Source organism: Pseudomonas ficuserectae, from assembly GCF_024584585.1.
In the GTDB taxonomy this organism is placed as follows: Bacteria; Pseudomonadota; Gammaproteobacteria; order Pseudomonadales; family Pseudomonadaceae; genus Aquipseudomonas; species Aquipseudomonas amygdali.
On the sequence record NZ_CP085686.1, the window covers coordinates 56,578 to 113,337 of the forward strand.

Genomic DNA, 56,760 nt, shown 5'->3' on the forward strand with positions numbered 1-56,760 from the left:
GACACAGACAATGGATTTTGCCCCCTACGCTTTTGAAGACGGGCTGAATGCAGACACCTTGCGCGATTTTTTCGTCTGGTGTGCACGGCAGTCAGCCAGCGACATTCACATCCAGGGCGGTAACCACCTGGTGGTCGGGCATCAAGGTCGCTTGCGCCAGGCCAGCCGGTTTGTGCTGGCTGACGATACGTGGTCCAAGCTCCTCGATGATCTGTTCAGCCCTGAGATTCGGCCGACGGTACGTGGTGGTCGCCCTGTTGACCGGGCCATACAGCTGGATGGCGACATCAACCAGCGTTACGGCCTGGAGCGTGGCGAGCGATTACGCTTTCGCTGCAACTTTGTGCAGGCCACTGCTGGGCGACTGGACACCACCATCGCCCTGACGATGCGGATCATTCCATCTGATATCCCGGATCTAACAAAGATGGGGCTGGAAGAAGATCTGTTCGAAGCGTTGTTGCCGTCCAATGGTCTAGGGCTCATTGGTGGAATCACGGGGTCGGGTAAAAGTACCCAGGCGGCCGCTATCTATCGCTTTTGCCTGGACACCGATCCTGACCGCAAGGTGACCACGATCGAAGACCCGATCGAATTCATTCTCGCGCGTCCAGGGGATGTATTGGCCTCGACGCAGCTGCAGATAGGTCGAGACGTTGCCAACTATGCCGACGGCATTCGGGCAGATCTTCGCCGGGCACCGTCGATCATCGGGGTGGGTGAAATGCGGGATTTGGAGACCTTCCAGGCCGCCGTTTTGGCCGGACAGGTGGGCCATTTCAATCTCAGCACCTTGCACATCCATTCACCTGGAGAGGCCATTCCACGGTGCCTGACCATGGTGCCCTCGGAAATGCGCGAGGCTACGGCCCACGATCTACTGAGCGTTCTGCAATACATCATCGTGCAAAAGCTGCTGCGCACCACCGATGGCAAACGTCAGGCCGTGCGCGAATACGGGGTCTGGGGAGCAATGGAACAGGGAAGTCAGTTAAGCCCCTACGTCACCAGTACCGGTCAGTACCCTCCATGTGCACTTCGCTTTCGGAGAAGCAGTGGCGGTCGTCCGCGCCACTGGCGATGTCGCTCAGCAACTCGTTCACCGTGTCGTCCAACTCTGCATCGCTGTCGTAAGGCACCTTCAGTTCGTACTCGCCGTTCGATCGCCGCTGAGCGTCGTACTCATCGAGATAGAAGTGTTCAATGTGCTCTATCGTGCGTTTCTTACCGCGCACAAATTTACTGTTGTTCTCAATCCGCAGAGTCAGCAGGAGGGTGGCGACCTTGGTCGTGCTGATACCGGTGTTGCCATTGTCCCGCACGCCGGATGCCTTTCGCGCCGACTTCTCGTAGGCGCTGATCGCTACGCCGCGATGCCGAAGGTAGCTGTACAGCGTGCTCTTGGAGACGTGCAGCTTCTGCGCGATAGCGGCAACGGACAACTTACGTTCACGATACAGCGTTTCGGCAACCATCGCCGTCGCCTGCGCTCGTGGCGTCAGCCCCTTCGGCCGTCCGCCCATCCGTCCGCGTGCTCGCGCGGCCGACAGTCCTGCCTGGGTGCGTTCCCGAATCAGTTCGCGCTCAAACTCGGCCAACGATGCAAACAGATTAAATACCAGCCGGCCTTGTGCACTGGTGGTATCGATGGGGTCATTCAGGCTCAACAGGCCGACCTTGCGCTCAATCAAATTGCCCACCAGCTCTACCAAATGCTTGAGTGAGCGTCCCATCCGGTCGAGTTTCCAGATCACTAACACGTCCCCAGCTCGAACTTGGCCAAGCAGTTCGTCCAATGCGGGCCGCGCCGTTTTCGAGCCACTGGCTACATCTTGGTAAATGCGTTCGCAACCGGCGCGGTTGAGTGCATCGAGCTGCAGGTCGAGATTTTGGTCGCGCGTGCTTACGCGGGCATAGCCGATTTTCATCAAAAGTCTTCTTTACTCGTCTGATTTCGACAATATCGAACTTTGATACGTCAAACCATTATTATGAACCTGTTGTGGGCACAGACGGCGTGTACGGCTGATCGTTTGTTAAAGTTTCGAAAAACGATCGTTTTATCGAACCATTGCAGTGTAGCGTAACAAAGCGTACAAACACCTAAATGCAAAAACACCGATCAGGAGAGCACATGAATACTGTTCGCTGGAACATCGCCGTATCGCCGGACGTGGACCAGTCCGTCCGCATGTTTATCGCGGCTCACGGCGGAGGACGCAAAGGCGATCTGTCACGCTTTATCGAGGAGGCCGTACGCGCTTATTTACTGGAACAAGCTGTCGAGCAGGCGAAGGCCGCCGCCGCCGGCATGAGCGAAACGCAGCTGACCGATCTCATCGACGAGGCCGTGCAATGGGCGCGTGAGCACTGATGCGGGTCATTCTCGACACCAACGTCCTGCTCGGCGCACTGATCTCGCCACTCGGCGCACCCGATGCGATTTATCGTGCCTGGCGCGCTAAGCGTTTCGATCTGGTGACATCAACGGCCCAGCTCGACGAGCTGCGTCGTGTAAGTCGTTATCCGAAGCTCAAGGCTATTTTGCCTGCCCACCGCGTTGGCACGGTGGTCAACAACATGCAACGCGCCATCGTACTGGATACGTTACTGCCTCTGGCGGAGGGCATTGAAGCTGAGGATCCTGATGACACCTTTTTGCTCGCGATGGCAGTGACTGGCGAGGCTGACTACCTCGTAACCGGTGATCGACGGGCCGGGTTGCTGCAACGTGGCAGCATCGGCCGTACGCGGATCGTCACCCCGGCCACTTTTTGCGCCGATGTACTGTAACGCATGCCCGTCAGCTTCCTGTCGACCACGCAACGGGAACGCTACGCTCGCTATCCAGAGACACTTTCCAGTGAAGAACTGGCGCGCTACTTCCACCTGGACGATGATGACCGCGAGTGGATCGCCACCAAACGTCGTGACAGCAGCCGTCTGGGCTATGCACTACAACTGACAACCGTGCGTTTTCTTGGTACGTTTCTGGAGGATCCCACTGCCGTGCCAGAAGCCGTACTGCGCACCCTCGCAACCCAGCTCAATATCCCTGAGTTTGCCGATTGCGTCGCAGCTTATCGCAGAACCAGGCAGCGCTGGCAGCACACAACCGAAATCCGCGCACGCTATGGCTACCGTGAGTTCGCAGACACCGGCAATCAATTTCACCTTGGGCGCTGGCTATGCGCCCTGTGTTGGACGGGCACCGATCGCCCGAGTGTGCTTTTCGAGCATGCCAACAGTTGGTTGATCGGTCACAAGGTACTGCTGCCTGGCGTCACCCTTTTGGAACGATTCGTTGCCGAGGTGCGGTCGCGCATGGAGTCGCGCCTTTGGCGGTTGCTGACGCGTGACGTAACAGATGTCCAGCGGCAGCGCCTTGACGATTTGCTGGATCCTGTCGAAGGCAGTCGCCAGTCCTGGCTTGATCGATTACGCAAGGGACCGGTACGCGTGAGTGCCCCAGCACTGGTACAAGCATTGTTGCGCATCGAAACGATACGTGATCTGGGAATCAAACTGCCTAATACCAAGGTACCGCCCAGTCGCATCGGGGCATTGGCACGCTTTGCCAGCACCGCCAAAGTCTCAGCTGTGGCCAGACTTCCAGACGCACGGCGCATGGCTACCCTGGTGTCTTTTGTCCACAGTCTAGAAGCCAGTGCTCATGACGATGCCCTTGATGTGCTCGACCAGTTGTTGCGCGAACTGTTTAGTAAGGCGCAAAAGGAAGATCGCAAGACCAGGCAGCGTACGTTGAAAGACTTGGATCGGGCTGCTTCAATGCTGGCCAGCGCATGTCGAATGCTACTCGACCCAAGTCTGCCAGACTGCGAATTACGCGAGCGTGTGTATGCCGCTATTGGACAAGACGAACTGACCCAGGCCCTGAACGATATTGGTACTCTGGTGCGCCCGCCAGACGATGTGTTTTACACCGAACTGGCGGCCAAACAGGCGACTGTGACGCGCTTTTTACCGACGCTGCTGCGTGTCATCCAGTTCGACGCCAATCCGACAGCACGCCCACTGGTACAGGCACTGCAATGGTTGCATCAGAGGCCAGACCATGACCCAGCTATCACCATTGTGGACAAGGCATGGCAACGTCATGTCGTGGGAGAGGACGGAAAGGTCAATTCCAGAGCCTTTGCCTTCTGTGCCCTCGCCAAGTTGCGTGTGGCGATTCGTCGGCGCGACGTATTTGTCAATTCAAGCTGGCGATATGCCGACCCGCGCGCGGGCCTGTTAGAAGGGACCGAGTGGGAGGCTGCGCGGCCTGTCATTTGCCGCTCACTGGAGTTGAGCGTGCAACCGCAGGCCACCTTGGCCGCGTTGACACAGGAACTGGATGAAACCTATCGGCGCGTCGCTGCACGCCTGCCCGACAACGACGCAGTTCGCTTTGAGACAGTCGGCGACAAGACAGAATTGGTACTCAGCCCGCTGGAAGCATTGGCGGAACCGGCATCGCTGATCGCTTTGCGTCATGAGATCAAGATACGCATGCCCCGCGTCGATCTGCCGGAAATCCTACTGGAGATAACAACCCGCACCGACTGCATGGAGGCGTTCTCGCATCTAACTGAACGCACAGCACGGGCCGCCGATCTAAACACCAGTCTGTGCGCGGTGCTCCTGGCCGAAGCCTGCAACACTGGCCCCGAACCGTTTGCACGCCAGGACACACCAGCACTGCGGCGGGACAGACTGCTGTGGGTTGATCAAAACTACGTGCGGGATGACACGCTGACTGCCTGCAATGCCGTGCTGGTAGCCGCACAAAACCGCATCGCACTGGCCCGCACTTGGGGAGGCGGCGATGTAGCTTCGGCTGACGGCATGCGCTTTGTGGTGCCTGTACGCACCGTCCATGCCGGACCAAACCCAAAATACTTCAATCGTGGACGCGGCGTGACTTGGTATAACCTGCTGTCCGATCAATGCTCGGGGCTAAACGCGATTACCGTCCCCGGCACCTTGCGCGACAGCCTGGTGTTACTGGCGGTCGTACTAGAGCAGCAGACCGAATTGCAGCCCACGCAGATCATGACCGACAATGGCGCTTATAGCGATGTAGTGTTCGGCTTGTTCCGGCTTCTGGGGTATAGGTTTAGCCCACGCTTGGCAGACATCGGTGGCACTCGGTTCTGGCGAGTCGATGCACAAGCCGACTACGGCGAACTCAACGCTCTGGCAAAACAGTGCGTCAACCTTGATCGCATCACACCACATTGGGACGACGTACTGCGTTTGATTGGTTCACTCAAACTTGGCCTGGTGCCCGCGATGGGAATCATGCGCACCCTGCAGGTCGATGAGCGACCGACACGACTGGCCCAGGCCATTGCTGAAATTGGTCGCATCGACAAGACTATTCACACACTGAACTTCATTGACGACGAGTCGCGCAGACGCGGAACGCTGCAGCAACTCAATCTCGGCGAGGGTCGCCATAGCCTGGCCCGCGAGGTCTTCCACGGCAAGCGCGGAGAACTGTTCCAGCGCTACCGCGAGGGACAGGAGGATCAGTTGAGTGCGCTCGGACTAGTCGTGAACATGATCGTTTTGTGGAACACCTTGTACATGGACGCGATACTCACACAGCTACGCCGCGAAGGCTATCCGGTGCGACCCGAAGACGAGGCGCGGCTTTCGCCGTTTGGTCATGAGCATATCAACATGCTCGGGCGCTACTCATTCTCCGTACCGGATGCCGTCGCACGCGGAGAACTGCGGCCACTTGGGAAAGCCTCAGAAACCTGAATTACTCAACTTTATTGGAACAAACACCCCATGAGCCATCCACCTTTTCAACAAGCGCTGACCGATGCCGAACTCGATAGGCTGACTGATTTTCTTGATGCCATCGGCTCACCGGCCATGAACATTGAAATGCTCGACGGCTATTTTGCGGCACTGATCTGTGGTCCGGAGATGGTGCCTCCCAGCGAGTACCTACCACAAATCTTGGGCGAGAATTTTAGTTTTGAGAGCAATGCTCAGGCTACCGACATGATGGGGCTCATCATGCGCCACTGGAATACGATTGCATCGGTATTGCTTCACACGCTGGAGGAGCCTGACGTGTATTTGCCAGTGCTGTTGGAGGATGACGATGGCATTACTTACGGCAACGATTGGGCTCTGGGCTTTATGCGCGGAGTTCAGGCCCGACCTGGAAGTTGGCGTGACCTGATCGACAGCGACGAACATAGCGGGCCGATGCTCCCCATCATGCTCTTGGCCTATGAGAATGACCCCGATCCAGCGCTGCGACCACCGTCGGTTACTAACGAAAAGCGTGAAGAAGTGATTGAGATGATGATCGCCAGTCTGACGATCATCTATCGCTTCTTCGAGCCTCATCGATGGTCGCTGGCACTGAGACCACCCGATGTACCACTACGCAGAGAAGGACCGAAAATTGGACGCAACGCCCCCTGTCCGTGCAGCAGTGGACGCAAATTCAAACATTGCTGCGGATCCAAATCCCCAACGATGCACTGACCATTGCTGGTGACCCAGGCAGCTTAACTGACTTCCCTGTTCCATTGCTCCCCGGACCCCAATACATCATCTTCGATGATGGGCTGCGCGCCAAGCTGGCCAGCATGCCTTACCCCGAATGGGGTCGGCATATCGACTCCATTATTCGCTTGGAGCAACGACGCTTCGCTGATCAGGCCTGGCGTCTTCATCTGGAAGGTCGCATTGACCGGCGTGAACTGGCGGTGGCCATGACCGCCTCGCAATTGCGGGAACTCGAACAGCGGGCCACGCCATGATTGAGCTTTTGGTGCAGTTTAGTCCCGCCAGTCTGGCAAACAAGGCGTGGCCCAGTTCGGGTGGAAGCACTGCTCGACCTGAAGCCGACCTTCGAAATGCAGGCAAGGATGCCCCCCATCCCTAGGTAATGCGGAAACCACAAGGCCTGCTCGATGCAGCGTCAGACCCTCTATGCGCAAAGCGCGAAGGAATTGAAATGAGCAACGAATTCGAAGAGATAGAGACACTTCGCTGCCTCCTGGCAGGCAGTCGGGACCGGATCAAATTCCAGCAAGGCGAAATCGCCAGATTCGAATCCATCTTTGAGCCGACGCATCTCATGTGCCTGCGCGGCGGAGAGAAGTTACTGGAGCTGTGCGCTCCTGATGGAAAGTTCATAGGTGTTTCGTGGAACGACATGGCGCAGGTACTGGCAGCAATGGTGCAGGCTTCGCCAATTGGTTCTGGCAAGGCTCCGAAAATCGTCGACTCACTCCAGGCCGAGATCGAGCAGCTGAAGGCCGAACTGGCTGGGTCGGAGAAGGATAGTCGGGAGCAGATCGATCAGGTCAAGAAAGCCTATGAGTTTCTCATGTTGTGCCGCCAGGACAAGACCGACACAGCCATAGACGCCGGTGCCATGCGTGATGCAAACGAATGGCTCAAGGTTGCCGCTGAAAATCTCGGTGCAGCCCTGTGCAAGCCTGCCAAGAGGGGCCAGGCCATGACTGAGCCTTTGGTGCAACAAGCACAAGCGCATCGAGAAGTACCCAGCGCTCTTGAACAGAGTGCCGAGTCATGACTGCCTTATCGGCGTTAACCAGATCGTTAAGTCGTGGACTGGTGGCCTTGGTGCTGCTGTGCAATCTGACCTTTACCGTTCAGGCGGCTGAAATACAGGTGGGTTTTTCACCCGAGGGCAGCGCGGAGCAGTTGGTACTCAATGTGATCCAGCGAGCCCGGCAGCAGATACGGCTGATGGCTTACAGCTTCACCTCTCCAAGCGTGGTCAAGGCGTTGGTGCAAGCCAAACGGCGCGGCGTCGATGTACAGGTGGTGGTCGATGCCCATGGCAACGACAACAGGGCCAGTCGCGCTGCGATGAACCTGCTGGCCAACGCGCAAATCCCTGTGCGCACCAACGGTGCGTACAAGATTCAGCACGACAAGGTGATCATCACCGATGGCCAGAACGTCGAAACCGGCTCGTTCAACTACTCGGCCTCGGCTGCCAAGGCCAACAGCGAAAATGCGGTGGTGATGTGGGACGTTCCTGCGGTGGCCAGCGTGTACCTGGAGCATTGGCAATCACGCTGGGTGCAGGGACAGCCTTATCAGCCGACTTACTGAAGAGGATGTGGTGAAACGACTAGGGAAGGGAACGTCATGTGCCAAAACACTCAGCAGTGCTGCTCAACTCCAGACGAATGCAAGGCCTACAGGGACATTGAGGAACAGATCGGCCATTGCACGCCCGATCAGGCCTGGGGCATGTACTTCGTATCGACAGGGAGCGTGCGTGAAAACATCAGACTGGCAGTAATGAAACACATCGCCCAGGGCAACAAGGCATTGCTGGTTGAGTTCCCGGAACTCGCGCCGGCGAAAAAAGGAGATCACGAATCGGGCTAGCGTCCCAACCGCAGCATAGGAGTTATCCATGTCTGACCAGCAACTGCAACCGGGCTATTGGCGCAATGCCTCACGCCTTCTCAATCTCTACGGCATACCAGCCCCCTTGTTCTTGTTGTACCTGGCGTGGTTTCGCTTCCCCTCCATGGTCACGATCTACGTCATCACCGCGATTATTGGCGGCTTTCGGCTGCTCTCGTTCTTTGGGTGGACGTTCAAGGTCCTGGTGATGCGACTGGCTTACCTGTTGCGCGGCAAGCGCTTGTCCGGTCGGCCCTGGTGGTATCGACGCTTTACCGAAAGGGGGGAGCGATGAACCTGCTATTGCAAATGGCGCCCATAATGGAGGCGAGAGACAATGACGTTAACCATTGATCATGCAAAAAAGTTAGTGATTGAATTCTGTGCGACCTACCCGGTAGCGTCCACCATCAGCTACAAGATCAGAGAAACCCAGGAGGAGCTTTATGGACCGCAAGCCACCCGAGAAGCCGCTGGAACCATCCTCGGTTCATTTCATCCTAGAGGACGACGAGCCGTTTTTGCCACTGCCAACTTTAGTAAGGACGAAGAGTTTACAAGATCTCTTAGGCACGAAATCCTTGGACACTTTGGGATCAACACCTTCAACCCCTCCGAAAAAAGAGCAGTCCTAAACGCGCTGATTGATGCGCGTACCGAGCCCAGCACGGCAGCCCTCTGGACCAAGGTTGATCAGCTTTATCCGGGGATCAGCGATTTACGTAAAGCTGAGGAAGTGTTTGCCTTCGCCTGCGAAGAGATTGATCCGGATGCCCATGCCAACACTCTTGAAGGTGCTCGATCTTTTCGTGAAACCTGCATAGATCGCTCTCGCCCCATGCAGATCAGTGACCTTATCAATCTGACGAGCATGGTTGCTGAAGGGCTGCATGATCGTAGCCGGTCGCAACAGAACTTCCCGGCGTCGGATAATGCCCAGTTCAAGATTGAAACAGCCCCTCGCACATCCGAATACCCGGTTTGGCTGGCCGTGCCGCCTGATGATCGTGATAAGGCTCGACTGTCTGCCGGACGACTCAGTGACGGTCGTGAGGCTATTGACTGGAACAAAGAAGAAAAGCTTTGGTTTGCCAGACCTGGATGTGACCTTGATCGCATCACCGACTGGTTGCCTGATCCAAGTTGCCGCGCTGGGGGAGGGGACGCCGAATCAGAGTTTCTGGATGTACTGACTCAAGCCGGCCTGGTCGTCAAAGGCATGCCGGTGATGAACGGTAGTCGGCAGCGTGTCGCGACGGTCAATGACAAGCACGGCAAGAAAAGCGGTGTCTATTGCGGTTTTCTGGATCGTCGCCCTGCTGGCTGGTTCATCAACTACCATCGTGCCGATTCGGCCAAGGATGTGACCAACTGGGTGGCGACTGGCGGTGAGTCTGATCCGATCACCCGCCTGCACATTCGGGCCGGGGCCAAGCAAGCCCAGGAAGACGCCGCTCGTGATCGCGCTGTTACCTACGCCAAGCAGACGTTGGCTGCCAAGAGACTTTACGACCGGCTGCCCGCCGCAGACCCTGCGCACCCCTACCTGGTGCGGAAGGGAATACCCCCGACGCCCGACATTCGTCAAACACGAAACGGTGCCCTGGTGGTGCCGTTTTTTAATGCCTCGGGAACGTTCAAGACGCTGCAGTACATCCCTCCCGAGGGTGAGAAGTTCCTCTTCAAGGATGCCCCCAAACAAGAGCATTTCCTGGTGGTGGGCGGCTCGCTCGATCCGGTCAACCCCATCCTGTATGCCGAGGGCTATGCCACGGCGCGCAGCCTGAACCTGGCCACCGGCCTGCCGGTGGTGATGACCATTGACGCAGGCAACATGGTGGCGGTGGCCAAGGTGCTGCATCAGCAGTATCCCGACAGTCGGCACCTGTTCATGGCGGATTTCGATCATGCCAAGGACGTGAACAAGGGATTGATCATGGCCAATGAGGCGGCCATAGCGGTGGGGGGCCAGGTTATGTACCCAACGTTCAACGACGCCGAAATCGCCCGTGGGTTCACGGACTTTAACGACCTTCACCAATCACGAGGACTGGACGCGGTACGCGAACAGACCGCTCCCCTGATTCGACAGTACGAAGAGGTAACTGCCATGCCGACAGATTCGAACACTCAGTCTCCGGACAATACTGCGCAAAAGGCAGCCACTCCCGCGCAAGAAACGCTGGAACTGGATGCAGCGCCTGCAGCTTCAATACAGGTCCCGGATCAATCCGCACCGCCGCAGACCCGTAGTGTTCAACCGGTTGCATCTGAAGCGTCATCTGTTGAAAGCCAGTCACCCGAAACTGCCCAGGTCACTGAAGCACCGGTTGGCATTGATGATGCGCAGGTATCCACCCAGCCACCTTTGGCGTTGTCACCTGCTGAGCAACTGGCCTCGGTAGAGGCCGATCCTGACGCTTCCGCGATCGTTGACGAACAGCCCAAAGCGACAATGTCTGTGGCGACAGACCGCAACACGCCGTCTGACGCGCCTGTACTCACCCAGCCGACCTCGGCGGAGGTCGTGCCAGAGCAGTCTAACGAAACCGCTCAACCAGCTGCGCTGGCTGCTCAACAACAGGCACCGGGAGAGGCCGACCCAGTCTCCTCAGCCAACGTGGCTGATCAGAATAGGGCGACTCCACCTGCGGTGACAGACCAAGAAATGTCCACTGACGCTCCAGTGCTCAACCAGCCCCCTTTGGCAGAGGCCGAGCCAGAGCAGTCGAATGAGACCGCTCAACCAGCTGCGCGGTCTGCTCAACAACAGGCACCGGGAGAGGCCGCCCCAGGCTCTTCTGCCAGCGTGGATGATCAGAAGAGGGCGGCACCACCTGCGGCGACAGACCAAGAAATGTCCTCCGACGCGCCTGTACTCAACCGGCCACCTTTGGCGGCGGCCGAGCCAGAGCAGTCGAACGAGACAGCTCAACCAGCTGCGCCTCCTGCTAAACAACAGGCGTCAGTAGAGCCTGATCCTGACACTTCCCCCGTCGCTGAGGATCAACCGATAATCGCACCGGCAGGGCCTGCTCAAAACGAAGACAATGAAAGCCTTTCAGACGTGGAGGTTCCGGTGTCAGGGGCCCTGCCGCGTCGTTTCACCACAGCACGCAAGACCGGCCCGGCGGTCGTACCGGATGCTATCTTCGTAGGGGCTCCGATAGGAGCCGACGAGCCACAACCGCAAGCCAGCAACATCGACAAAGACGCTCTGTTGGCCCGCATCAGCCGCGAGGTTCAGGGTGACAATTCGGTGCTCTACAAGCTCGATGCCGAGCCTGCTTTCGTTGACCGTGGGTCGCGCCTGGAGATGGTCCAAGGCGCAGGTCAGGAAGATGAGAAGGTAATAGCTGCGTTGCTCACGGCAGCACAGTTCTACCGGGGGCGCATCGAACTGACCGGCAGTGACGAATTCAAGGCAAAAGCCATCGAGCTGATTGCTCAGCACCAGATCAATGTGGAGATGAAGAACCCTGCGCAGCAAATGTTGCTGGACGATGCCCGTAACGCGTTGAAGCAGCCACCTGTAACGCTTGATGCCATTCATGGTGATACCCCACCGCCGTACGGTGGTCCACAGCCGTCACAGGCGAAGCCCTCGGCACCGCAACCTCAACAAGCCGCGCCGGCATCGGGGCATTCGTCTGCGTCCGCGCCGGCGAGTACTGCTTATCAGCCGCTGGAGGTTGAGGGTCTGCAGCGGCCACTGGTTCAACCTGCACCACCGGCACAGCCCGACGCACCGGTCATCAATCCGCCCTCGGCAGCTCCAGCATCGGATCAGCCTGCAACGTCAGCGAATCAGCAGGTGTCGCCCGCCATCCATCAGCCTTTCCAGGCGGCCAAGGATGGCGTGACAGGCAAGATCCTCAAATGTGGCCAGCAGCCGTTTCGTTTTGAGCCAGACAAGCCCGAGAGCACCTTCATTACACTGCGTACCAAGAACGGTGTTCAGACTTTTTGGGGAAAGGAACTGGCGGGGCTGCTGCGCCAAACCCGTGTGCAGCCAGGCAAGATGGTGACGTTGCAGTGGCTGGGCAATTTTCCGGTTACCGTCAAGGTGCCCCGCAAAAACGATCAGGGCGTCACCGTGGGTTACGACGATAAAGACGTCCATCGCAACCAATGGGCCCTTAAGGTAGAGGGTAACCCCGCAGTGCGTTCTGGCCAGGATGAGGGCGTCAAACTCGGCGCCTATGACGCCGGGCGTTTCGCCGTGGTGCAACAAGCCTGGCTTGCGCAACTGGGCGTGGATGCTCCCTTGCCCACGCCACCCACGGATGGCCTGTATTGGTTGACCCCAAACGGTGAAGGCAGCGCAAAAACGGGTGACGAGCTGTCGGCCCCTCGGCCGCCGATCGACCCCAACAACACAGCGGGACAACCCGTCATCAGCAGTTGGTCGCAGGATGGCCATCTGGACATGTACCTGGTGCGCGGCGATGGTCCCTATCTGCAAGGTGTGGTGCGTCAGGGGGATCAGATGCAGCATGTATTGGTGAGTTTGCCAGGCCGTGACGATGGGCCTTCGATGGTGTTTAACGCCATTACCCCCGAGGGCCTGCTGCCGATCGGCACGGGCAATGGCATCAACCGCTCTGGTGGCGAGCCGGTTTCGAGAGAGCACATTGCCTTCAAGCTCGAAGGCGACAGCGCTGTGCGCATTGGCAAGCTTGACGCGCCTGGCGAGGTGCCCCCGACCTTGCACGCCCTATTGGGCTTCGATCAGCGCTGGAAAGAGGAAAACACCCTCCCAAAGTCAGCTCCCACAGCGGCACCGTCAGTACAGCCGAGCGATCCACGCCCGGTGTAAAACGCAAACAGCAAAGGAACTCATCATGAAGAAAAGCATGTGCGGTGCACTGCTGATGGTCGTGTGCTGCCTGCCCGCTGTGGGAAGCGCAGCGGTGTGCCGCTCAGGACAAGCGGCCAGTGTGGGCAGTCAGACTGCGTATGAGCGGGCCAAGAAGGCGTCGGACGTGTGGGCAGAGCGCGAGCGCACCGTCTCAGACGAGCTTCAGGATTGCTTGTCGCGCATTCGCACCACCAGCATCAGCCTTCCCTCGTTTCCAAGCCTGGAAGACCTGATGAACCAGGTGGCCGATCAGGTATGCCAGGCGGCGGTGGACAAGATCAACAGCCACATCCCCAGCGGCTCGGACCCTTGGCAGTCGGTAGGAGGTTCATTGTGACTGACTCATCAGAGAGGTTGCTGCCCGTGGAGGAGTCTCTGGAAAAACCTCACCTCCCCACGGCAGAAGATCAGCACACGTTCGAGCATGCCATGCAGTTGCAGCGTGACCGTGCGTTAGGTGCGGCTTTCGCCCATCGCTGTCTGACCGCAGTGCTCTGGATGGCACCGGCATTGGTGCTGTCGGTCAGCGTGAATGGCTACTTGGTCTGGCAGGTCGCCCATCCTCCGGTGAAGTACTTCGCGGCCGAGGGTGGTCGCGTGACCAAGATCATCCCTACGGACAAACCAGGGCATAGCAGGCGTGACGTGTCGGCCTTTGGGGCCGACACCATTCGCCAGAGCTTCACTCTGGACTTCGTGCATTACCGCGATCAGATGACCCAACTGGGCGAGCGCTACTCGGAAGTGGGCTTCCAGGACTATTACAAAGCCTTGGTGGCCTCGAACGTGCTCAAAGCGGTCAAGGATCAGCGCATGAACCTCTGGGTGGATGTTGGCCCAGGGGTGATTCGCGGTAGCGGGAAGATCGGGGACAAGTTTGCCTGGGAGTACCAGTACCCGGTGACTTTGAAGCTGGATGGTCAGCAATCGGGCAGTCCGCCTCAGCGCTTCATTTTTACGCTGCGCATTCAGCAGACGGACGTTCGCGTGAAAAACGCCGGGCTTGAAGTCACCCAGGTCATCACCACCAACGCTAACTAAGGCCATTTCGCGAGTTATTGACGCCGCTGGCCAGGAAAATCCCATGAAAACTTCAATTGCGCTGGCCCTATGGCTAGCGGCAGGCGGCTACGCCTGGGCGGATGAAACTGTCAGCCCAGAGGCCGCTCCGGCTAAATCTGCGGTTCCCCCCTCTGCTCCCGTGACGCCTGCTGCGGGGGCTGCACCTTCGGGCTGGGCTACGGGTGTAGGTGTTAACCCAGCAGCACAGAAAGCCGGATCGCCGGCACAAGGTAATGGCCATGGGAATGCAGCACCCGCTCAGCAACCGTCTGGAAATGATCCGCTCCCGCCGCCGCCATCCGAGCTTTTTCAAAAGGCTCAGGACAGCGTTTCTCCGCTGACTCCCCAAGAGATTCGGCAGCTGCGCGGGCAGGTTGGAGAGGTTGACAAGGCCATGGCCGCACAGCAGGTCGCCATTGTGCCGAGAATCAGCGCACAAACGGTGAATCTGTCGCCGGGGGCCAGTTTGCCGCTGGTGCGCACGGCGGTGAACTACCCCACTTCCTTGACCTTTATCGACAGTACCGGCGCGCCGTGGAACCTGGGCGCCGCGCCCATCAGTGGCAACCCCGATATCACGCCGTATTACGTGCCCAATAGCCCGGTCATGGTCTTGTACGCCGCAAAGCCTTTTGCCAGCGGAAACGTCACGGTTTACCTGAAAGGTTTGGCCGTGCCGATCATGCTCTACGTCAGCAGTGGGGAGTCGGATACCAAGGCCCAGACGTGGGCAGTGGACGCTCGCCTGGACTTGCGTGTGCCCAGGCGTGGGCCGGGTGCTCAGCCAGGCGCCGCTCCCGAGGTCCGTATCGGCTTGCACGATCGGGTGCTGCAGGGGTTTCTCGATGGCGTTCCACCCAGGGAGGCCAAACAGCTCAAAACCACCGGCAACGTGCCAGACACCACGGTGTGGCAAATGGGTGACGACCTGTACATCCGCACGCGGGCTGATATCCGGGACGAGTTCGAATCCACGTTGTCGTCGGCAGACGGTACGCATCTCTGGAAATTACCCGTGACGCCCTATGTGTCGTTCTCAGTCATGGGCCACACAGCGGCCCTCAACGTCGCCTTGGAGTAAGCATCATGGCAAACGAAAACGATGCCAAACGCGACATGAAACTCACCGCAGCGCTGGTTGGAGGCGCATTGGTGGTCGTTTTTGGCGGTGCCTATTACCTTTGGGACTGGCTGGCCAGGCCTGAGCCGGCGCAATCGAAGGTAGACCTGGGTCGAGTAGCACAAGCTTCGCGCAGCCACAGCACTGAAAGCCCTGCCTATCGCGATCTGCTCAAGCAATACAACGAGGAAGGGGCCAGCACGGCTAAAAACGAAAACAGCAGCTTCATTGCCAGTATGCCCATGGAGCAGACGAGCGTGATGCTGCCTGTGACGAAGGCCAAGCCTGCCCCTCAGGTAGAGCCTACCGCCCGGCGTAGCCGTACTCGTCAGGACGAGAACTCAAAAGACTCCGAAAAGAAGGAAGACCTGCGTCTGAAGGCATTGCTAGAACGGATCAATCCTGAAAAAAAAGCCGAAGAGCGGCAGTCCGGTCTGGTCTTCGCCCATGTTTTAGGGGGAACTAACGCTTTGAATGGCTCAGGCGATACGACCACGGGTTCTGCTGGAGGCTATGACAGCTGGAGTGAAAGCCTGCCGGGAGGTGCCAAGCTGAAAACCGCTTCCATGAAAAGCACCGCAGAACCCTATTCACCTGTCGAAGTGGTGCCGCCCTACTGGCGCGGGGCTGGCGTGATCGATATCGGTGTGGACTCGGACAACAGCACCACGCCGGTGCTGGGCAAGCTGTCCGGGCCGTATGCCGGGGCTGTGCTCAAGGCACCCGAGGGCGCCAGGTTGGCCGGTGATGGTGTGGTGATCCACTTCACTGAAAGGGCCTTCAAGGGCGTCAATTACAAAGTCGATGCCTATGCGCTTCAGGACGACACCCTGTTGGCCAACGTGGCTTCTGAAGTGAATCACCGTTACATGTCACGCATTGTGTTGCCAGCGGTACTGGGCGGCATTGGCAATATCAGCGACATGTACTCGCAAGCCAATACTCAGGTCCTCAGCAATGGCTTTTCTACCCAGACCGCTCGACCAGGCATGCCGGATGGAACGGCGGTCGCCGGTACCATTCTGGGCGGTGCCGCCGGCCAGGCGGCCAAAGTGCTGACGGATGATGCCGCTCGCACCCCGGCCACCCAGGTCAATGTGTTCAAGGGGCAGGTGGTCGCGATTCAGTTCATGCGAGGCGTATACGCAGGTGATGCCGTTGCCCCAGGGCGAAGCGGTGAAACGGTGCAACCTGCGGCCCCCGCTCAGGCCGTCATGTCGGCACAACCCCAGTCCCCAGCCCAACCGCTGACGCCTGATCAATGGCGTGCGCAGACCCAGACGCGAATCCAGGCGCAGCGCAAGCTGCAGGAGAGTCAACAATGAGCGAGTTCAGTCCAGCAGAGCCCAAGGCATCGACGATTGAAATGCCGGCTCCCACCCAGGCTCCCAGTCGTAGCGTGTGGCAACGCCCGATCATCATGGGGCTTTCACTGCCCTGGCTGATCGGCATTGCCCTGTTATTGGCACTGGTTGGCTGGTACTTGTTTGCCCGCGAAGAAAACCCGTCAGTCAATCGCCTGGCCTTTGAAAATGACTTAGAACAGCAGCCTTTGCCCGCTGAACAGTCGAGTACCCACCCTGTTGCAGCCGCTGCCGAGTCTGATTTGGGCCAGTTCAAGAACGAGGTTGCGGCCATGATCGGCGGGGTGCGTACCTACGCAGAGGTGAATCGCACCGCGATCCAGCGCTTGTCCGAAACGATCAAGACTCAGGGGTTGCACAACAGGCGCTGCAACAGCAACTGGCTGAGGCACAAGCGCAAAACAGCGTCTTGTCAGCACGTCTGTCCTTCCTTGAAGGACGACCCGGCGCGACGACCACGACACAGCAGGTCAGCAAGCCAGTCGCTAAAACACGTTCGCCGTTGAATGGCATGCGCGTGCAAGCCATTCAGAACGGCATGGCCTGGGTGTACTGGCAGGACAAGACCTAGGCCGTCAGTCCCGGCGAGAAACTGGGCCAGGTGACCGTCACCGGCATCAATCCCAGGCCCGCGAAGTGCTGACCAGCGCGGGCACAATCAAATGAGGTAAATCATGGACGGCAGTACTGACGCGATTCAAATGTTGGTCAATCTGTCCCACAACCTGCTGACTTCCTTAGTCAACTTTGCCTTCACGCTGGGCAGCTTGTTTGCGGTCACTGGCGCTGTGAGCTACCTCGCCACTCACGCCAGTGCCGCGCGCAAAGCACCTGGCCCTGCGGAAGGTGGCGGCAAGGTCATCGCCGTGTTGTTGCTCTGTGGTGGCCTGGCCGGCCTCGATCAAATGATCGGTGCTGCCGCCCGCCAGTTTGGTTGGCAGGGCGCGACCTTCGATGCCATCAGCTACGTGGACGTGGGCACCTTTGGTGTCGCAGCCGATGCGGCCAATGCCGTGTTAAGTGCTGGTGCGCATGCTGGGCGTCTGGTTCGCGCTGCAAGGCATGTTGTCCTGGAAACGCTCGTTCAAGGACGGGCATACGGGCCTATCGGCCAGTCAGGTTACGCCATCGGCACTAAGTTGTTCACGGTGACTGGCCGAAAACAGGCAAGTGGACCCGGGGTTGTGATTCTTGCCTTGGTAAAGGGCGTAATCGGCATATTCAAACAATTGGGTAGCATTGTCGGCGGTAGCTGGATACGTTGCGAAACCCAGAGTCGCGCCGATCTGGATCGGTATTTCGAGAGTTCGAAACTTTCATGCATCAACGTGCAAAGGTGCTTGCCGAACATCAGTAACGCCTCGTTACTGATGTCGCCCTTGATGACCAGCGCGAATTCGTCACCGCCCAGCCTAGACACGTGGACGGTATCGCTCGCAGCAGTGGTCAGCCGTTCGGCGACCAGCATCAACAGCCTGTCGCCAACACTATGGCCATAAAGATCGTTGACCGGCTTGAAACCGTCCAGATCCGCACACCCACCGCTAGCCCGCTGCGCTGTAGCAGTGCCTCGTTCATCGCCGTATCCAGTGTCTGGAAAAAATGCCGACGGTTAGGCAGGCCGGTCAGGCTGTCCCGATTGGCCAACATCAGGTTCGCGTTGCTCAGTTGTTCAGTCTTGAACTGGGCGTTCACCAGGCTGGTGAAGTCGCGGTACTGATAGCGAAGAATGATCAGCATGCCGATCGATACCAGCACAATATTTGCCGCCGTGGCGATAAACGTGATGTTGTGTGTTGAGGCGAAGAAAATAACGAACGCTGTGTTGACGATCACTGCGGTAATCAAGGCTGCAGACTGCAAATGCATCATGCAGAAAATGCACACAATCACGGTGATGCCCATGAAAAACGCCACTTGCGCCTGGGTATAGGCATCGCCATAGGGGTACATTGATAAAGACCATGCCGCAAATGCGGTGGAGATGATACCCACCAGCCTATTGGTGCCGCGAAGCGTCTCGAGAATAGTGCTTGAAGCTGGCGGCGGCTTGTTTACCGTAAGCAGCCACTTGCGCGCGCGAATGCCGCACCCGATGGTGAGGACTGTCGGCACCAGCAACGTCAGCCAAATCGGGGCAGTCGCCCAATGGGTAAAGGCAAGCGCCCAGGTATTGACCAACAGCACGAAGTACATCAGCGGCAGTTGTCGGGACAAAGCGACGTATTGGGCTTGCAAAAGCCGGGGATTATCGGAAGGCACGGACATCAGGGTGCGCAAGGCCCCCATCATTTTTTTCAGCATCGCAAGGCTTCTCTGTCAGTACATTCAAAGCGCAAGCGGCTTGCTGCTCATAATGCGAGCCAGGTTGTAACCTGCTCACCTGTAATGCTCTCGGCAGCGATAATTAATTCTTTACGGTAAAACAGGACTGAGCATTGGCGCGCTATGACGTGATCGAGAAGGATCACCGTCAGTATTACGGATACGACGAGCCGGAGGTGAGTACCCATTCCCCAGCTCGGCATGACCAGGTGGATGACGCCCCGATGATGGTTACCAGCCTCCAAGGCCGTTCGTTAGTTGAGGCGAGCCATCAGAAATGGTCAGGACCTACATTCAAAATGTACGACCGTGTCCTGAGAAGGGGGACTTTCAGCTGAATTGAACCCCGCCGCTTATGGGGGGCTCCAGCTGCCTCCTGCCTATATGGATTTCTCTGACAAAGATTTGCCAATCCATTCCTCGGATGCCGGCTACCTGATTGGCGAGAAAACCGTATCGTAGGAGCTAGTGGAATCCGTTCTGTCACGGCAGTTCGATACCAAGCATGCTAACTACAACAGCCATTCGTCGGCAAAAATCGCAACTGGATCCAAAGTTAATTAGCATAATTGTCTGACAATAGGACATAAACTTTATGCTTAGCTTTCCACGTCCTCACTCCCTCGTCGAAGGTGTCGTCTCTGCGATCCGCAGAGAGATTGTGAGCGGACGGCTCCCAGCAGAGTCGAAGATGCCGACAGAGCATGAGTTAGCTGATCAATTCAGTGTAAGCCGGTCCGTGGTACGTGAGGCCATTTCGCAGCTGAAAGCTGATGGCGTGCTAGTGATTCGTCGCGGCAGTGGCTCCTTTGTTTCTCAAACTCCCGGTGGAACGGTCTTCCGGCTGCCAAGCAACGAGGACCATTCGGCTGGCTTAGCTAAATTGTTTGAATTGCGCTCATGGATTGAAATACAAGTAGCGTCTGTTGCTGCGCAGCGGCACACAGATGCAGATTTGAAGCGGCTGTCTGATGCCATGTTGCTGATGGAGAGTAACGCGGGAAATTTCGAAATCTCCTCCAAGGCAGATTGTGAATTTCATTGCGCCATCGTAGCTGCGTGCAAAAACGAATATCTGACTGCCTTCCATGACTTCTTAGGCAGCCAGTTAATCCAGGCTCGTTTCATGGCTTGGGAAAACTCCTCAAAACTTGAAATAGGTCCAAGTGGTGCCATCCGTGAACACCGTGAAATCTACGACGCAATAGCAAAACGAAATCCCTCTGAAGCCGCTCACTGTGCCCGCATGCATCTCAAGGCTGCCGCGCTACGGCTCAATATCGATCTGGCGGATTAGTGAGCATCCATGAGTATAAATATCGCTCATCATGTTGTCAGACAACCTGACATTTAAAAGGATTTCTATGATCTACGATTTCTGTGTGATTGGGGGTGGGATAGTAGGGCTGGCCACAGCCATGCAACTGCTTAGGGCGCATCCAGGCGCTTCGTTGGTACTCGTGGAAAAAGAGGCAGCGATAGCTAAGCACCAAACTGGCCATAACAGCGGGGTCATCCATGCTGGGGTCTACTACGATCCTGGCAGTTTGAAGGCCGTACTGTGCAAGCGTGGGGCAGAGCTGACAAAAGCCTTCTGTACAGAACACAAGATCCCGTTTGAGATTTGCGGGAAAATGCTTGTGGCATCTAATCCTCGACAGCTTGCCTCGCTCAGCAACCTTGAAGCGCGAGCCAGACAGAATGGGCTCAACGTTGAACGACTTGAAGCTAAGGCGCTAAGGCAACGCGAACCCAATATCACAGGTCTGGGCGCACTGTTTGTAGACAGCACCGGTATTGTGGATTATCGCCTCGTATCAGATGTGATGGCTGGCGTGATAGCCAAAGCCGGTGGGGAAATAGCATTAGGTCAAACTATAGTCGCAATTCAGGAGCATGAGAGCCATGTATCGGTGTCATCAGAAGCGCTATCCTGGAAGGCTAATAAATTAGTGGTTTGCGCGGGTTTACAGTCTGATCGTTTAGCTGGAATGGCCGGACTGGATGTCGATTTTCAGATTATACCTTTTCGTGGTGAATATTTTCGGTTACCGTCAGAAAAAAACAACAGTATAAAATCACCTGATCTACCCAGTGCCAGAAGCTGGGCTTCCATTTCTCGGCATTCATCTAACTCGTATGATTGACGGAGGGGTTACGGTTGGACCCAATGCTGTGCTTGGTTTTTCTCGCGAGGGTTACAAAAAACATGCGTTCAATGCTCGCGATGTTTTGGAATACAGCATGTATCCAGGCTTTTGGAAGCTTCTCGGTAAAAATTTACGCTCCGGAGTTAGCGAGATTAAAAATTCGGCCTGTAAGAAAAGCTACTTAGAACAATGCCGTCAATATTACCCCTCTCTCAGACTTGAAGACTTACAGCCATCGGACGCAGGAATACGCGCGCAGGCGGTCACAAAAAACGGAGGGTTTGTACATGACTTTCTGTTTGTCCAAACCTCTAGAATGCTACATGTCTGTAATGCGCCATCACCTGCAGCTACTTCGGCTATTCCAATAGCCGAAATGATAGTGGCAAAACTAGAAGGCTCTGTAGTTTAATCAGAGCTACTCGTATAAATATAATAGTATGGGTACGGCCATGAGTAAAAAAACTAGATTAATGCCAGACGAATCTACAGCCGAGCGCAAAAATCGTTTGCGGAAGGTTGCCGCTGCAACCATCATTGGATCAATGCTGGAGTGGTATGATTTTTATCTGTATGCATTAATGGCTGCCACAGTTTTTTCTAAAGTTTTCTTTAATCCTTCTGATGCGCAAAATGCAACTTTACTGTCTTTCTCGACTTTCGCCATCGGATTCATAGCTAGACCGTTTGGAGGTGTTCTTTTCGGACACCTCGGAGATAAGTTTGGCCGCAATCGTATGTTGATGGTGACCTTTTGCCTAATGGGAGTTTGCACAACAATTATTGGACTCATCCCTGGTTATGCCACGTTGGGCATTTGGGCACCAGTAACGTTGGTGTTGATTCGAATCTTGCAAGGTCTAGGCGCTGGTGCGGAACTCGCTGCAGCCGCTGTCACAGCGTATGAGCATGCTGACGAGAACAAGCGCGGCAGCCAGGGCGCATGGCCCGCTCTAGGGTTGAACCTGGGTCTGCTTCTATCGTCGCTGACGGTCTATCTTCTGACGATACAGGGTGAAGCATTCTTGCTTGCCGGAGGGTGGAGAATCCCATTTGTTGCCAGTATCGTTCTTGTGATGGTGGGGTTGTGGGTGCGCAGAAGCATTCCAGAAACGATTGCCTTCCAGGAGATCAGTGACGACAACAAATCCCAGGTCACGTCGAACACTGGTATAGAAAAAGCGCCTTTGCTGACTTTGCTTAAGAAAGACTTCAAAGGTCTAGTTGTAGTTCTTCTTGTTGCAATTGGGTATAACGCCCTAAGCTATATATTCAAAACCTTTTCACTTGCATATCTCACGTTGTATAAAGGGGTATCTGCAAACACCACTTCACTTTCTGTAACCATTGCCAGTCTAATAGCAATTTTTGCGGTTCCCTGTTTTGGTGCTTTGTGTGATCGCTGGAGCAGCAAGAAAGTATTGATGGCTGGAGGAGCGTTATCAGCCATGTTTGCATACACCTTTATGCAGCTCTTGGAGACGGGACAGAGCTCGTGGATATTCATAGCTATAGGTTTTGCGACCGGTGTACTTGCGCCGATGATGTTCGCTCCACAAGGCTCTTTCTTGAGTCGCCAGTTTCCCACAAACACAAGATCATCAGGCGTTGGCACTGGTCGAGAGATTGGAACTGCTATCGCAGGTGGCCTAGCCCCACTTGGAGCGTTATCGCTGGTTTCAAATTCTCCAGAGCATTCAACACATGGAGTTGTACTGATCTTGATTTTATCAGCAGTTTTGTTGGTCGTGGCTTGCGCATTTGATCAAGGTGGTAAGAGTTCTAGTTTCAAGAACTGATGAATAGGTCTGTCTCTTTTTTCATAGATAGTGCGTGTACAGTGTATGGAGAAAATAATGGAAATTGAAAAAGATGAAGTGAGAATTGAGTTAAAGGAATTGGTTGATGTGATGCGTTTAGACGAAAGTTATACATCTTTCTTGTCTGGCGGTATCTTTTCAATAGACCAAGTTGCAAGTGATGTATACGCTTTATTAGACGCTACTCAGTCCTGTTGGGTTGGTGTGTGCTATTACTTGCAAAGGCGATCTTCTTCAAAAGAAGATCGCCTTGGTATGCAAGAAGAATTTAAGGAGCTTTTAGATCTTTTGGAGTTCGAGAAGCAATTTAGCGCCGTTCGTGCTCACACTAGATTGATTCCTTTAGATGCCTGTTCGATATTGATCCACTTTTATAGAGTGCTACGTATTGAAGAAATTTTACGTAAGTATAAGAATATTTTAAATCGGTATGAACATGTTTGATTTTACTTCTTTTTATCACGCAGGCTATCTGCAAGTTTTATTAGTTGTTCCAAGTCTTCAATAGTCTCTAGTTGAAGAGCTTTTTCAGTTAGGTTTTGTCGGAGCATATGGATACGTTGAGTTATAGAGTCTTGTGGTGGAAGTATCTCCATCGGAGATACCCGAATAGGTCTGCCAACCTTAGCAGATCTTCGATGTTAGGCATAGTTTCAGCTCTTTCATACCGGCTAATGGTATTAGGCTCGCAGTCTATGAGTTCTGCCACTTCAGACTGCTTCAGCCCCTTACCTGTGCGTAGCAGCTTCAGGCGAGCGGCGACAAAATCGCGCATGATTTCTGATCCCTTTTTGGAGCCAGAGAGCATCAGCACTGACGCTCTAAAAAAAAACACCAGAAATAGATATTTTTATTCATTTCTGGTTGATTTTTTTTGTGTTTGCTCTATTTTGTTATCTACAAATCCATCACCTGACGGTCATCCCTGGCCCAGTCACAGATGGAGCTGGTTTCCATCAGCACACCACTCGCCCCTGCGCTCAGCGGTTTGGGAATTCGAAAGAGCGCCTGATCAAAAGGATCCGATTATGAAAAATTGGCGTGTTTTGATGCACAATTCTTCCGTTTATCAGTCACTTATCACGTCGATCGAGCGGTTGGATGTGGAAGTGTATTCCCCCGAAAGCATTACCTACCGCAAACGTCCTGATCGCCCTTCATCGACAGAGAAGGTGGTGCGTTTGTTTCCTGGCTATCTGCTGCTGCGCTTCGATCCCCAAGTGACGCACACCACCACCATCACAGCGTTGAACGGCGCCCGTGGGTTTGTTCAGTTCGGCGGTCAAGCGTGTGTCATGCAGGACAGCACAGTAGAGGGCTTGAAGGCAGCGGCTTTGGTTCGTTCCAACCGTGCGCTTGATTGCATCGAGTTTCGTAATTTGCCGACAGAGCTGGAAAAAACGCTGCGTCTGATCATCGACATGAAATCTGATGCTGCGCGTAGAGCGGCTTTCCTTGCGCTCCTGGCCCAGGACGCAGCGCTGGAGCGCCTTGTCAGGCGCCACGGAACCCTTTGCTATTCGAGGGTACGTGCCGCCTAGGCATTACCACTTCCCACGATTTCCCATTTCACCGCCTGGTCTAGCCAGGCGGTGTTTTTTTGCGTTCTCACAACCTTCAGGAGTTCCCATGGCGTCATCCAAAGATGAAGCAACCACCAAGACAGTAAGCGTTTATATCCGAGCGGTCAGGGTGGAGGCGCTGAACAAAGCCGCGACACGGGTGAGCTATGAAACCAACAGCAGCAGGCAGATTTCACCCTCGGAACTTGCTCGCTACCTGATCGATAACTTCCTGGAAGCGGCTATCCAAAAAATGGTTGATGACTCCAAAAGGTAGTCATTGAGGAGGTCGCAATGCAAAAGAGACTCCTTTTTTCCGTGCTGCTCATCTCTCTGTCAGGGTGCAGCCATCCGACGGCCCAGTTCGCACAGGAACCGGCGGGGGAACGGGTGGATGAGCTGATCCGACAGAGCGCTTCTTCGGTGAGCCAGGCGCAGAGCCGGTTGCACCAGACCAGCGCTGTTCCTTCCTTTGCTCCCGTGTCAGCACAGGTCAAACCGACCGCTAAAGCACAGGCTCCCGCAGTCAAAGCTCCCGTCAGGCCTGTGCCTGTTGCCGGGGGTTAGCCATGCGCTGCCTATGGCTGGTTTTGGCATTGTCGGCGCCGTTGCAGGCCTCTGCTTTCTGCTTCCAGGAGGCTGGCCAGCGCTATGGAGTTGATCCGGTGCTACTGCAAGCGATCGGCATACAGGAAAGTAAACTGCAGCCTGGTGCAGTGAACCTTAACCGAGATTCGTCTGGAAAAGTGCTCAGCACCGACTACGGCGTTATGCAGATCAGCACGCGCAACGCTAACCGACTGGTTAGGATGGGACTGATCACGCGAGCGGAGGACCTTCTCTCCAACGCCTGCTTTAACGTTCAGGCGGGGGCTTGGGTACTGGCTCAACATCTTCGTGTGTGCGGCAATACCTGGCGTTGCCTGGGTTCGTATAACGCAGGCTTTGACCCTTCGCAACGCCAGGAGCAACGGCGCCTGCATTACGCGCAGCAAGTGCGCAACGTCTACGACCGCCTCAAAGCATTGGGCGCTGCACCGGCCCACCTCGCTATCCGTTAATGACTGCGCCCGGTTTGGGGTGTCAGGAGACTATCGATGAAATACTCCCTTTGGGCTGCGCCGGCGGCGGCATTGCTGCTGTCTGGCTGCCAGAGTTTTTGTGAGAAACCGCCGGCTGCTCCTACGCCTTCTGCAACAGCTGCGCCGGTACTTGATCGGGTTGCGTTACAGCAAGAAACGCTGTGGATGGAAGGTGCGATCAATACCCGGTCAACCCTGCCGACCGATGCTATCCGTGCTCAGAGCGACCTAGTGGCGGTTGACTGGAGCGGTGACGCAATTGAGCTGCTGTCCCATCTGGCCCGCCAGCGCGGTCAGACGTTTGCCTGGACCGGCGTGCGCCTGCCCTTGCCAGTGAACCTCAAGGTCAATGGAATCTCCTATGCGAATCTGTTGCGCCTGATCGAGATGCAAACAGCCTGGCGTGCGACCCTGACCCAGCTTCCAGGGCAACTGACCCTGGCCTTTGCGCAGGCGGAGCCTGCCAAGAAGGCGGGAGGGCGTCAGTGAAAAAATCAATTTTGACGCTTGTCCTGTTGCAGGGCCTGCAAGGGTGTGGACATACGCCACCTTCCACACCCGCCGACACGCCGGCGCCACTGGAAAGCTATCTTGCCCCCGCTGACCCGCCGTCAGCAGACGTGACCGAATCGCGGCGACAACTGCTGGAGGAATCGGGACGCAACACAGGGTTTCGCGGCGGTAAGGCTGAGCGCGCGTGGGAATTACGCCAGGCATTGGAGGGGCAGATCGGGCGACTCAATACCCTGTATGACTTTCGGACCCTGATCAGCCGTGAAGGCTGGCTACCTCCCGTCATCGACGAGGCGGTGGACGTGGCTCATATCACGCCACGGCAGATACGCACTGCAAGCCATGTTTACGAAATCATCGTGCCCGAACGGTTCGTCAGTAACCCTCCGTCATGGCGTACCTGGTTGATGGCGGGCCTGTCATCGTCTGGCCCTGATGAAACCGTGGCAGTCACACCTGAAAACCGTTTGCAGAAGGCGCTTTGGCAAGCGGCGGTCCGCCAGGGCTGGGGTGAAGGGCGGCAAAGTGCCGATCAGACCCTTGAAGCCAATTTCAACCGCCTGACCCGAGATTACCGGGGCATGCTGATGTACTCGCAGTTACTACGTCAGGGGTTCATCACGGCGCCGGTCGTCACGGATCAACAGCAGACCGTGACGGGGGATCGTCAGAAGCTGACCACCGGCGATCGCGTACGAAGCCTCAAGGAGAACGCCGGCTTTGTTCCTGACAAAACCCAGTGGCATCCGGTGATACACAAGGTGCAGCCATGACCCAGACGACACAGACAATGGATTTTGCCCCCTACGCTTTTGAAGACGGGCTGAATGCAGACACCTTGCGCGATTTTTTCGTCTGGTGTGCACGGCAGTCAGCCAGCGACATTCACATCCAGGGCGGTAACCACCTGGTGGTCGGGCATCAAGGTCGCTTGCGCCAGGCCAGCCGGTTTGTGCTGGCTGACGATACGTGGTCCAAGCTCCTCGATGATCTGTTCAGCCCTGAGATTCGGCCGACGGTACGTGGTGGTCGCCCTGTTGACCGGGCCATACAGCTGGATGGCGACATCAACCAGCGTTACGGCCTGGAGCGTGGCGAGCGATTACGCTTTCGCTGCAACTTTGTGCAGGCCACTGCTGGGCGACTGGACACCACCATCGCCCTGACGATGCGGATCATTCCATCTGATATCCCGGATCTAACAAAGATGGGGCTGGAAGAAGATCTGTTCGAAGCGTTGTTGCCGTCCAATGGTCTAGGGCTCATTGGTGGAATCACGGGGTCGGGTAAAAGTACCCAGGCGGCCGCTATCTATCGCTTTTGCCTGGACACCGATCCTGACCGCAAGGTGACCACGATCGAAGACCCGATCGAATTCATTCTCGCGCGTCCAGGGGATGTATTGGCCTCGACGCAGCTGCAGATAGGTCGAGACGTTGCCAACTATGCCGACGGCATTCGGGCAGATCTTCGCCGGGCACCGTCGATCATCGGGGTGGGTGAAATGCGGGATTTGGAGACCTTCCAGGCCGCCGTTTTGGCCGGACAGGTGGGCCATTTCAATCTCAGCACCTTGCACATCCATTCACCTGGAGAGGCCATTCCACGGTGCCTGACCATGGTGCCCTCGGAAATGCGCGAGGCTACGGCCCACGATCTACTGAGCGTTCTGCAATACATCATCGTGCAAAAGCTGCTGCGCACCACCGATGGCAAACGTCAGGCCGTGCGCGAATACGGGGTCTGGGGAGCAATGGAACAGGGAAGTCAGTTAAGCCCCTACGTCACCAGTACCGGTCAGTACCCTCCATGTGCACTTCGCTTTCGGAGAAGCAGTGGCGGTCGTCCGCGCCACTGGCGATGTCGCTCAGCAACTCGTTCACCGTGTCGTCCAACTCTGCATCGCTGTCGTAAGGCACCTTCAGTTCGTACTCGCCGTTCGATCGCCGCTGAGCGTCGTACTCATCGAGATAGAAGTGTTCAATGTGCTCTATCGTGCGTTTCTTACCGCGCACAAATTTACTGTTGTTCTCAATCCGCAGAGTCAGCAGGAGGGTGGCGACCTTGGTCGTGCTGATACCGGTGTTGCCATTGTCCCGCACGCCGGATGCCTTTCGCGCCGACTTCTCGTAGGCGCTGATCGCTACGCCGCGATGCCGAAGGTAGCTGTACAGCGTGCTCTTGGAGACGTGCAGCTTCTGCGCGATAGCGGCAACGGACAACTTACGTTCACGATACAGCGTTTCGGCAACCATCGCCGTCGCCTGCGCTCGTGGCGTCAGCCCCTTCGGCCGTCCGCCCATCCGTCCGCGTGCTCGCGCGGCCGACAGTCCTGCCTGGGTGCGTTCCCGAATCAGTTCGCGCTCAAACTCGGCCAACGATGCAAACAGATTAAATACCAGCCGGCCTTGTGCACTGGTGGTATCGATGGGGTCATTCAGGCTCAACAGGCCGACCTTGCGCTCAATCAAATTGCCCACCAGCTCTACCAAATGCTTGAGTGAGCGTCCCATCCGGTCGAGTTTCCAGATCACTAACACGTCCCCAGCTCGAACTTGGCCAAGCAGTTCGTCCAATGCGGGCCGCGCCGTTTTCGAGCCACTGGCTACATCTTGGTAAATGCGTTCGCAACCGGCGCGGTTGAGTGCATCGAGCTGCAGGTCGAGATTTTGGTCGCGCGTGCTTACGCGGGCATAGCCGATTTTCATCAAAAGTCTTCTTTACTCGTCTGATTTCGACAATATCGAACTTTGATACGTCAAACCATTATTATGAACCTGTTGTGGGCACAGACGGCGTGTACGGCTGATCGTTTGTTAAAGTTTCGAAAAACGATCGTTTTATCGAACCATTGCAGTGTAGCGTAACAAAGCGTACAAACACCTAAATGCAAAAACACCGATCAGGAGAGCACATGAATACTGTTCGCTGGAACATCGCCGTATCGCCGGACGTGGACCAGTCCGTCCGCATGTTTATCGCGGCTCACGGCGGAGGACGCAAAGGCGATCTGTCACGCTTTATCGAGGAGGCCGTACGCGCTTATTTACTGGAACAAGCTGTCGAGCAGGCGAAGGCCGCCGCCGCCGGCATGAGCGAAACGCAGCTGACCGATCTCATCGACGAGGCCGTGCAATGGGCGCGTGAGCACTGATGCGGGTCATTCTCGACACCAACGTCCTGCTCGGCGCACTGATCTCGCCACTCGGCGCACCCGATGCGATTTATCGTGCCTGGCGCGCTAAGCGTTTCGATCTGGTGACATCAACGGCCCAGCTCGACGAGCTGCGTCGTGTAAGTCGTTATCCGAAGCTCAAGGCTATTTTGCCTGCCCACCGCGTTGGCACGGTGGTCAACAACATGCAACGCGCCATCGTACTGGATACGTTACTGCCTCTGGCGGAGGGCATTGAAGCTGAGGATCCTGATGACACCTTTTTGCTCGCGATGGCAGTGACTGGCGAGGCTGACTACCTCGTAACCGGTGATCGACGGGCCGGGTTGCTGCAACGTGGCAGCATCGGCCGTACGCGGATCGTCACCCCGGCCACTTTTTGCGCCGATGTACTGTAACGCATGCCCGTCAGCTTCCTGTCGACCACGCAACGGGAACGCTACGCTCGCTATCCAGAGACACTTTCCAGTGAAGAACTGGCGCGCTACTTCCACCTGGACGATGATGACCGCGAGTGGATCGCCACCAAACGTCGTGACAGCAGCCGTCTGGGCTATGCACTACAACTGACAACCGTGCGTTTTCTTGGTACGTTTCTGGAGGATCCCACTGCCGTGCCAGAAGCCGTACTGCGCACCCTCGCAACCCAGCTCAATATCCCTGAGTTTGCCGATTGCGTCGCAGCTTATCGCAGAACCAGGCAGCGCTGGCAGCACACAACCGAAATCCGCGCACGCTATGGCTACCGTGAGTTCGCAGACACCGGCAATCAATTTCACCTTGGGCGCTGGCTATGCGCCCTGTGTTGGACGGGCACCGATCGCCCGAGTGTGCTTTTCGAGCATGCCAACAGTTGGTTGATCGGTCACAAGGTACTGCTGCCTGGCGTCACCCTTTTGGAACGATTCGTTGCCGAGGTGCGGTCGCGCATGGAGTCGCGCCTTTGGCGGTTGCTGACGCGTGACGTAACAGATGTCCAGCGGCAGCGCCTTGACGATTTGCTGGATCCTGTCGAAGGCAGTCGCCAGTCCTGGCTTGATCGATTACGCAAGGGACCGGTACGCGTGAGTGCCCCAGCACTGGTACAAGCATTGTTGCGCATCGAAACGATACGTGATCTGGGAATCAAACTGCCTAATACCAAGGTACCGCCCAGTCGCATCGGGGCATTGGCACGCTTTGCCAGCACCGCCAAAGTCTCAGCTGTGGCCAGACTTCCAGACGCACGGCGCATGGCTACCCTGGTGTCTTTTGTCCACAGTCTAGAAGCCAGTGCTCATGACGATGCCCTTGATGTGCTCGACCAGTTGTTGCGCGAACTGTTTAGTAAGGCGCAAAAGGAAGATCGCAAGACCAGGCAGCGTACGTTGAAAGACTTGGATCGGGCTGCTTCAATGCTGGCCAGCGCATGTCGAATGCTACTCGACCCAAGTCTGCCAGACTGCGAATTACGCGAGCGTGTGTATGCCGCTATTGGACAAGACGAACTGACCCAGGCCCTGAACGATATTGGTACTCTGGTGCGCCCGCCAGACGATGTGTTTTACACCGAACTGGCGGCCAAACAGGCGACTGTGACGCGCTTTTTACCGACGCTGCTGCGTGTCATCCAGTTCGACGCCAATCCGACAGCACGCCCACTGGTACAGGCACTGCAATGGTTGCATCAGAGGCCAGACCATGACCCAGCTATCACCATTGTGGACAAGGCATGGCAACGTCATGTCGTGGGAGAGGACGGAAAGGTCAATTCCAGAGCCTTTGCCTTCTGTGCCCTCGCCAAGTTGCGTGTGGCGATTCGTCGGCGCGACGTATTTGTCAATTCAAGCTGGCGATATGCCGACCCGCGCGCGGGCCTGTTAGAAGGGACCGAGTGGGAGGCTGCGCGGCCTGTCATTTGCCGCTCACTGGAGTTGAGCGTGCAACCGCAGGCCACCTTGGCCGCGTTGACACAGGAACTGGATGAAACCTATCGGCGCGTCGCTGCACGCCTGCCCGACAACGACGCAGTTCGCTTTGAGACAGTCGGCGACAAGACAGAATTGGTACTCAGCCCGCTGGAAGCATTGGCGGAACCGGCATCGCTGATCGCTTTGCGTCATGAGATCAAGATACGCATGCCCCGCGTCGATCTGCCGGAAATCCTACTGGAGATAACAACCCGCACCGACTGCATGGAGGCGTTCTCGCATCTAACTGAACGCACAGCACGGGCCGCCGATCTAAACACCAGTCTGTGCGCGGTGCTCCTGGCCGAAGCCTGCAACACTGGCCCCGAACCGTTTGCACGCCAGGACACACCAGCACTGCGGCGGGACAGACTGCTGTGGGTTGATCAAAACTACGTGCGGGATGACACGCTGACTGCCTGCAATGCCGTGCTGGTAGCCGCACAAAACCGCATCGCACTGGCCCGCACTTGGGGAGGCGGCGATGTAGCTTCGGCTGACGGCATGCGCTTTGTGGTGCCTGTACGCACCGTCCATGCCGGACCAAACCCAAAATACTTCAATCGTGGACGCGGCGTGACTTGGTATAACCTGCTGTCCGATCAATGCTCGGGGCTAAACGCGATTACCGTCCCCGGCACCTTGCGCGACAGCCTGGTGTTACTGGCGGTCGTACTAGAGCAGCAGACCGAATTGCAGCCCACGCAGATCATGACCGACAATGGCGCTTATAGCGATGTAGTGTTCGGCTTGTTCCGGCTTCTGGGGTATAGGTTTAGCCCACGCTTGGCAGACATCGGTGGCACTCGGTTCTGGCGAGTCGATGCACAAGCCGACTACGGCGAACTCAACGCTCTGGCAAAACAGTGCGTCAACCTTGATCGCATCACACCACATTGGGACGACGTACTGCGTTTGATTGGTTCACTCAAACTTGGCCTGGTGCCCGCGATGGGAATCATGCGCACCCTGCAGGTCGATGAGCGACCGACACGACTGGCCCAGGCCATTGCTGAAATTGGTCGCATCGACAAGACTATTCACACACTGAACTTCATTGACGACGAGTCGCGCAGACGCGGAACGCTGCAGCAACTCAATCTCGGCGAGGGTCGCCATAGCCTGGCCCGCGAGGTCTTCCACGGCAAGCGCGGAGAACTGTTCCAGCGCTACCGCGAGGGACAGGAGGATCAGTTGAGTGCGCTCGGACTAGTCGTGAACATGATCGTTTTGTGGAACACCTTGTACATGGACGCGATACTCACACAGCTACGCCGCGAAGGCTATCCGGTGCGACCCGAAGACGAGGCGCGGCTTTCGCCGTTTGGTCATGAGCATATCAACATGCTCGGGCGCTACTCATTCTCCGTACCGGATGCCGTCGCACGCGGAGAACTGCGGCCACTTGGGAAAGCCTCAGAAACCTGAATTACTCAACTTTATTGGAACAAACACCCCATGAGCCATCCACCTTTTCAACAAGCGCTGACCGATGCCGAACTCGATAGGCTGACTGATTTTCTTGATGCCATCGGCTCACCGGCCATGAACATTGAAATGCTCGACGGCTATTTTGCGGCACTGATCTGTGGTCCGGAGATGGTGCCTCCCAGCGAGTACCTACCACAAATCTTGGGCGAGAATTTTAGTTTTGAGAGCAATGCTCAGGCTACCGACATGATGGGGCTCATCATGCGCCACTGGAATACGATTGCATCGGTATTGCTTCACACGCTGGAGGAGCCTGACGTGTATTTGCCAGTGCTGTTGGAGGATGACGATGGCATTACTTACGGCAACGATTGGGCTCTGGGCTTTATGCGCGGAGTTCAGGCCCGACCTGGAAGTTGGCGTGACCTGATCGACAGCGACGAACATAGCGGGCCGATGCTCCCCATCATGCTCTTGGCCTATGAGAATGACCCCGATCCAGCGCTGCGACCACCGTCGGTTACTAACGAAAAGCGTGAAGAAGTGATTGAGATGATGATCGCCAGTCTGACGATCATCTATCGCTTCTTCGAGCCTCATCGATGGTCGCTGGCACTGAGACCACCCGATGTACCACTACGCAGAGAAGGACCGAAAATTGGACGCAACGCCCCCTGTCCGTGCAGCAGTGGACGCAAATTCAAACATTGCTGCGGATCCAAATCCCCAACGATGCACTGACCATTGCTGGTGACCCAGGCAGCTTAACTGACTTCCCTGTTCCATTGCTCCCCGGACCCCAATACATCATCTTCGATGATGGGCTGCGCGCCAAGCTGGCCAGCATGCCTTACCCCGAATGGGGTCGGCATATCGACTCCATTATTCGCTTGGAGCAACGACGCTTCGCTGATCAGGCCTGGCGTCTTCATCTGGAAGGTCGCATTGACCGGCGTGAACTGGCGGTGGCCATGACCGCCTCGCAATTGCGGGAACTCGAACAGCGGGCCACGCCATGATTGAGCTTTTGGTGCAGTTTAGTCCCGCCAGTCTGGCAAACAAGGCGTGGCCCAGTTCGGGTGGAAGCACTGCTCGACCTGAAGCCGACCTTCGAAATGCAGGCAAGGATGCCCCCCATCCCTAGGTAATGCGGAAACCACAAGGCCTGCTCGATGCAGCGTCAGACCCTCTATGCGCAAAGCGCGAAGGAATTGAAATGAGCAACGAATTCGAAGAGATAGAGACACTTCGCTGCCTCCTGGCAGGCAGTCGGGACCGGATCAAATTCCAGCAAGGCGAAATCGCCAGATTCGAATCCATCTTTGAGCCGACGCATCTCATGTGCCTGCGCGGCGGAGAGAAGTTACTGGAGCTGTGCGCTCCTGATGGAAAGTTCATAGGTGTTTCGTGGAACGACATGGCGCAGGTACTGGCAGCAATGGTGCAGGCTTCGCCAATTGGTTCTGGCAAGGCTCCGAAAATCGTCGACTCACTCCAGGCCGAGATCGAGCAGCTGAAGGCCGAACTGGCTGGGTCGGAGAAGGATAGTCGGGAGCAGATCGATCAGGTCAAGAAAGCCTATGAGTTTCTCATGTTGTGCCGCCAGGACAAGACCGACACAGCCATAGACGCCGGTGCCATGCGTGATGCAAACGAATGGCTCAAGGTTGCCGCTGAAAATCTCGGTGCAGCCCTGTGCAAGCCTGCCAAGAGGGGCCAGGCCATGACTGAGCCTTTGGTGCAACAAGCACAAGCGCATCGAGAAGTACCCAGCGCTCTTGAACAGAGTGCCGAGTCATGACTGCCTTATCGGCGTTAACCAGATCGTTAAGTCGTGGACTGGTGGCCTTGGTGCTGCTGTGCAATCTGACCTTTACCGTTCAGGCGGCTGAAATACAGGTGGGTTTTTCACCCGAGGGCAGCGCGGAGCAGTTGGTACTCAATGTGATCCAGCGAGCCCGGCAGCAGATACGGCTGATGGCTTACAGCTTCACCTCTCCAAGCGTGGTCAAGGCGTTGGTGCAAGCCAAACGGCGCGGCGTCGATGTACAGGTGGTGGTCGATGCCCATGGCAACGACAACAGGGCCAGTCGCGCTGCGATGAACCTGCTGGCCAACGCGCAAATCCCTGTGCGCACCAACGGTGCGTACAAGATTCAGCACGACAAGGTGATCATCACCGATGGCCAGAACGTCGAAACCGGCTCGTTCAACTACTCGGCCTCGGCTGCCAAGGCCAACAGCGAAAATGCGGTGGTGATGTGGGACGTTCCTGCGGTGGCCAGCGTGTACCTGGAGCATTGGCAATCACGCTGGGTGCAGGGACAGCCTTATCAGCCGACTTACTGAAGAGGATGTGGTGAAACGACTAGGGAAGGGAACGTCATGTGCCAAAACACTCAGCAGTGCTGCTCAACTCCAGACGAATGCAAGGCCTACAGGGACATTGAGGAACAGATCGGCCATTGCACGCCCGATCAGGCCTGGGGCATGTACTTCGTATCGACAGGGAGCGTGCGTGAAAACATCAGACTGGCAGTAATGAAACACATCGCCCAGGGCAACAAGGCATTGCTGGTTGAGTTCCCGGAACTCGCGCCGGCGAAAAAAGGAGATCACGAATCGGGCTAGCGTCCCAACCGCAGCATAGGAGTTATCCATGTCTGACCAGCAACTGCAACCGGGCTATTGGCGCAATGCCTCACGCCTTCTCAATCTCTACGGCATACCAGCCCCCTTGTTCTTGTTGTACCTGGCGTGGTTTCGCTTCCCCTCCATGGTCACGATCTACGTCATCACCGCGATTATTGGCGGCTTTCGGCTGCTCTCGTTCTTTGGGTGGACGTTCAAGGTCCTGGTGATGCGACTGGCTTACCTGTTGCGCGGCAAGCGCTTGTCCGGTCGGCCCTGGTGGTATCGACGCTTTACCGAAAGGGGGGAGCGATGAACCTGCTATTGCAAATGGCGCCCATAATGGAGGCGAGAGACAATGACGTTAACCATTGATCATGCAAAAAAGTTAGTGATTGAATTCTGTGCGACCTACCCGGTAGCGTCCACCATCAGCTACAAGATCAGAGAAACCCAGGAGGAGCTTTATGGACCGCAAGCCACCCGAGAAGCCGCTGGAACCATCCTCGGTTCATTTCATCCTAGAGGACGACGAGCCGTTTTTGCCACTGCCAACTTTAGTAAGGACGAAGAGTTTACAAGATCTCTTAGGCACGAAATCCTTGGACACTTTGGGATCAACACCTTCAACCCCTCCGAAAAAAGAGCAGTCCTAAACGCGCTGATTGATGCGCGTACCGAGCCCAGCACGGCAGCCCTCTGGACCAAGGTTGATCAGCTTTATCCGGGGATCAGCGATTTACGTAAAGCTGAGGAAGTGTTTGCCTTCGCCTGCGAAGAGATTGATCCGGATGCCCATGCCAACACTCTTGAAGGTGCTCGATCTTTTCGTGAAACCTGCATAGATCGCTCTCGCCCCATGCAGATCAGTGACCTTATCAATCTGACGAGCATGGTTGCTGAAGGGCTGCATGATCGTAGCCGGTCGCAACAGAACTTCCCGGCGTCGGATAATGCCCAGTTCAAGATTGAAACAGCCCCTCGCACATCCGAATACCCGGTTTGGCTGGCCGTGCCGCCTGATGATCGTGATAAGGCTCGACTGTCTGCCGGACGACTCAGTGACGGTCGTGAGGCTATTGACTGGAACAAAGAAGAAAAGCTTTGGTTTGCCAGACCTGGATGTGACCTTGATCGCATCACCGACTGGTTGCCTGATCCAAGTTGCCGCGCTGGGGGAGGGGACGCCGAATCAGAGTTTCTGGATGTACTGACTCAAGCCGGCCTGGTCGTCAAAGGCATGCCGGTGATGAACGGTAGTCGGCAGCGTGTCGCGACGGTCAATGACAAGCACGGCAAGAAAAGCGGTGTCTATTGCGGTTTTCTGGATCGTCGCCCTGCTGGCTGGTTCATCAACTACCATCGTGCCGATTCGGCCAAGGATGTGACCAACTGGGTGGCGACTGGCGGTGAGTCTGATCCGATCACCCGCCTGCACATTCGGGCCGGGGCCAAGCAAGCCCAGGAAGACGCCGCTCGTGATCGCGCTGTTACCTACGCCAAGCAGACGTTGGCTGCCAAGAGACTTTACGACCGGCTGCCCGCCGCAGACCCTGCGCACCCCTACCTGGTGCGGAAGGGAATACCCCCGACGCCCGACATTCGTCAAACACGAAACGGTGCCCTGGTGGTGCCGTTTTTTAATGCCTCGGGAACGTTCAAGACGCTGCAGTACATCCCTCCCGAGGGTGAGAAGTTCCTCTTCAAGGATGCCCCCAAACAAGAGCATTTCCTGGTGGTGGGCGGCTCGCTCGATCCGGTCAACCCCATCCTGTATGCCGAGGGCTATGCCACGGCGCGCAGCCTGAACCTGGCCACCGGCCTGCCGGTGGTGATGACCATTGACGCAGGCAACATGGTGGCGGTGGCCAAGGTGCTGCATCAGCAGTATCCCGACAGTCGGCACCTGTTCATGGCGGATTTCGATCATGCCAAGGACGTGAACAAGGGATTGATCATGGCCAATGAGGCGGCCATAGCGGTGGGGGGCCAGGTTATGTACCCAACGTTCAACGACGCCGAAATCGCCCGTGGGTTCACGGACTTTAACGACCTTCACCAATCACGAGGACTGGACGCGGTACGCGAACAGACCGCTCCCCTGATTCGACAGTACGAAGAGGTAACTGCCATGCCGACAGATTCGAACACTCAGTCTCCGGACAATACTGCGCAAAAGGCAGCCACTCCCGCGCAAGAAACGCTGGAACTGGATGCAGCGCCTGCAGCTTCAATACAGGTCCCGGATCAATCCGCACCGCCGCAGACCCGTAGTGTTCAACCGGTTGCATCTGAAGCGTCATCTGTTGAAAGCCAGTCACCCGAAACTGCCCAGGTCACTGAAGCACCGGTTGGCATTGATGATGCGCAGGTATCCACCCAGCCACCTTTGGCGTTGTCACCTGCTGAGCAACTGGCCTCGGTAGAGGCCGATCCTGACGCTTCCGCGATCGTTGACGAACAGCCCAAAGCGACAATGTCTGTGGCGACAGACCGCAACACGCCGTCTGACGCGCCTGTACTCACCCAGCCGACCTCGGCGGAGGTCGTGCCAGAGCAGTCTAACGAAACCGCTCAACCAGCTGCGCTGGCTGCTCAACAACAGGCACCGGGAGAGGCCGACCCAGTCTCCTCAGCCAACGTGGCTGATCAGAATAGGGCGACTCCACCTGCGGTGACAGACCAAGAAATGTCCACTGACGCTCCAGTGCTCAACCAGCCCCCTTTGGCAGAGGCCGAGCCAGAGCAGTCGAATGAGACCGCTCAACCAGCTGCGCGGTCTGCTCAACAACAGGCACCGGGAGAGGCCGCCCCAGGCTCTTCTGCCAGCGTGGATGATCAGAAGAGGGCGGCACCACCTGCGGCGACAGACCAAGAAATGTCCTCCGACGCGCCTGTACTCAACCGGCCACCTTTGGCGGCGGCCGAGCCAGAGCAGTCGAACGAGACAGCTCAACCAGCTGCGCCTCCTGCTAAACAACAGGCGTCAGTAGAGCCTGATCCTGACACTTCCCCCGTCGCTGAGGATCAACCGATAATCGCACCGGCAGGGCCTGCTCAAAACGAAGACAATGAAAGCCTTTCAGACGTGGAGGTTCCGGTGTCAGGGGCCCTGCCGCGTCGTTTCACCACAGCACGCAAGACCGGCCCGGCGGTCGTACCGGATGCTATCTTCGTAGGGGCTCCGATAGGAGCCGACGAGCCACAACCGCAAGCCAGCAACATCGACAAAGACGCTCTGTTGGCCCGCATCAGCCGCGAGGTTCAGGGTGACAATTCGGTGCTCTACAAGCTCGATGCCGAGCCTGCTTTCGTTGACCGTGGGTCGCGCCTGGAGATGGTCCAAGGCGCAGGTCAGGAAGATGAGAAGGTAATAGCTGCGTTGCTCACGGCAGCACAGTTCTACCGGGGGCGCATCGAACTGACCGGCAGTGACGAATTCAAGGCAAAAGCCATCGAGCTGATTGCTCAGCACCAGATCAATGTGGAGATGAAGAACCCTGCGCAGCAAATGTTGCTGGACGATGCCCGTAACGCGTTGAAGCAGCCACCTGTAACGCTTGATGCCATTCATGGTGATACCCCACCGCCGTACGGTGGTCCACAGCCGTCACAGGCGAAGCCCTCGGCACCGCAACCTCAACAAGCCGCGCCGGCATCGGGGCATTCGTCTGCGTCCGCGCCGGCGAGTACTGCTTATCAGCCGCTGGAGGTTGAGGGTCTGCAGCGGCCACTGGTTCAACCTGCACCACCGGCACAGCCCGACGCACCGGTCATCAATCCGCCCTCGGCAGCTCCAGCATCGGATCAGCCTGCAACGTCAGCGAATCAGCAGGTGTCGCCCGCCATCCATCAGCCTTTCCAGGCGGCCAAGGATGGCGTGACAGGCAAGATCCTCAAATGTGGCCAGCAGCCGTTTCGTTTTGAGCCAGACAAGCCCGAGAGCACCTTCATTACACTGCGTACCAAGAACGGTGTTCAGACTTTTTGGGGAAAGGAACTGGCGGGGCTGCTGCGCCAAACCCGTGTGCAGCCAGGCAAGATGGTGACGTTGCAGTGGCTGGGCAATTTTCCGGTTACCGTCAAGGTGCCCCGCAAAAACGATCAGGGCGTCACCGTGGGTTACGACGATAAAGACGTCCATCGCAACCAATGGGCCCTTAAGGTAGAGGGTAACCCCGCAGTGCGTTCTGGCCAGGATGAGGGCGTCAAACTCGGCGCCTATGACGCCGGGCGTTTCGCCGTGGTGCAACAAGCCTGGCTTGCGCAACTGGGCGTGGATGCTCCCTTGCCCACGCCACCCACGGATGGCCTGTATTGGTTGACCCCAAACGGTGAAGGCAGCGCAAAAACGGGTGACGAGCTGTCGGCCCCTCGGCCGCCGATCGACCCCAACAACACAGCGGGACAACCCGTCATCAGCAGTTGGTCGCAGGATGGCCATCTGGACATGTACCTGGTGCGCGGCGATGGTCCCTATCTGCAAGGTGTGGTGCGTCAGGGGGATCAGATGCAGCATGTATTGGTGAGTTTGCCAGGCCGTGACGATGGGCCTTCGATGGTGTTTAACGCCATTACCCCCGAGGGCCTGCTGCCGATCGGCACGGGCAATGGCATCAACCGCTCTGGTGGCGAGCCGGTTTCGAGAGAGCACATTGCCTTCAAGCTCGAAGGCGACAGCGCTGTGCGCATTGGCAAGCTTGACGCGCCTGGCGAGGTGCCCCCGACCTTGCACGCCCTATTGGGCTTCGATCAGCGCTGGAAAGAGGAAAACACCCTCCCAAAGTCAGCTCCCACAGCGGCACCGTCAGTACAGCCGAGCGATCCACGCCCGGTGTAAAACGCAAACAGCAAAGGAACTCATCATGAAGAAAAGCATGTGCGGTGCACTGCTGATGGTCGTGTGCTGCCTGCCCGCTGTGGGAAGCGCAGCGGTGTGCCGCTCAGGACAAGCGGCCAGTGTGGGCAGTCAGACTGCGTATGAGCGGGCCAAGAAGGCGTCGGACGTGTGGGCAGAGCGCGAGCGCACCGTCTCAGACGAGCTTCAGGATTGCTTGTCGCGCATTCGCACCACCAGCATCAGCCTTCCCTCGTTTCCAAGCCTGGAAGACCTGATGAACCAGGTGGCCGATCAGGTATGCCAGGCGGCGGTGGACAAGATCAACAGCCACATCCCCAGCGGCTCGGACCCTTGGCAGTCGGTAGGAGGTTCATTGTGACTGACTCATCAGAGAGGTTGCTGCCCGTGGAGGAGTCTCTGGAAAAACCTCACCTCCCCACGGCAGAAGATCAGCACACGTTCGAGCATGCCATGCAGTTGCAGCGTGACCGTGCGTTAGGTGCGGCTTTCGCCCATCGCTGTCTGACCGCAGTGCTCTGGATGGCACCGGCATTGGTGCTGTCGGTCAGCGTGAATGGCTACTTGGTCTGGCAGGTCGCCCATCCTCCGGTGAAGTACTTCGCGGCCGAGGGTGGTCGCGTGACCAAGATCATCCCTACGGACAAACCAGGGCATAGCAGGCGTGACGTGTCGGCCTTTGGGGCCGACACCATTCGCCAGAGCTTCACTCTGGACTTCGTGCATTACCGCGATCAGATGACCCAACTGGGCGAGCGCTACTCGGAAGTGGGCTTCCAGGACTATTACAAAGCCTTGGTGGCCTCGAACGTGCTCAAAGCGGTCAAGGATCAGCGCATGAACCTCTGGGTGGATGTTGGCCCAGGGGTGATTCGCGGTAGCGGGAAGATCGGGGACAAGTTTGCCTGGGAGTACCAGTACCCGGTGACTTTGAAGCTGGATGGTCAGCAATCGGGCAGTCCGCCTCAGCGCTTCATTTTTACGCTGCGCATTCAGCAGACGGACGTTCGCGTGAAAAACGCCGGGCTTGAAGTCACCCAGGTCATCACCACCAACGCTAACTAAGGCCATTTCGCGAGTTATTGACGCCGCTGGCCAGGAAAATCCCATGAAAACTTCAATTGCGCTGGCCCTATGGCTAGCGGCAGGCGGCTACGCCTGGGCGGATGAAACTGTCAGCCCAGAGGCCGCTCCGGCTAAATCTGCGGTTCCCCCCTCTGCTCCCGTGACGCCTGCTGCGGGGGCTGCACCTTCGGGCTGGGCTACGGGTGTAGGTGTTAACCCAGCAGCACAGAAAGCCGGATCGCCGGCACAAGGTAATGGCCATGGGAATGCAGCACCCGCTCAGCAACCGTCTGGAAATGATCCGCTCCCGCCGCCGCCATCCGAGCTTTTTCAAAAGGCTCAGGACAGCGTTTCTCCGCTGACTCCCCAAGAGATTCGGCAGCTGCGCGGGCAGGTTGGAGAGGTTGACAAGGCCATGGCCGCACAGCAGGTCGCCATTGTGCCGAGAATCAGCGCACAAACGGTGAATCTGTCGCCGGGGGCCAGTTTGCCGCTGGTGCGCACGGCGGTGAACTACCCCACTTCCTTGACCTTTATCGACAGTACCGGCGCGCCGTGGAACCTGGGCGCCGCGCCCATCAGTGGCAACCCCGATATCACGCCGTATTACGTGCCCAATAGCCCGGTCATGGTCTTGTACGCCGCAAAGCCTTTTGCCAGCGGAAACGTCACGGTTTACCTGAAAGGTTTGGCCGTGCCGATCATGCTCTACGTCAGCAGTGGGGAGTCGGATACCAAGGCCCAGACGTGGGCAGTGGACGCTCGCCTGGACTTGCGTGTGCCCAGGCGTGGGCCGGGTGCTCAGCCAGGCGCCGCTCCCGAGGTCCGTATCGGCTTGCACGATCGGGTGCTGCAGGGGTTTCTCGATGGCGTTCCACCCAGGGAGGCCAAACAGCTCAAAACCACCGGCAACGTGCCAGACACCACGGTGTGGCAAATGGGTGACGACCTGTACATCCGCACGCGGGCTGATATCCGGGACGAGTTCGAATCCACGTTGTCGTCGGCAGACGGTACGCATCTCTGGAAATTACCCGTGACGCCCTATGTGTCGTTCTCAGTCATGGGCCACACAGCGGCCCTCAACGTCGCCTTGGAGTAAGCATCATGGCAAACGAAAACGATGCCAAACGCGACATGAAACTCACCGCAGCGCTGGTTGGAGGCGCATTGGTGGTCGTTTTTGGCGGTGCCTATTACCTTTGGGACTGGCTGGCCAGGCCTGAGCCGGCGCAATCGAAGGTAGACCTGGGTCGAGTAGCACAAGCTTCGCGCAGCCACAGCACTGAAAGCCCTGCCTATCGCGATCTGCTCAAGCAATACAACGAGGAAGGGGCCAGCACGGCTAAAAACGAAAACAGCAGCTTCATTGCCAGTATGCCCATGGAGCAGACGAGCGTGATGCTGCCTGTGACGAAGGCCAAGCCTGCCCCTCAGGTAGAGCCTACCGCCCGGCGTAGCCGTACTCGTCAGGACGAGAACTCAAAAGACTCCGAAAAGAAGGAAGACCTGCGTCTGAAGGCATTGCTAGAACGGATCAATCCTGAAAAAAAAGCCGAAGAGCGGCAGTCCGGTCTGGTCTTCGCCCATGTTTTAGGGGGAACTAACGCTTTGAATGGCTCAGGCGATACGACCACGGGTTCTGCTGGAGGCTATGACAGCTGGAGTGAAAGCCTGCCGGGAGGTGCCAAGCTGAAAACCGCTTCCATGAAAAGCACCGCAGAACCCTATTCACCTGTCGAAGTGGTGCCGCCCTACTGGCGCGGGGCTGGCGTGATCGATATCGGTGTGGACTCGGACAACAGCACCACGCCGGTGCTGGGCAAGCTGTCCGGGCCGTATGCCGGGGCTGTGCTCAAGGCACCCGAGGGCGCCAGGTTGGCCGGTGATGGTGTGGTGATCCACTTCACTGAAATGGCCTTCAAGGGCGTCAATTACAAAGTCGATGCCTATGCGCTTCAGGACGACACCCTGTTGGCCAACGTGGCTTCTGAAGTGAATCACCGTTACATGTCACGCATTGTGTTGCCAGCGGTACTGGGCGGCATTGGCAATATCAGCGACATGTACTCGCAAGCCAATACTCAGGTCCTCAGCAATGGCTTTTCTACCCAGACCGCTCGACCAGGCATGCCGGATGGAACGGCGGTCGCCGGTACCATTCTGGGCGGTGCCGCCGGCCAGGCGGCCAAAGTGCTGACGGATGATGCCGCTCGCACCCCGGCCACCCAGGTCAATGTGTTCAAGGGGCAGGTGGTCGCGATTCAGTTCATGCGAGGCGTATACGCAGGTGATGCCGTTGCCCCAGGGCGAAGCGGTGAAACGGTGCAACCTGCGGCCCCCGCTCAGGCCGTCATGTCGGCACAACCCCAGTCCCCAGCCCAACCGCTGACGCCTGATCAATGGCGTGCGCAGACCCAGACGCGAATCCAGGCGCAGCGCAAGCTGCAGGAGAGTCAACAATGAGCGAGTTCAGTCCAGCAGAGCCCAAGGCATCGACGATTGAAATGCCGGCTCCCACCCAGGCTCCCAGTCGTAGCGTGTGGCAACGCCCGATCATCATGGGGCTTTCACTGCCCTGGCTGATCGGCATTGCCCTGTTATTGGCACTGGTTGGCTGGTACTTGTTTGCCCGCGAAGAAAACCCGTCAGTCAATCGCCTGGCCTTTGAAAATGACTTAGAACAGCAGCCTTTGCCCGCTGAACAGTCGAGTACCCACCCTGTTGCAGCCGCTGCCGAGTCTGATTTGGGCCAGTTCAAGAACGAGGTTGCGGCCATGATCGGCGGGGTGCGTACCTACGCAGAGGTGAATCGCACCGCGATCCAGCGCTTGTCCGAAACGATCAAGACTCAGGGGGTTGCACAACAGGCGCTGCAACAGCAACTGGCTGAGGCACAAGCGCAAAACAGCGTCTTGTCAGCACGTCTGTCCTTCCTTGAAGGACGACCCGGCGCGACGACCACGACACAGCAGGTCAGCAAGCCAGTCGCTAAAACACGTTCGCCGTTGAATGGCATGCGCGTGCAAGCCATTCAGAACGGCATGGCCTGGGTGTACTGGCAGGACAAGACCTAGGCCGTCAGTCCCGGCGAGAAACTGGGCCAGGTGACCGTCACCGGCATCAATCCCCAGGCCCGCGAAGTGCTGACCAGCGCGGGCACAATCAAATGAGGTAAATCATGGACGGCAGTACTGACGCGATTCAAATGTTGGTCAATCTGTCCCACAACCTGCTGACTTCCTTAGTCAACTTTGCCTTCACGCTGGGCAGCTTGTTTGCGGTCACTGGCGCTGTGAGCTACCTCGCCACTCACGCCAGTGCCGCGCGCAAAGCACCTGGCCATGCGGAAGGTGGCGGCAAGGTCATCGCCGTGTTGTTGCTCTGTGGTGGCCTGGCCGGCCTCGATCAAATGATCGGTGCTGCCGCCCGCCAGTTTGGTTGGCAGGGCGCGACCTTCGATGCCATCAGCTACGTGGACGTGGGCACCTTTGGTGTCGCAGCCGATGCGGCCAATGCCGTGTTAAGTCTGGTGCGCATGCTGGGCGTCTGGTTCGCGCTGCAAGGCATGTTGTCCTGGAAACGCTCGTTCAAGGACGGGCATACGGGCCTATCGGCCAGTCAGGACGTTTCAAGCGGTACCCTCAAGTTTGTCCTGGGCGTTTTCTGCGTATGCAATCCGTACCTGCTTAGCGCCCTGCAAAAAACCCTCGGCCTGCTGTAAGCAGATCGGGATGTCAAAGCGCCTCGGCGCACCTTCGATAGTTACACCCTACTGATTAATCCCAAGGAGTTGGTTATGTCCAAAGACGTAATGCTGTGCGCTGCTGTTCGCCTTTCTGTTTTCAAAGACGGTCTGCGTCAACGCGCATTGAAGTGCCTGACGGCAGCTATGGCTGCCAACCCAGTGATGGCTTTTGCCGGTGCTGCCGGTGCCGACATTGCCGGGATGGGTGATTCGGCAGCGGTAGGCGCCACGTCGCTGAGGAAATCTGCACTGACCATTGCTCAGTTTGTCGGTGTGATCTTCGTGATCGGTGGGCTGGTCGCGGCCAAGAACAAGAAAGACAACCCGCAGATCAAAATCGGCGCGATCGTCGCGTCCATCCTGTTCGGGGTATGCCTGGTGGTTGTGCCTGAAATCATCAAGCGCTCACAAGCGCAGGTCGGCCTGGCGCCCGTGGATGTGGGCTAAGCCAACCCTCCTGCGGTGACTTCGGTCATCGCAGGGCTACCGTTTAGGGGTATTGCTGGCGGGCATGGAGGACGTTGACGATTTCAATTCGATCAGTCACCCGGTAAACCACTACGTAATTGGGGTGTACGACCATTTCCCGAGTACCAGAAACTTGCCCTAATCGGTACAGATAAGGGTGTTGTGGAAGGGCCGTTGTAGACGCCTCAATAGTCTGGTTCAGCCTCTCGGCTGCCATCGGATTTTGATCAGTGATGTAGTTCAAAATGCTCCAGAGTTCGGCCCGTGCTTCGGGCCGCCACTCAACCAGCATTATGCTTATTCTTCTTGGACTCGATGAGTGCACGCATTTCAGACATCACCTGATCGTGGGGGATGTTGGGACGTGGGTCATCGAGTGATGCTTGGACCTTGGCGCGAAACCACCGGTCGTAGCTGTCTGCTTGTTCCTGTGTTTCGAACTCGGAAACGATGGGGGAAAGTTGGGTGCTCATAGAGACCTCCTATTTAGATACCCAACAGCTTAAACCTTCCGGGTCTTTCTGTCGTTTGGCCCTGACCACGTGCACCATTGCGGGTCAACCGCTGTACTCCTGACGCAAACCTGCGGCGGCTAGCCGTTCATGCCAACTAACCACGACTTTTCCTAATTCTGAACATAATCCAGAAGGCGAACCTATGGATGTCGATCTATCAGCTCCCCCCTTGAATACAGCGTTTCAACCTGACCGTTATCAACCTTCACTGACCCCCCTGATGCTCGATGTCAGCGGTGATCCTGAAACGCCGGTACCGACGGCTATGCCTGGCGAGCAGTGCGCTTGCTGCGGACTGTGGACCCAAAAGCTGTGGCAGGGGGCTCGATCAGGGTTTACCGCCTCCCATGCGGTTTGCACCCTGTGCTACCTGGCCGGGCACTTGGACAGCCCTACGGCGGCTCACGGCGTGCTGGCCTACCTGCCCGGTATGGCCATGACGGATGTGTATCACCTGCAGCGCCGTGCGCTGATTGCCATTCTCGGCGGTACCCGCACGCAGCGTGCCCAAGGAAAAAGGGTTTTGCTCTGGCTGGCTCGACATGGCCGTGAGGTGGAACAAGCCTGGGGCACGACACGTGCCGGCGAATTCGCCATGGCCTTTCAGCGTCTTCCTCCTCACAAGCGCTCGATCCTTCGAAACCGCCTGGAAGGCTGTGCCCTGATCCTGCCGGCGGACATGTTCGAGGATCTGTCGCTATTACTGCCCACCGGCAAAACGGTCGCGGGGGCACTTTCCTCCCGCAGCTGGGACACCTATAAACGGAGTGACTTTTATGCCGAGCTTGATCCGTTGGGTTGAAGACCTGATCACAGAAACCTCCCGGTTTGCCGTATCACGCGATCTGCCCGACTATTGCGACTTGAACACGGTACTGCGTCTGACGGACGACGATCGCACTCGCCACCCAGCCCTCAATGCCCCGTATGTACTGGTCAACGACGATGGCGATTACTGCTCGGTGTATGCCGTTGCCGGCAGTTTTTGTGACACCGACGAAGCGGCACCCCTGGAGGCCCCTTATTCCTGGGCAGGCCGCTTGGAGCGCATGATGCATGCGCTGACAGCCCACTATCGTCGACATGGACACAAAATCAGCCTGGTGTTCGATGATGACCCTGATCGAGGCCGCGAGGACGTCGAACGCCTGCTGGCCCCTCAGTACGCTTCTGTCAAACGGACCGGCATCGACTTGACGCCGATCCTGGACGAAAACGTTGAAAAGCTGGCCCCCTGGGTTTCGCGCGAACGCTGCTACCTGGTGTGTTACACCGGGCGCAAGACGCTCTCGGCGCATGAACTGATCGACGAAAATCGCCGTATCAAGCAATTGATCGGGCAAAGCCCGGATGCACGGTATGGACAAAATCCGGTCCTGGCTGAAATGGCCGGCCTGAAAATTCGCCACGACGCCTTCATGAGCGCTGTGGAAGCTGCCTTTAAAGATGACGGCCAGGGTGTGCTGCTGGAACTGCTCGATGCCCATGCAGTGGGCCAGGCGCTGCGCGCTCAAGTGGACCGGCTCGGTACCAGTGAGCATTGGTACCCGCTGCTCCCTGATGATCCGATCACCCCGCATGGTGTCCGTAACGGCGACGACCACACACCGTTTCTGGCCCCGCAGCTGAAATTTCAGCTGATGAACCAGGACATGGAAACCAACGGCAACAAGCTCTGCGTCAATGGGATGTGGCATGGCACCTTGTCTGTAGTCCTGGGACCGCAGACGCCGCAGACCTTTGCCAAGCTCAAATCGCTGGTCCCTCGCGGCGTGCCTTGGCGCGTACGCATGGACCTGATGCCAGGGGGCATGAAGTCGCTGGGCATGAAAAAAGGCACGTTGGACTTCATAGCGTTTGTGCCGCCGCTTCGGCCCATCTGGAACGCCATCGAAACGCTGACGAAAGTCGAGCAGCAGGAGCCGGTGTGTGTCATGACGATCATGGCATCGACCTGGGGAGACAGCCAGGCCGCAGTGACGCGCCATCTGACGCTGCTGACCCAGGCCTTTCAGGCCTGGGGGGTGTGCGAGGTGACGCAAACCTTCGGCAACCCGGTACGCGCATGGGCCTCGACGCTGGTGGCTTCCAGCAAAGGCAGTGGCCCGAACCTGTTGTATCCGCCGCTTTCAGAGGCGCTGAACCTGTTGCCGCTGACCCGCCCGGCCTCGGCTTGGGAGGAGGACGGCAACGCCTTGTTCGCTACGCTCGATGGCAAGCTCTATCCGGTCGGTCTGGCCACCCCCAAGCAGAACAAGCTCACCAGTGTGGTCACCGGCTCTTCCGGCCAGGGCAAGTCGGTGCTGCTGAACAAGCTGGGCAATGTCACGGTGTCCAGCGCCCAGCAGCGTTTACCGTTCATGGCGGGGGTGGACAAAGGTTTCTCGATGCAAGGTCAAGTCGCCTTGCTGCGCGACAGTCTGCCGCCGGAGCGTAAGGACGAGGTGGTGGGCATGGTGCTGCAGAACAGCCCCAAGCATTGCCGGAACCTGTTCGATATCCAGCTGGGCGCGCGGTTTCCGATCGCCCCCGAGCGTAACTGGATCATCAGCATGCTCACGGCCATGTGCATTGATCCCTCTACCGGCAATCCGCCAAACGAACGCGATACCCGGCAAATACTGGACCGCGTCATCAGCATGGCCTATACCGCCAATGCCGAAAAAAGCCCCAGACGCTGGGGGCGCGGGGTCGTCCCCGAAGTGGACACTGCCTTGGATAAAAGCGGGTTGATCGAGCGCTATCCGGCCCAGTGGTGGGATAGCAGTACCTGGTATGAGGTGCGCGATCTGTTGTTTGAAGCAGGCTTTGTTAAGGAAGCGCAGTTGGCCCAGTTCGAAGCGGTGCCGGAACTGGCCGACATGACCACCTTCCTGAACCATGAAGACGTACAGAGCGCCTATGGTCGGGTGCAACGCGATGGCAGTCAGGAGCTGTTGCTGGAGTACTTGCACCGCTGCATGACTGACGCCTGTAGAGAATTCAAGATGCTGGCCGGGCGTACGCAGTTCTTGATCAGTCCACGCACGCGAGTGATCGCGATCGATCTGAACAATGTCATGGGTGATAACACCACCAATGCTGGCCACCTGAAAACCGGAATCATGTTCCTGTTTGCGGGCCAGGTGGCGGGGGGAGATTTTGTGTTGCCGCAATACCGGGATGAGCTGTTGGAGGCGGTGCCCACGCTTTACCACCCCATGCATCTCGACCGCCTGGAGCAGCTGGATCAGGAGGTCAAAACCAAGGTCTACGACGAGCTGCACAATGCCAAACAGGTGCCCTTCATCTTTCCCATGCTGGAAACCCAGGACCGTGAGCAACGCAAATTCGGCATACGCACGGTGTTGTCCTCGCAGTACGTGAGCGACTTTCCAGACGCCATTCTGAATTCGGCCAACTCGCTGTACATGATGGAGGTGGACCCCAAGGACGAGAAGCTTCTGACCGACACCATCAAAGTGCCCAAGGTCACTCTGCAGCGCTTTCAGCGTTTGGGCTCAGGTCCAGCAGCGGATGGCAGCGGCGTACCGTTTTTGGGCGTGTTCCGAATCAAGGGTGGCGGCACCCTGGCGCGCATTCTGAAAAACGCCATGGGGCCCCTGGAGCTATGGGCGTTGGGCTCTTCACCGACCGACAGCGCCCTGCGCAGGTTGTTGTATGAAGCGGTCGGCGGTTCCACGGCTCGCGCCATCCTGGCCGAAGCCTTTCCCCAGGGCACGGCAGAAAAACTCATCGCGCTGCGCCAGAAGCAAGCCGGTGAGGCGGATTCCAACAACGTGATTCGCACGCTGGCCAACGAGTTGATCAAACGGCGCGGCTACAACATTTGAGGCAATGATCATGAAAAGACTTTATGCGTTAACAGCGCTGACCGTGGGCCTGCTCCAAGCCCAACAAGTACTGGCGTACGTCCAGCCGGTGGCCGTCACGGCCAGCGTGCCCATTACGGCGCAGGTAATGCCGGCCATGGCCGGCCTTCAAGCTACCCTGGCGGAAATCCTGACCACTGAGACACAAATCGGCACGGCCATCGTGCAGGCCAGTGACAAGCAAGTCGCGGTTATTTCTGAGGCCGCACGTGCCCAGCGCGAGACCGATATTTTTGGCCGTCAGACCGAGCGCCTGGAGCGTGCCCGAGAACAGTACTCGGTCCCTGACAGCATCTGCAGCGAGTCGGCCTCTGGGGTCGCGGCCACGGTGGGGAAGGTGAGCCGTGCGCAAACGGCGGTGCTGGCCAGCGGGGCAGGTGTCGGCAGTGCCGTGGTGCAGAAGACCATCGCTTCCGAGCCCGTGGCCTCGCGTCAGGGTGGCTATCGCAGTGCCGCCATGCACGCGCAGTACTGCACACAAAGCGAATCGGCCCAGTACGGCGGTACTGATCTGTGCCCGCAGGTCTCAAGCCTGCCTGGAGGCGACATCGAAATGCGCTCGTTGATCGACGGGGCGGGAGCCGTGGGCAAAGCCCCTGACCTGACGTTCAATCAGGATCAGGTCGATGCGGGCATGGCGTACATGAAGAACTCGGCACGCCATGACGGGGGACGGGCACCGGGCAAGGGGGATATCCAGTCGGCCACGGGACGTGAGTATCAGGGGCTGATGACCCAGTACAAGGCGATTCAGAGCGCCGCGACTCAACCGCAGCTGGACATTATCGCCGCCAGTCAGGCCAATCCGGCCACACAGGAGGCATTGCAAGAGGCGCTACAGAATCCGTCAGCGGCAGAGTACTTCGCTTCAACGGGCAGCCAGCAAGCACAACGCACCGGGGTGATGAGCGAGCGCGAGTTCGAGGCTTTCGAGGTGGGCAGGCGCTATGCCAATACCGCCTATGAAACCGACCTTCAGGCCCTGAGCGGAGACAACCTGATGCGTGAATTGGTGCGCGTGCAGAGCCTGGGCAACTGGCTGCAGTTGGGACTCAAAAACGACCAACGCCAGGCCAACATCATTGCCGGCCAGCAACTGGCCCTGGCGGCAGACGCCAAATACGTTCCGCAGCTTCAGGAACTGGGAGCAAAAATGAGTTCGGGAGTCACCGCACATGAAAACTGAACCTGACACAACAAAGCACGAGGACGAACAATCGTCGCCGGACGACAAGCATTCGGGCACACCGTTACGGCGCGCCGGCCATGTGGGGCTATCGATCCTCAACCCGTTCTCTGACCTGGCGGTGATCTATCGCCGGGGCATAAAACCGACGGCGCAAAAGCTGAAGCTACTGAAGACGTTGCTGACCCCGGCGTCAGCAACGACTGAGGCAGATGCAGTCGGTATCAGCTGGGTACAAGCAGTCGAGCGTTCCAGCAGATCTGTTGAGCAACTGGTGAGGTCCTACCAGCGCATTCGGGCTGCATGGTGGTGCTTGATGGCGAGTGGTGGGGCCTTGAGCCTGTTCCTGCTGATCATGCTGCTGTTGGCAAACCTCAGCTTGCCTTTAGGCACATTCCTGCGGGCTGCGGTGACACTGCTTTTATTGATGGCTCTGGCCAGTTGGGGGTTTGCGCAAACGCTAATCGCCACTTACCGGCTATGGCAGTTGCGGGAACGGCGCGTCAGCGTAGTGGAACGAGGCACCTTTGAAGATTTCCTCATCGAAAACCGATGGTGCCGGCAGGTACTGACGCTCGGTCACTTCGGCTAACAAAAGACTCATTCAAGCGGGACAGTTACCATGAACCTCCTAAAACGCTTTTGGTGGGTCGGTTTACTGCTGGTCTTTTCTGTGCCGGCAATGGCCGACAGTGTGGATTATCAGACCATCGCAGCGGCTTCCCAAAAGCCCAATGACCTCTCGCGCCAGGCGCTGGTGATGATTTTTGGGCAAGTAGCAGTCGATCCATTTGCACCCTCACAGCCAACACTGATTGGCTCACTGTTCGCCATTATCAATGGCTTTCTGGCTGTGCTGGCCCTGTTCTGGTTTCTGACCATCACCATGAAAACCATCGTGAAGGCCGGGCATCAGGGACAGTTTTTCGCAGGCGGTCGATCTGCGTTGTACCCGATCATGACGTTCGGCGGCTTCATCATGATTCTGCCCACACAATCGGGTTGGTCACTGGCCCAGCTGGTCATGCTCTGGGCTACCTCTACGATGGGTATTGGCAGTGCCAATCTGTTGACCGATAAAGCTGTGGACATGATGGACAGCGGCTACTCGATGGTGACGCAACCTACGGCCCCGGTGACCCGAGGCGCGGCACGCGGCATCTTCGAAATGAACCTGTGCAAGTACGCGATCAACCGTGAGCTGCAAGCGCTTTACGGGGACGGCGAAGCCAATACCCCGTTGATTACCACCAAGGGGGGCAACGGCCAATACGACACCGGCAACGGCAGCGCGGTATGTGGTTCTGCCAAAACACCCAATACGGGCCGCACCGGGACCTGGAACCTGCTGTTTGACAGTGACGTGGACACGAGTGGGGTGATCACGGCGCAGCACCAAGCGCTAGACACCATGCAGAGCACCCTGGATCAAGCGGCACAGGCGTTCGTAGACACCTACCTGAGCAAGCGTGACCAGGACGTGGGGAGTTTTCAGGACGCCGAAACACAGATCCAGAACGCAGCTGCCGCCTATGAAAACACGGTGAACCAGGCGATCAACAAGATCGACTTCAAGGACACGCTACAGAGCCAGCTTTCAAGCCAGATCAAAAGCAGTGGTTGGGTGGCTCTGGGCAGTTGGTATCACACCTTTGCCACAGCCAATAACAAAACCAACGACGTGGCCAGCTCGACTCCGGTTGTCATGGGGATGAGCAACCTGGGCGAGCACGGTACCGGCGATTTGTATAACCAGGTGTTTGCAGCCTACAAATCGCAGGTGCAAAACAGTACCTACACGGCTCCGCTAGGGACGCAGACGGCCAAGGATGATGGCGCGGCAGCGACGGCGAAGGACCCGAATTCGGTGTTTGTAAGCGTTTTCAAATCACCTATGCAGTTGTTCACAAACTACTTTGCAACTGCTCGGATCGGCACGGATGCAGACTTTTCTAATCAAGTAAATCCGCTTATAAAAATGCAGACTCTAGGTGACTACACGCTGGGCACTGTTGAAACACTGATGGCGGCCTATGCCGGGACCTGGGCCGCGGCTTCATCGGCCAGCAACTCGCCGTTGGGCTGGGGGGCCAAAATATTTGCGGTAGATTTAGGAGCGGTGGTGAAAGACGTGCTGGGCGCGCTTGCACCGATGTTCTATTTCGTCATGTTTGCCCTGCTGGCCATCGGTTTTTCGCTAGCCGTATTTCTGCCTGCTGTGCCCTTCCTGTTCTGGATGATGGGGGTATTCAACTGGGTCGTCAGTGTGCTGGTGGGCTGTGCGGCTGGGCCGATGTGGGCTGCGACGCACCTGGGCGCAGAGGAAGACAAGGGCAGCCGTAGTGCCTACGGTTATATCTTCCTAATCGACATGATGCTCCGGCCGTCGTTGATGGTACTGGGGTTCTTTTTTGCTTCGGTGGCGGTAGTCGCCGGGGGAACGATCCTGAATCTGTTATTCGCCTCGGCGCTGGCCAATGCCAACGCAGACTCGATTGTGGGGCTGTTCAAGATGATCGGGTGGCTGATGATTTATGCCCGCATTGCGACCTTTGGTGTGACTCGTCTCTTTGGCCTGCAGGCGTCCCTGGCGGACTACGTGATCTCGTTTCTAGGAGGCCGAGAAGGGGCGAACCTGATGGGCGGCATGGTCGATAACATGAAAGGCATGTTTGGTGCTGCTGGCTCTGGGGCACAACGTACCCCTGGCGTTAAAATTCAACCTAGGAAGCCTGGCGCAGGGGGGCATGGGGATGGAATTCAATAGCAACAGCGACCATCGATCACGGCTATCGGACAAATGGTGTCGTGGGTCTCGTTGTCACCCGCTATTGTCTAGGTAGTGCCCAGCCAACGAGGTGTTCATTCAATGATGCCCAACGCGATTCATCACAACCCTGACCCGCGCTATTTGTGCGGGCTTATCGATCAGGCTGGGCTTAGCCGCCGAGGCGCGGCCCAACTGATCGGTATGTCATGGTCGGGGTTTCGAAATTACCTGCGTGATGAGTCGCATTATTTGTACCGGGAAGCGGATTACCGCGTTCAATTTGCCCTTGAGTGCCTGGCGGAAGCTAAAGTGCTCAGGAAAAAGGAAACAGGAGAAAAATCATGAAAGTTCAGCGCCTGAAAACAGCGAAAGAAGGGTGGCTCGTGGTCTTCAAAGGGCTTTATTTGATAGCGTTTCCATTTTTGCTCATATTCGCAATTTTGTTTTTGATCGCGGCTATAGGCTCTATGCCAGGTAAGTTCGGCAGTGAGGCATTAGTTTTGTCGGGTATAATATGGACTCCTATTTTAATTTCGTTGTTTATATTTTTCCGTGGAGTGTTTAGTCGCCGCCGCCTACTGAAGAAAATCACGACGGCTATCAAATCTAACCAGTTCTTTGAACCAGACGCTGCCAATGAGATTTATCACGAAGGTGATGGCAAGTACCTGGGCATCGATACCCAAAACGGCACCATCCTGTATGTGCACAGGATTCGCAAAGGTCAGGTCGATGTGGTGGCCCTGACTATGGACGACTGGACCAACCGCGAGGTCGAAGGCAACCGCATGTTGCGCCTCTACACCAAGTTCCCGGACCTGCCGCGTATTGAGATCGCCACCCCATGGGCGCAACGCTGGTACGACACGCTCGGGGCTATGGAGCACAAGCAGAAGCAGTACAGCACCCCACAACCGTTCAACCGCTATGTGCATGACCACCTCGAAGCGCTTGAACGTGATCTGAACGTGCAGATCCCACGCCTGGCGTGAAGCCATAACCCCTCCGCAGCTGTTCCCGACGCGCTTTACCTTTCTCTCACACCGCCCAATTCGGGCGGTGCGACTATTTGTGGGGCATCGCAATGCAAAATCGACAATCCCAAGGTGCATGGGAGGGCGAGCAAGCGCAGATGTTATTGGCGCTTTGTGCAGCCGTCCTGTTGTGCTGGATGTTCTTCGATATCTTCGTGTACTGGACCACCTGGACGCTTTATTGGTTATGGAAAATGGTGGATTTTCCCTTCATCCATGTCTGGGCCGGTGGCAAGATCAACCTGCTGGCCGACGTGGCCAACCACGCCAAGGCCGTGACGCTGGATGAGTGGCTTGAGGTGATGAACGCTACCAGTGGGATTCTGCTGCTGTTCCTGTTACCGCTGGTGATTGTGAGCAGTTGGGGGCTGGCGCAGCATCCGGTACTGCCGTTTCGCAGTAAACGCCTGGTGAACATTCACACGCTTCCTGGACTGGTGAGTCGTTTCGCACCCTCGGTCATCCCGGTGTTGGCTGCGTCTGGTCCCGATGGCCTGATGAACGATACCTCTCCCAGCAATGCCTGGGCGCTAAAGCCCGAGGAGTTTGCTGAACGTTACAACCTGGTGCAGCGCAAAGTGCTGGATCGGGAGGCTGCTCGTGCGGTGTTCGAGGAGCAAGTCGGAGATGTTCATGATGGCCTTCTGGACTTGACACCCTATGAACGGGCCTTGCTGGCCGTATTCGGTCTGCAGGTATTTCTCAATGACCGCAAGGCAGCGACCCGGTTGCTCGATGACCTGAACCGTTCCTGCATGATCAAAGGGTTGTTGCGGCGCAAGACCTTCTCGTTGACGCCGCTGTACGGCTTGGCCGACGCGGGGTTTGATCGCGTTGCAAAAGCACCGGGCGTCAGTGAGTGGCTGCAAAGCCATCGATCGATGCGCACCGCGCTGGTGGCCTTGTATGGCCGCGATCTGCGCTTGGCGCCGGCGCGCTTTCGCTGGCTCAAGGGGGTTAACCGTACTTTGTGGTATGCCCTTCACAGTGCCGACACGGCCAAGGTGTTTGTGGAAGGCGCCGGTGTTCAGGCTCAGGCGCGGGCAGAAGTCCATGCCAGTAAGCTGGGGCTGCCACGTCCTGGGTTGATGGTGACCCAGGCCATCGATGGCTTGCAGGCCGAGTTGGAAAGCATCGGTCTGGTATTTGCGCGACATGTCATCACGCCTAAACGCCGGGAGGCCTCTGACCTTCCTGTCATGACGGCGGTGTATGCCGCGCAGCCACCTGTGGTTGATGAGCCTAGTGAGTAGGAGGCTGGTATGACACGGCCATGCGGCTAGCCAAACGCTCCAGGCGCTTGTCTAACGTCCAAAGCGCTGTGCCGCTCAATAACGCGGAGGCCAGGAGCGTCATATCCACCAGCCCACAGCCCAGGCCATAGAGCTTGTGGGTGTTCAGAAAGGCGATGACTTCACTCACCGTGGGTTGTTGTGCACCTCGTAGGTCGCCAAGGTCAGTCAAGGTGCTCAAACGATCAGGCGGCGTACCACAGGCCAGTTCTCCGATCACCATGGGGTGTATGAGTACCCGGTCCTGGCTGAGCAAGTTCACCAGTTCTGGACTGTTGTTGCGAAAGTGCTCAACCCAAACGGAGGTGTCTACCAGGACGCCTTTCACAGTGCCTTCTCGTGTCGGCGGGCGATGTCTTCCATCGTTGGCAGTGTGGCCCCTAAAGCCATCAATCGTTTAGCCGCTTGAATGCGCACAAACGTCTGAACGGCTTCACGGAACAGGTCGGCCTTGTCCATCGCCGGATCGGCGACTTCCAG

Annotated in this window: 53 protein-coding genes and 7 pseudogenes (2 of these 60 cut by a window edge); 52 read left to right on the top strand and 8 right to left on the bottom strand. The window is 57.2% G+C overall.

Going from position 1 to position 56,760, the window contains the following annotated elements; genetic code table 11:
* A pseudogene (traJ, locus tag LJU29_RS28635) lies at positions 1-958 on the top strand (plasmid transfer ATPase TraJ) (its annotated part extends 11 nt beyond the left edge of the window); the annotation flags it as partial.
* 46 nt (positions 959-1,004) lie between these two features.
* Here the strand turns inward: traJ (LJU29_RS28635) and LJU29_RS28640 are convergent.
* The gene (locus LJU29_RS28640; RefSeq protein WP_060404573.1) at positions 1,005-1,928 is read right to left on the bottom strand and encodes a recombinase family protein; all 924 of its coding nucleotides are present in this window, start codon (positions 1,926-1,928) and stop codon (positions 1,005-1,007) included.
* Between the two features lie 206 nt (positions 1,929-2,134).
* On the opposite strand from LJU29_RS28640, the gene LJU29_RS28645 reads away from it, so the two are divergent.
* The 16 genes and pseudogenes from LJU29_RS28645 to traQ (LJU29_RS29455) all read left to right on the top strand — a co-directional run.
* On the top strand, positions 2,135-2,374 hold the full coding sequence (locus LJU29_RS28645; protein ID WP_010216588.1) for a ribbon-helix-helix domain-containing protein: 240 nt from the start codon (positions 2,135-2,137) through the stop codon (positions 2,372-2,374).
* Positions 2,374-2,793 (top strand): putative toxin-antitoxin system toxin component, PIN family, encoded by a 420-nt coding sequence (locus LJU29_RS28650; protein ID WP_044324867.1) that lies wholly within the window; start codon positions 2,374-2,376, stop codon positions 2,791-2,793. Before LJU29_RS28645 ends, LJU29_RS28650 begins: the two co-directional genes overlap by 1 nt.
* A 3-nt stretch (positions 2,794-2,796) precedes the next feature.
* A complete protein-coding gene (locus LJU29_RS28655; RefSeq protein ID WP_257113003.1) occupies positions 2,797-5,772 on the top strand; it encodes a Tn3 family transposase in 2,976 nt (991 codons plus the stop codon).
* 30 nt (positions 5,773-5,802) lie between these two features.
* Positions 5,803-6,516 (top strand): YecA/YgfB family protein, encoded by a 714-nt coding sequence (locus LJU29_RS28660; protein WP_057432826.1) that lies wholly within the window; start codon positions 5,803-5,805, stop codon positions 6,514-6,516.
* 59 nt (positions 6,517-6,575) lie between these two features.
* A pseudogene (locus LJU29_RS28665) lies at positions 6,576-6,794 on the top strand (plasmid transfer ATPase TraJ); the annotation flags it as partial.
* A 197-nt stretch (positions 6,795-6,991) separates the two neighbouring features.
* Positions 6,992-7,576, top strand: coding sequence for a hypothetical protein (locus LJU29_RS28670; RefSeq protein ID WP_004643879.1), 585 nt, complete (start codon positions 6,992-6,994; stop codon positions 7,574-7,576).
* Entirely contained in the window at positions 7,573-8,124 is a 552-nt protein-coding gene (locus LJU29_RS28675; RefSeq protein ID WP_050543862.1) for a phospholipase D family nuclease, read from the top strand. Before LJU29_RS28670 ends, LJU29_RS28675 begins: the two co-directional genes overlap by 4 nt.
* Positions 8,125-8,160: 36 nt before the next feature.
* Positions 8,161-8,406 (top strand): hypothetical protein, encoded by a 246-nt coding sequence (locus LJU29_RS28680; RefSeq protein WP_004668193.1) that lies wholly within the window; start codon positions 8,161-8,163, stop codon positions 8,404-8,406.
* Between the two features lie 28 nt (positions 8,407-8,434).
* Entirely contained in the window at positions 8,435-8,722 is a 288-nt protein-coding gene (gene icmT / locus LJU29_RS28685; RefSeq protein WP_004668192.1) for an IcmT/TraK family protein, read from the top strand.
* A 42-nt stretch (positions 8,723-8,764) separates the two neighbouring features.
* Positions 8,765-13,246 (top strand): LPD7 domain-containing protein, encoded by a 4,482-nt coding sequence (locus LJU29_RS28690; RefSeq protein WP_257113038.1) that lies wholly within the window; start codon positions 8,765-8,767, stop codon positions 13,244-13,246.
* 25 nt (positions 13,247-13,271) lie between these two features.
* Positions 13,272-13,625, top strand: a complete 354-nt coding sequence (locus tag LJU29_RS28695; protein WP_005740389.1) for a hypothetical protein — start codon at positions 13,272-13,274, stop codon at positions 13,623-13,625.
* Positions 13,622-14,329, top strand: coding sequence for a DotI/IcmL family type IV secretion protein (locus LJU29_RS28700; RefSeq protein ID WP_257113039.1), 708 nt, complete (start codon positions 13,622-13,624; stop codon positions 14,327-14,329). The genes LJU29_RS28695 and LJU29_RS28700 overlap by 4 nt, the downstream gene beginning before the upstream one ends.
* A gap of 43 nt (positions 14,330-14,372) precedes the next feature.
* Positions 14,373-15,431 (top strand): DotH/IcmK family type IV secretion protein, encoded by a 1,059-nt coding sequence (locus LJU29_RS28705; RefSeq protein WP_257113044.1) that lies wholly within the window; start codon positions 14,373-14,375, stop codon positions 15,429-15,431.
* A 5-nt stretch (positions 15,432-15,436) separates the two neighbouring features.
* Positions 15,437-16,795, top strand: a complete 1,359-nt coding sequence (gene traO / locus LJU29_RS28710) for a conjugal transfer protein TraO (RefSeq protein WP_257113045.1) — start codon at positions 15,437-15,439, stop codon at positions 16,793-16,795.
* A complete protein-coding gene (locus tag LJU29_RS28715) occupies positions 16,792-17,340 on the top strand; it encodes a hypothetical protein (protein ID WP_257113046.1) in 549 nt (182 codons plus the stop codon). The genes traO (LJU29_RS28710) and LJU29_RS28715 overlap by 4 nt, the downstream gene beginning before the upstream one ends.
* Before the next feature lie 168 nt (positions 17,341-17,508).
* Positions 17,509-17,953, top strand: a pseudogene (traQ, locus tag LJU29_RS29455) (conjugal transfer protein TraQ); the annotation flags it as partial.
* Here traQ (LJU29_RS29455) and LJU29_RS28725 read toward each other — a convergent pair.
* A pseudogene (locus LJU29_RS28725) lies at positions 17,953-19,138 on the bottom strand (diguanylate cyclase domain-containing protein); the annotation flags it as partial. The pseudogenes traQ (LJU29_RS29455) and LJU29_RS28725 overlap by 1 nt on opposite strands.
* A gap of 616 nt (positions 19,139-19,754) precedes the next feature.
* On the opposite strand from LJU29_RS28725, the gene LJU29_RS28730 reads away from it, so the two are divergent.
* The 4 genes and pseudogenes from LJU29_RS28730 to LJU29_RS28745 all read left to right on the top strand — a co-directional run bounded on the left by LJU29_RS28730 (position 19,755) and on the right by LJU29_RS28745 (position 23,573).
* Positions 19,755-20,456 carry a FadR/GntR family transcriptional regulator gene (locus tag LJU29_RS28730; RefSeq protein WP_122320626.1) on the top strand — a complete coding sequence of 234 codons (702 nt, stop codon included), beginning with the start codon at positions 19,755-19,757 and terminating at the stop codon, positions 20,454-20,456.
* A 67-nt stretch (positions 20,457-20,523) separates the two neighbouring features.
* A pseudogene (lhgD, locus tag LJU29_RS28735) lies at positions 20,524-21,721 on the top strand (L-2-hydroxyglutarate dehydrogenase).
* 40 nt (positions 21,722-21,761) lie between these two features.
* Positions 21,762-23,108 carry an MFS transporter gene (locus LJU29_RS28740; RefSeq protein WP_257113047.1) on the top strand — a complete coding sequence of 449 codons (1,347 nt, stop codon included), beginning with the start codon at positions 21,762-21,764 and terminating at the stop codon, positions 23,106-23,108.
* Positions 23,109-23,165: 57 nt separating this feature from the next.
* Positions 23,166-23,573 carry a hypothetical protein gene (locus LJU29_RS28745; protein WP_005759111.1) on the top strand — a complete coding sequence of 136 codons (408 nt, stop codon included), beginning with the start codon at positions 23,166-23,168 and terminating at the stop codon, positions 23,571-23,573.
* 121 nt (positions 23,574-23,694) lie between these two features.
* Here LJU29_RS28745 and LJU29_RS28750 read toward each other — a convergent pair whose 3' ends face one another.
* Positions 23,695-23,937: a helix-turn-helix domain-containing protein gene (locus LJU29_RS28750; RefSeq protein ID WP_306459413.1), complete on the bottom strand. Its 243-nt coding sequence runs from the start codon at positions 23,935-23,937 to the stop codon at positions 23,695-23,697.
* 220 nt (positions 23,938-24,157) lie between these two features.
* Between LJU29_RS28750 and LJU29_RS28755 the strand changes: the two genes are divergently transcribed.
* The 6 genes and pseudogenes from LJU29_RS28755 to traJ (LJU29_RS28780) form a co-directional block, all read left to right on the top strand.
* Positions 24,158-24,670 carry a transcription termination/antitermination NusG family protein gene (locus tag LJU29_RS28755; protein ID WP_005759115.1) on the top strand — a complete coding sequence of 171 codons (513 nt, stop codon included), beginning with the start codon at positions 24,158-24,160 and terminating at the stop codon, positions 24,668-24,670.
* Between the two features lie 88 nt (positions 24,671-24,758).
* A complete protein-coding gene (locus tag LJU29_RS28760; RefSeq protein ID WP_005759117.1) occupies positions 24,759-24,968 on the top strand; it encodes a hypothetical protein in 210 nt (69 codons plus the stop codon).
* A gap of 292 nt (positions 24,969-25,260) precedes the next feature.
* Positions 25,261-25,752 carry a lytic transglycosylase domain-containing protein gene (locus LJU29_RS28765; protein WP_005759121.1) on the top strand — a complete coding sequence of 164 codons (492 nt, stop codon included), beginning with the start codon at positions 25,261-25,263 and terminating at the stop codon, positions 25,750-25,752.
* A gap of 36 nt (positions 25,753-25,788) precedes the next feature.
* Positions 25,789-26,262 (top strand): DotD/TraH family lipoprotein, encoded by a 474-nt coding sequence (locus LJU29_RS28770; RefSeq protein WP_005759124.1) that lies wholly within the window; start codon positions 25,789-25,791, stop codon positions 26,260-26,262.
* A complete protein-coding gene (locus LJU29_RS28775) occupies positions 26,259-27,059 on the top strand; it encodes a type IV secretion system DotC family protein (protein WP_054071642.1) in 801 nt (266 codons plus the stop codon). The genes LJU29_RS28770 and LJU29_RS28775 overlap by 4 nt, the downstream gene beginning before the upstream one ends.
* A pseudogene (gene traJ, locus LJU29_RS28780) lies at positions 27,056-28,024 on the top strand (plasmid transfer ATPase TraJ); the annotation flags it as partial. The gene LJU29_RS28775 and the pseudogene traJ (LJU29_RS28780), both read left to right, overlap by 4 nt.
* Positions 28,025-28,070: 46 nt before the next feature.
* Here the strand turns inward: traJ (LJU29_RS28780) and LJU29_RS28785 are convergent.
* Positions 28,071-28,994 carry a recombinase family protein gene (locus LJU29_RS28785; protein ID WP_060404573.1) on the bottom strand — a complete coding sequence of 308 codons (924 nt, stop codon included), beginning with the start codon at positions 28,992-28,994 and terminating at the stop codon, positions 28,071-28,073.
* A gap of 206 nt (positions 28,995-29,200) precedes the next feature.
* Here LJU29_RS28785 and LJU29_RS28790 point away from each other — a divergent pair, with 206 nt between their 5' ends.
* The 17 genes and pseudogenes from LJU29_RS28790 (at position 29,201) to LJU29_RS28870 (ending at position 45,590) form a co-directional block, all read left to right on the top strand.
* The gene (locus LJU29_RS28790; protein ID WP_010216588.1) at positions 29,201-29,440 is read left to right on the top strand and encodes a ribbon-helix-helix domain-containing protein; all 240 of its coding nucleotides are present in this window, start codon (positions 29,201-29,203) and stop codon (positions 29,438-29,440) included.
* Complete coding sequence (locus LJU29_RS28795) at positions 29,440-29,859, top strand: putative toxin-antitoxin system toxin component, PIN family (RefSeq protein WP_044324867.1); 420 nt, start codon at positions 29,440-29,442, stop codon at positions 29,857-29,859. The genes LJU29_RS28790 and LJU29_RS28795 overlap by 1 nt, the downstream gene beginning before the upstream one ends.
* 3 nt (positions 29,860-29,862) lie before the next feature.
* A complete protein-coding gene (locus LJU29_RS28800) occupies positions 29,863-32,838 on the top strand; it encodes a Tn3 family transposase (RefSeq protein ID WP_257113003.1) in 2,976 nt (991 codons plus the stop codon).
* Between the two features lie 30 nt (positions 32,839-32,868).
* Entirely contained in the window at positions 32,869-33,582 is a 714-nt protein-coding gene (locus LJU29_RS28805) for a YecA/YgfB family protein (protein ID WP_057432826.1), read from the top strand.
* 59 nt (positions 33,583-33,641) lie between these two features.
* A pseudogene (locus tag LJU29_RS28810) lies at positions 33,642-33,860 on the top strand (plasmid transfer ATPase TraJ); the annotation flags it as partial.
* A 197-nt stretch (positions 33,861-34,057) separates the two neighbouring features.
* Entirely contained in the window at positions 34,058-34,642 is a 585-nt protein-coding gene (locus LJU29_RS28815) for a hypothetical protein (RefSeq protein WP_004643879.1), read from the top strand.
* Positions 34,639-35,190 carry a phospholipase D family nuclease gene (locus LJU29_RS28820; RefSeq protein WP_050543862.1) on the top strand — a complete coding sequence of 184 codons (552 nt, stop codon included), beginning with the start codon at positions 34,639-34,641 and terminating at the stop codon, positions 35,188-35,190. Before LJU29_RS28815 ends, LJU29_RS28820 begins: the two co-directional genes overlap by 4 nt.
* Before the next feature lie 36 nt (positions 35,191-35,226).
* On the top strand, positions 35,227-35,472 hold the full coding sequence (locus LJU29_RS28825; protein WP_004668193.1) for a hypothetical protein: 246 nt from the start codon (positions 35,227-35,229) through the stop codon (positions 35,470-35,472).
* Between the two features lie 28 nt (positions 35,473-35,500).
* Positions 35,501-35,788 (top strand): IcmT/TraK family protein, encoded by a 288-nt coding sequence (gene icmT / locus LJU29_RS28830; RefSeq protein WP_004668192.1) that lies wholly within the window; start codon positions 35,501-35,503, stop codon positions 35,786-35,788.
* A gap of 42 nt (positions 35,789-35,830) precedes the next feature.
* Positions 35,831-40,312 carry an LPD7 domain-containing protein gene (locus tag LJU29_RS28835; protein ID WP_257113038.1) on the top strand — a complete coding sequence of 1,494 codons (4,482 nt, stop codon included), beginning with the start codon at positions 35,831-35,833 and terminating at the stop codon, positions 40,310-40,312.
* 25 nt (positions 40,313-40,337) lie between these two features.
* Positions 40,338-40,691 (top strand): hypothetical protein, encoded by a 354-nt coding sequence (locus LJU29_RS28840; RefSeq protein ID WP_005740389.1) that lies wholly within the window; start codon positions 40,338-40,340, stop codon positions 40,689-40,691.
* Positions 40,688-41,395, top strand: a complete 708-nt coding sequence (locus LJU29_RS28845; protein WP_257113039.1) for a DotI/IcmL family type IV secretion protein — start codon at positions 40,688-40,690, stop codon at positions 41,393-41,395. The genes LJU29_RS28840 and LJU29_RS28845 overlap by 4 nt, the downstream gene beginning before the upstream one ends.
* Before the next feature lie 43 nt (positions 41,396-41,438).
* A complete protein-coding gene (locus LJU29_RS28850) occupies positions 41,439-42,497 on the top strand; it encodes a DotH/IcmK family type IV secretion protein (RefSeq protein WP_257113044.1) in 1,059 nt (352 codons plus the stop codon).
* 5 nt (positions 42,498-42,502) lie between these two features.
* Complete coding sequence (gene traO / locus LJU29_RS28855) at positions 42,503-43,861, top strand: conjugal transfer protein TraO (protein ID WP_257113051.1); 1,359 nt, start codon at positions 42,503-42,505, stop codon at positions 43,859-43,861.
* The gene (traP, locus tag LJU29_RS28860) at positions 43,858-44,472 is read left to right on the top strand and encodes a conjugal transfer protein TraP (RefSeq protein ID WP_257113053.1); all 615 of its coding nucleotides are present in this window, start codon (positions 43,858-43,860) and stop codon (positions 44,470-44,472) included. Before traO (LJU29_RS28855) ends, traP begins: the two co-directional genes overlap by 4 nt.
* Positions 44,473-44,576: 104 nt before the next feature.
* Positions 44,577-45,119 (top strand): conjugal transfer protein TraQ, encoded by a 543-nt coding sequence (gene traQ / locus LJU29_RS28865; RefSeq protein ID WP_005740384.1) that lies wholly within the window; start codon positions 44,577-44,579, stop codon positions 45,117-45,119.
* Positions 45,120-45,194: 75 nt separating this feature from the next.
* Positions 45,195-45,590: a DUF6750 family protein gene (locus LJU29_RS28870; RefSeq protein WP_257113055.1), complete on the top strand. Its 396-nt coding sequence runs from the start codon at positions 45,195-45,197 to the stop codon at positions 45,588-45,590.
* Positions 45,591-45,633: 43 nt separating this feature from the next.
* Here the strand turns inward: LJU29_RS28870 and LJU29_RS28875 are convergent, their stop codons facing one another.
* Entirely contained in the window at positions 45,634-45,903 is a 270-nt protein-coding gene (locus LJU29_RS28875) for a type II toxin-antitoxin system RelE/ParE family toxin (RefSeq protein ID WP_005759145.1), read from the bottom strand.
* Positions 45,893-46,084: a type II toxin-antitoxin system RelB family antitoxin gene (gene relB / locus LJU29_RS28880; protein ID WP_004666885.1), complete on the bottom strand. Its 192-nt coding sequence runs from the start codon at positions 46,082-46,084 to the stop codon at positions 45,893-45,895. Before relB ends, LJU29_RS28875 begins: the two co-directional genes overlap by 11 nt.
* 184 nt (positions 46,085-46,268) lie before the next feature.
* Here relB and LJU29_RS28885 point away from each other — a divergent pair, with 184 nt between their 5' ends.
* From LJU29_RS28885 to LJU29_RS28920, 8 genes are all read left to right on the top strand, one after another.
* Positions 46,269-46,928: a hypothetical protein gene (locus LJU29_RS28885; RefSeq protein WP_004666884.1), complete on the top strand. Its 660-nt coding sequence runs from the start codon at positions 46,269-46,271 to the stop codon at positions 46,926-46,928.
* On the top strand, positions 46,903-49,959 hold the full coding sequence (locus tag LJU29_RS28890) for a putative type IV secretion/conjugal transfer ATPase (RefSeq protein ID WP_257113057.1): 3,057 nt from the start codon (positions 46,903-46,905) through the stop codon (positions 49,957-49,959). The genes LJU29_RS28885 and LJU29_RS28890 overlap by 26 nt, the downstream gene beginning before the upstream one ends.
* 10 nt (positions 49,960-49,969) lie before the next feature.
* Complete coding sequence (gene traW, locus LJU29_RS28895) at positions 49,970-51,184, top strand: conjugal transfer protein TraW (protein WP_203031408.1); 1,215 nt, start codon at positions 49,970-49,972, stop codon at positions 51,182-51,184.
* Entirely contained in the window at positions 51,174-51,776 is a 603-nt protein-coding gene (gene traX, locus LJU29_RS28900) for a conjugal transfer protein TraX (RefSeq protein ID WP_257113058.1), read from the top strand. The genes traW and traX overlap by 11 nt, the downstream gene beginning before the upstream one ends.
* Positions 51,777-51,806: 30 nt before the next feature.
* Positions 51,807-53,951, top strand: coding sequence for a DotA/TraY family protein (locus LJU29_RS28905; RefSeq protein WP_257113059.1), 2,145 nt, complete (start codon positions 51,807-51,809; stop codon positions 53,949-53,951).
* Positions 53,952-54,053: 102 nt separating this feature from the next.
* On the top strand, positions 54,054-54,299 hold the full coding sequence (locus tag LJU29_RS28910) for a hypothetical protein (protein ID WP_134931479.1): 246 nt from the start codon (positions 54,054-54,056) through the stop codon (positions 54,297-54,299).
* Positions 54,296-54,946 (top strand): plasmid IncI1-type surface exclusion protein ExcA, encoded by a 651-nt coding sequence (excA, locus tag LJU29_RS28915; protein WP_257113065.1) that lies wholly within the window; start codon positions 54,296-54,298, stop codon positions 54,944-54,946. The genes LJU29_RS28910 and excA overlap by 4 nt, the downstream gene beginning before the upstream one ends.
* A gap of 92 nt (positions 54,947-55,038) precedes the next feature.
* Positions 55,039-56,241, top strand: a complete 1,203-nt coding sequence (locus LJU29_RS28920; protein WP_003344393.1) for a secretion/conjugation apparatus DotM-related subunit — start codon at positions 55,039-55,041, stop codon at positions 56,239-56,241.
* Here the strand turns inward: LJU29_RS28920 and LJU29_RS28925 are convergent.
* Together LJU29_RS28925 and LJU29_RS28930 are read right to left on the bottom strand one after the other, a co-directional pair.
* Entirely contained in the window at positions 56,231-56,608 is a 378-nt protein-coding gene (locus tag LJU29_RS28925; protein ID WP_122322821.1) for a type II toxin-antitoxin system VapC family toxin, read from the bottom strand. The genes LJU29_RS28920 and LJU29_RS28925 overlap by 11 nt on opposite strands.
* Positions 56,605-56,760, bottom strand: the 3' portion of a protein-coding gene (locus LJU29_RS28930) for a type II toxin-antitoxin system VapB family antitoxin (protein WP_004644067.1). The gene runs 45 nt beyond the window's last position; only the last 156 of its 201 coding nucleotides appear in the window; its start codon lies off the right edge, out of view — the gene reads right to left on this strand; the stop codon is at positions 56,605-56,607. Before LJU29_RS28930 ends, LJU29_RS28925 begins: the two co-directional genes overlap by 4 nt.

Bases quoted from the DNA above. Each gene is read 5' to 3' on its own strand.
- LJU29_RS28675 (WP_050543862.1), top strand. From the start codon at position 7,573: ATGACTGCCTTATCGGCGTTAACCAGATCGTTAAGTCGTGGACTGGTG.
- LJU29_RS28695 (WP_005740389.1), top strand. From the start codon at position 13,272: ATGAAGAAAAGCATGTGCGGTGCACTGCTGATGGTCGTGTGCTGCCTG.
- LJU29_RS28825 (WP_004668193.1), top strand. From the start codon at position 35,227: ATGTGCCAAAACACTCAGCAGTGCTGCTCAACTCCAGACGAATGCAAG.
- LJU29_RS28910 (WP_134931479.1), top strand. From the start codon at position 54,054: ATGATGCCCAACGCGATTCATCACAACCCTGACCCGCGCTATTTGTGC.
- LJU29_RS28850 (WP_257113044.1), top strand. From the start codon at position 41,439: ATGAAAACTTCAATTGCGCTGGCCCTATGGCTAGCGGCAGGCGGCTAC.
- traW (WP_203031408.1), top strand. From the start codon at position 49,970: ATGAAAAGACTTTATGCGTTAACAGCGCTGACCGTGGGCCTGCTCCAA.
- icmT (WP_004668192.1), top strand. From the start codon at position 8,435: ATGTCTGACCAGCAACTGCAACCGGGCTATTGGCGCAATGCCTCACGC.
- LJU29_RS28705 (WP_257113044.1), top strand. From the start codon at position 14,373: ATGAAAACTTCAATTGCGCTGGCCCTATGGCTAGCGGCAGGCGGCTAC.
- LJU29_RS28920 (WP_003344393.1), top strand. From the start codon at position 55,039: ATGCAAAATCGACAATCCCAAGGTGCATGGGAGGGCGAGCAAGCGCAG.
- LJU29_RS28650 (WP_044324867.1), top strand. From the start codon at position 2,374: ATGCGGGTCATTCTCGACACCAACGTCCTGCTCGGCGCACTGATCTCG.
- LJU29_RS28890 (WP_257113057.1), top strand. From the start codon at position 46,903: ATGCCGAGCTTGATCCGTTGGGTTGAAGACCTGATCACAGAAACCTCC.
- LJU29_RS28755 (WP_005759115.1), top strand. From the start codon at position 24,158: ATGAAAAATTGGCGTGTTTTGATGCACAATTCTTCCGTTTATCAGTCA.
- LJU29_RS28875 (WP_005759145.1), bottom strand. From the start codon at position 45,903: ATGCTGGTTGAGTGGCGGCCCGAAGCACGGGCCGAACTCTGGAGCATT.
- LJU29_RS28770 (WP_005759124.1), top strand. From the start codon at position 25,789: ATGAAATACTCCCTTTGGGCTGCGCCGGCGGCGGCATTGCTGCTGTCT.
- LJU29_RS28765 (WP_005759121.1), top strand. From the start codon at position 25,261: ATGCGCTGCCTATGGCTGGTTTTGGCATTGTCGGCGCCGTTGCAGGCC.
- traP (WP_257113053.1), top strand. From the start codon at position 43,858: ATGAGCGAGTTCAGTCCAGCAGAGCCCAAGGCATCGACGATTGAAATG.
- LJU29_RS28785 (WP_060404573.1), bottom strand. From the start codon at position 28,994: ATGAAAATCGGCTATGCCCGCGTAAGCACGCGCGACCAAAATCTCGAC.
- LJU29_RS28730 (WP_122320626.1), top strand. From the start codon at position 19,755: ATGCTTAGCTTTCCACGTCCTCACTCCCTCGTCGAAGGTGTCGTCTCT.
- icmT (WP_004668192.1), top strand. From the start codon at position 35,501: ATGTCTGACCAGCAACTGCAACCGGGCTATTGGCGCAATGCCTCACGC.
- LJU29_RS28740 (WP_257113047.1), top strand. From the start codon at position 21,762: ATGAGTAAAAAAACTAGATTAATGCCAGACGAATCTACAGCCGAGCGC.
- traQ (WP_005740384.1), top strand. From the start codon at position 44,577: ATGGACGGCAGTACTGACGCGATTCAAATGTTGGTCAATCTGTCCCAC.
- LJU29_RS28655 (WP_257113003.1), top strand. From the start codon at position 2,797: ATGCCCGTCAGCTTCCTGTCGACCACGCAACGGGAACGCTACGCTCGC.
- LJU29_RS28795 (WP_044324867.1), top strand. From the start codon at position 29,440: ATGCGGGTCATTCTCGACACCAACGTCCTGCTCGGCGCACTGATCTCG.
- LJU29_RS28840 (WP_005740389.1), top strand. From the start codon at position 40,338: ATGAAGAAAAGCATGTGCGGTGCACTGCTGATGGTCGTGTGCTGCCTG.
- traO (WP_257113051.1), top strand. From the start codon at position 42,503: ATGGCAAACGAAAACGATGCCAAACGCGACATGAAACTCACCGCAGCG.
- LJU29_RS28790 (WP_010216588.1), top strand. From the start codon at position 29,201: ATGAATACTGTTCGCTGGAACATCGCCGTATCGCCGGACGTGGACCAG.
- LJU29_RS28670 (WP_004643879.1), top strand. From the start codon at position 6,992: ATGAGCAACGAATTCGAAGAGATAGAGACACTTCGCTGCCTCCTGGCA.
- LJU29_RS28815 (WP_004643879.1), top strand. From the start codon at position 34,058: ATGAGCAACGAATTCGAAGAGATAGAGACACTTCGCTGCCTCCTGGCA.
- LJU29_RS28745 (WP_005759111.1), top strand. From the start codon at position 23,166: ATGGAAATTGAAAAAGATGAAGTGAGAATTGAGTTAAAGGAATTGGTT.
- LJU29_RS28870 (WP_257113055.1), top strand. From the start codon at position 45,195: ATGTCCAAAGACGTAATGCTGTGCGCTGCTGTTCGCCTTTCTGTTTTC.
- LJU29_RS28905 (WP_257113059.1), top strand. From the start codon at position 51,807: ATGAACCTCCTAAAACGCTTTTGGTGGGTCGGTTTACTGCTGGTCTTT.
- LJU29_RS28640 (WP_060404573.1), bottom strand. From the start codon at position 1,928: ATGAAAATCGGCTATGCCCGCGTAAGCACGCGCGACCAAAATCTCGAC.
- relB (WP_004666885.1), bottom strand. From the start codon at position 46,084: ATGAGCACCCAACTTTCCCCCATCGTTTCCGAGTTCGAAACACAGGAA.
- LJU29_RS28645 (WP_010216588.1), top strand. From the start codon at position 2,135: ATGAATACTGTTCGCTGGAACATCGCCGTATCGCCGGACGTGGACCAG.
- LJU29_RS28820 (WP_050543862.1), top strand. From the start codon at position 34,639: ATGACTGCCTTATCGGCGTTAACCAGATCGTTAAGTCGTGGACTGGTG.
- LJU29_RS28690 (WP_257113038.1), top strand. From the start codon at position 8,765: ATGACGTTAACCATTGATCATGCAAAAAAGTTAGTGATTGAATTCTGT.
- excA (WP_257113065.1), top strand. From the start codon at position 54,296: ATGAAAGTTCAGCGCCTGAAAACAGCGAAAGAAGGGTGGCTCGTGGTC.
- LJU29_RS28750 (WP_306459413.1), bottom strand. From the start codon at position 23,937: ATGCTCTCTGGCTCCAAAAAGGGATCAGAAATCATGCGCGATTTTGTC.
- traO (WP_257113045.1), top strand. From the start codon at position 15,437: ATGGCAAACGAAAACGATGCCAAACGCGACATGAAACTCACCGCAGCG.
- LJU29_RS28760 (WP_005759117.1), top strand. From the start codon at position 24,759: ATGGCGTCATCCAAAGATGAAGCAACCACCAAGACAGTAAGCGTTTAT.
- LJU29_RS28805 (WP_057432826.1), top strand. From the start codon at position 32,869: ATGAGCCATCCACCTTTTCAACAAGCGCTGACCGATGCCGAACTCGAT.
- traX (WP_257113058.1), top strand. From the start codon at position 51,174: ATGAAAACTGAACCTGACACAACAAAGCACGAGGACGAACAATCGTCG.
- LJU29_RS28835 (WP_257113038.1), top strand. From the start codon at position 35,831: ATGACGTTAACCATTGATCATGCAAAAAAGTTAGTGATTGAATTCTGT.
- LJU29_RS28660 (WP_057432826.1), top strand. From the start codon at position 5,803: ATGAGCCATCCACCTTTTCAACAAGCGCTGACCGATGCCGAACTCGAT.
- LJU29_RS28885 (WP_004666884.1), top strand. From the start codon at position 46,269: ATGGATGTCGATCTATCAGCTCCCCCCTTGAATACAGCGTTTCAACCT.
- LJU29_RS28680 (WP_004668193.1), top strand. From the start codon at position 8,161: ATGTGCCAAAACACTCAGCAGTGCTGCTCAACTCCAGACGAATGCAAG.
- LJU29_RS28715 (WP_257113046.1), top strand. From the start codon at position 16,792: ATGAGCGAGTTCAGTCCAGCAGAGCCCAAGGCATCGACGATTGAAATG.
- LJU29_RS28800 (WP_257113003.1), top strand. From the start codon at position 29,863: ATGCCCGTCAGCTTCCTGTCGACCACGCAACGGGAACGCTACGCTCGC.